At 62.9% G+C, this 55,998-nt stretch carries 52 protein-coding genes and 2 pseudogenes (1 of these 54 only partly in view); 38 read left to right on the top strand and 16 right to left on the bottom strand.

Translation table 11 applies throughout. The annotated features are described in order from the left end of the window. The 4 genes from alaS to mltG form a co-directional block, all read right to left on the bottom strand. Positions 1–2,247: the 5' portion of an alanine--tRNA ligase gene (alaS, locus tag ACQRD3_RS07525; protein WP_427780739.1), read on the bottom strand. 432 nt of this gene lie to the left of the window's left edge; the window shows 2,247 of its 2,679 coding nt (coding positions 1–2,247); the start codon lies at positions 2,245–2,247; its stop codon lies off the left edge, out of view. 294 nt (positions 2,248–2,541) lie between these two features. Next, complete coding sequence (locus tag ACQRD3_RS07520) at positions 2,542–3,657, bottom strand: acyltransferase (protein ID WP_427780737.1); 1,116 nt, start codon at positions 3,655–3,657, stop codon at positions 2,542–2,544. Beyond that, the gene (locus ACQRD3_RS07515; RefSeq protein ID WP_427780735.1) at positions 3,654–4,868 is read right to left on the bottom strand and encodes a peptidase U32 family protein; all 1,215 of its coding nucleotides are present in this window, start codon (positions 4,866–4,868) and stop codon (positions 3,654–3,656) included. The genes ACQRD3_RS07520 and ACQRD3_RS07515 overlap by 4 nt, the downstream gene beginning before the upstream one ends. Continuing rightward, positions 4,861–6,006 carry an endolytic transglycosylase MltG gene (gene mltG / locus ACQRD3_RS07510; protein WP_427780733.1) on the bottom strand — a complete coding sequence of 382 codons (1,146 nt, stop codon included), beginning with the start codon at positions 6,004–6,006 and terminating at the stop codon, positions 4,861–4,863. Before mltG ends, ACQRD3_RS07515 begins: the two co-directional genes overlap by 8 nt. Positions 6,007–6,132: 126 nt before the next feature. Here mltG and ACQRD3_RS07505 point away from each other — a divergent pair, with 126 nt between their 5' ends. Then, entirely contained in the window at positions 6,133–6,297 is a 165-nt protein-coding gene (locus ACQRD3_RS07505; protein ID WP_198933294.1) for a hypothetical protein, read from the top strand. A gap of 64 nt (positions 6,298–6,361) precedes the next feature. Here ACQRD3_RS07505 and ACQRD3_RS07500 read toward each other — a convergent pair whose 3' ends face one another. From ACQRD3_RS07500 to ACQRD3_RS07485, 4 genes are all read right to left on the bottom strand, one after another. Beyond that, complete coding sequence (locus ACQRD3_RS07500) at positions 6,362–6,907, bottom strand: DJ-1 family glyoxalase III (protein WP_080908014.1); 546 nt, start codon at positions 6,905–6,907, stop codon at positions 6,362–6,364. Positions 6,908–6,921: 14 nt separating this feature from the next. Then, positions 6,922–7,611 (bottom strand): dTMP kinase, encoded by a 690-nt coding sequence (locus ACQRD3_RS07495; RefSeq protein ID WP_080908015.1) that lies wholly within the window; start codon positions 7,609–7,611, stop codon positions 6,922–6,924. Then, on the bottom strand, positions 7,608–8,336 hold the full coding sequence (locus ACQRD3_RS07490; RefSeq protein ID WP_427780730.1) for a WecB/TagA/CpsF family glycosyltransferase: 729 nt from the start codon (positions 8,334–8,336) through the stop codon (positions 7,608–7,610). Before ACQRD3_RS07490 ends, ACQRD3_RS07495 begins: the two co-directional genes overlap by 4 nt. An 85-nt stretch (positions 8,337–8,421) precedes the next feature. Then, positions 8,422–9,111 carry an aspartate/glutamate racemase family protein gene (locus tag ACQRD3_RS07485; RefSeq protein ID WP_080908017.1) on the bottom strand — a complete coding sequence of 230 codons (690 nt, stop codon included), beginning with the start codon at positions 9,109–9,111 and terminating at the stop codon, positions 8,422–8,424. A gap of 165 nt (positions 9,112–9,276) precedes the next feature. Here ACQRD3_RS07485 and ACQRD3_RS07480 point away from each other — a divergent pair, with 165 nt between their 5' ends. From ACQRD3_RS07480 to ACQRD3_RS07460, 5 genes are all read left to right on the top strand, one after another. Further along, entirely contained in the window at positions 9,277–10,296 is a 1,020-nt protein-coding gene (locus ACQRD3_RS07480; protein ID WP_427780728.1) for an ABC transporter substrate-binding protein, read from the top strand. Between the two features lie 96 nt (positions 10,297–10,392). Beyond that, a complete protein-coding gene (locus tag ACQRD3_RS07475; RefSeq protein WP_427780726.1) occupies positions 10,393–11,337 on the top strand; it encodes an ABC transporter permease in 945 nt (314 codons plus the stop codon). After that, positions 11,330–12,124 (top strand): ABC transporter ATP-binding protein, encoded by a 795-nt coding sequence (locus ACQRD3_RS07470; protein WP_427780724.1) that lies wholly within the window; start codon positions 11,330–11,332, stop codon positions 12,122–12,124. Before ACQRD3_RS07475 ends, ACQRD3_RS07470 begins: the two co-directional genes overlap by 8 nt. Before the next feature lie 223 nt (positions 12,125–12,347). After that, the gene (locus ACQRD3_RS07465) at positions 12,348–13,718 is read left to right on the top strand and encodes a citrate/2-methylcitrate synthase (RefSeq protein ID WP_427780722.1); all 1,371 of its coding nucleotides are present in this window, start codon (positions 12,348–12,350) and stop codon (positions 13,716–13,718) included. Between the two features lie 25 nt (positions 13,719–13,743). After that, positions 13,744–14,118, top strand: a complete 375-nt coding sequence (locus ACQRD3_RS07460) for a desulfoferrodoxin family protein (protein WP_080908022.1) — start codon at positions 13,744–13,746, stop codon at positions 14,116–14,118. 46 nt (positions 14,119–14,164) lie between these two features. Here the strand turns inward: ACQRD3_RS07460 and ACQRD3_RS07455 are convergent, their stop codons facing one another. Beyond that, positions 14,165–15,298, bottom strand: a complete 1,134-nt coding sequence (locus ACQRD3_RS07455) for a tyrosine-type recombinase/integrase (protein ID WP_080908023.1) — start codon at positions 15,296–15,298, stop codon at positions 14,165–14,167. A 130-nt stretch (positions 15,299–15,428) separates the two neighbouring features. Beyond that, positions 15,429–17,027, bottom strand: coding sequence for an NAD(P)/FAD-dependent oxidoreductase (locus ACQRD3_RS07450; protein ID WP_427780719.1), 1,599 nt, complete (start codon positions 17,025–17,027; stop codon positions 15,429–15,431). Positions 17,028–17,264: 237 nt separating this feature from the next. On the opposite strand from ACQRD3_RS07450, the gene ACQRD3_RS07445 reads away from it, so the two are divergent. Further along, on the top strand, positions 17,265–18,623 hold the full coding sequence (locus tag ACQRD3_RS07445; protein ID WP_080908786.1) for a radical SAM protein: 1,359 nt from the start codon (positions 17,265–17,267) through the stop codon (positions 18,621–18,623). A 199-nt stretch (positions 18,624–18,822) separates the two neighbouring features. Further along, a complete protein-coding gene (gene gdhA / locus ACQRD3_RS07440; RefSeq protein ID WP_080908025.1) occupies positions 18,823–20,169 on the top strand; it encodes an NADP-specific glutamate dehydrogenase in 1,347 nt (448 codons plus the stop codon). Between the two features lie 313 nt (positions 20,170–20,482). Here gdhA and ACQRD3_RS07435 read toward each other — a convergent pair whose 3' ends face one another. Continuing rightward, the gene (locus ACQRD3_RS07435) at positions 20,483–21,682 is read right to left on the bottom strand and encodes an acetate kinase (RefSeq protein ID WP_080908027.1); all 1,200 of its coding nucleotides are present in this window, start codon (positions 21,680–21,682) and stop codon (positions 20,483–20,485) included. Between the two features lie 186 nt (positions 21,683–21,868). On the opposite strand from ACQRD3_RS07435, the gene ACQRD3_RS07430 reads away from it, so the two are divergent. Next, positions 21,869–23,089 (top strand): tRNA(Met) cytidine acetate ligase, encoded by a 1,221-nt coding sequence (locus ACQRD3_RS07430; protein WP_080908028.1) that lies wholly within the window; start codon positions 21,869–21,871, stop codon positions 23,087–23,089. Here ACQRD3_RS07430 and ACQRD3_RS07425 read toward each other — a convergent pair. The 5 genes from ACQRD3_RS07425 to ACQRD3_RS07405 all read right to left on the bottom strand — a co-directional run bounded on the left by ACQRD3_RS07425 (position 23,073) and on the right by ACQRD3_RS07405 (position 28,108). Next, positions 23,073–23,762 (bottom strand): VTT domain-containing protein, encoded by a 690-nt coding sequence (locus ACQRD3_RS07425; protein WP_080908029.1) that lies wholly within the window; start codon positions 23,760–23,762, stop codon positions 23,073–23,075. The genes ACQRD3_RS07430 and ACQRD3_RS07425 overlap by 17 nt on opposite strands. A 439-nt stretch (positions 23,763–24,201) precedes the next feature. Further along, entirely contained in the window at positions 24,202–26,154 is a 1,953-nt protein-coding gene (locus ACQRD3_RS07420) for a fructose-1,6-bisphosphatase (RefSeq protein WP_080908030.1), read from the bottom strand. A 94-nt stretch (positions 26,155–26,248) separates the two neighbouring features. Continuing rightward, positions 26,249–27,133, bottom strand: coding sequence for an RluA family pseudouridine synthase (locus tag ACQRD3_RS07415; protein WP_427780715.1), 885 nt, complete (start codon positions 27,131–27,133; stop codon positions 26,249–26,251). A gap of 17 nt (positions 27,134–27,150) precedes the next feature. After that, complete coding sequence (locus tag ACQRD3_RS07410) at positions 27,151–27,519, bottom strand: YkvA family protein (protein ID WP_427780713.1); 369 nt, start codon at positions 27,517–27,519, stop codon at positions 27,151–27,153. Between the two features lie 31 nt (positions 27,520–27,550). After that, complete coding sequence (locus ACQRD3_RS07405) at positions 27,551–28,108, bottom strand: aromatic acid exporter family protein (protein ID WP_080908032.1); 558 nt, start codon at positions 28,106–28,108, stop codon at positions 27,551–27,553. Positions 28,109–28,454: 346 nt separating this feature from the next. Between ACQRD3_RS07405 and glnA the strand changes: the two genes are divergently transcribed. The 29 genes and pseudogenes from glnA to ACQRD3_RS07260 all read left to right on the top strand — a co-directional run. Then, entirely contained in the window at positions 28,455–29,789 is a 1,335-nt protein-coding gene (gene glnA / locus ACQRD3_RS07400) for a type I glutamate--ammonia ligase (protein ID WP_427780750.1), read from the top strand. Between the two features lie 82 nt (positions 29,790–29,871). Beyond that, complete coding sequence (locus tag ACQRD3_RS07395) at positions 29,872–30,414, top strand: ANTAR domain-containing response regulator (protein WP_427780711.1); 543 nt, start codon at positions 29,872–29,874, stop codon at positions 30,412–30,414. Between the two features lie 140 nt (positions 30,415–30,554). Continuing rightward, positions 30,555–31,358, top strand: a complete 804-nt coding sequence (dapF, locus tag ACQRD3_RS07390; protein ID WP_080908035.1) for a diaminopimelate epimerase — start codon at positions 30,555–30,557, stop codon at positions 31,356–31,358. A gap of 13 nt (positions 31,359–31,371) precedes the next feature. Continuing rightward, positions 31,372–32,589 carry an LL-diaminopimelate aminotransferase gene (locus tag ACQRD3_RS07385; RefSeq protein ID WP_080908036.1) on the top strand — a complete coding sequence of 406 codons (1,218 nt, stop codon included), beginning with the start codon at positions 31,372–31,374 and terminating at the stop codon, positions 32,587–32,589. A 58-nt stretch (positions 32,590–32,647) separates the two neighbouring features. Continuing rightward, positions 32,648–33,421, top strand: a pseudogene (locus ACQRD3_RS07380) (glutamate synthase subunit alpha); the annotation flags it as partial. Beyond that, positions 33,413–34,320: pseudogene (locus ACQRD3_RS07375) on the top strand (glutamate synthase); the annotation flags it as partial. The pseudogenes ACQRD3_RS07380 and ACQRD3_RS07375, both read left to right, overlap by 9 nt. Before the next feature lie 61 nt (positions 34,321–34,381). Then, positions 34,382–34,513, top strand: coding sequence for a hypothetical protein (locus ACQRD3_RS07370; RefSeq protein ID WP_427780708.1), 132 nt, complete (start codon positions 34,382–34,384; stop codon positions 34,511–34,513). A gap of 59 nt (positions 34,514–34,572) precedes the next feature. Continuing rightward, positions 34,573–35,463 carry a diadenylate cyclase CdaA gene (gene cdaA, locus ACQRD3_RS07365; protein WP_080908039.1) on the top strand — a complete coding sequence of 297 codons (891 nt, stop codon included), beginning with the start codon at positions 34,573–34,575 and terminating at the stop codon, positions 35,461–35,463. Beyond that, positions 35,441–36,676 carry a CdaR family protein gene (locus ACQRD3_RS07360; protein ID WP_080908040.1) on the top strand — a complete coding sequence of 412 codons (1,236 nt, stop codon included), beginning with the start codon at positions 35,441–35,443 and terminating at the stop codon, positions 36,674–36,676. The genes cdaA and ACQRD3_RS07360 overlap by 23 nt, the downstream gene beginning before the upstream one ends. Before the next feature lie 14 nt (positions 36,677–36,690). Beyond that, complete coding sequence (locus tag ACQRD3_RS07355) at positions 36,691–37,116, top strand: SoxR reducing system RseC family protein (RefSeq protein ID WP_080908041.1); 426 nt, start codon at positions 36,691–36,693, stop codon at positions 37,114–37,116. Between the two features lie 2 nt (positions 37,117–37,118). Next, entirely contained in the window at positions 37,119–37,994 is an 876-nt protein-coding gene (locus ACQRD3_RS07350) for a DUF5685 family protein (protein ID WP_427780705.1), read from the top strand. After that, a complete protein-coding gene (locus tag ACQRD3_RS07345; RefSeq protein WP_080908043.1) occupies positions 37,991–38,584 on the top strand; it encodes a DnaJ domain-containing protein in 594 nt (197 codons plus the stop codon). The genes ACQRD3_RS07350 and ACQRD3_RS07345 overlap by 4 nt, the downstream gene beginning before the upstream one ends. A 105-nt stretch (positions 38,585–38,689) precedes the next feature. After that, positions 38,690–39,556, top strand: a complete 867-nt coding sequence (locus ACQRD3_RS07340; protein WP_427780703.1) for a YicC/YloC family endoribonuclease — start codon at positions 38,690–38,692, stop codon at positions 39,554–39,556. A gap of 21 nt (positions 39,557–39,577) precedes the next feature. After that, on the top strand, positions 39,578–39,847 hold the full coding sequence (locus ACQRD3_RS07335) for a DUF370 domain-containing protein (protein ID WP_080908044.1): 270 nt from the start codon (positions 39,578–39,580) through the stop codon (positions 39,845–39,847). After that, on the top strand, positions 39,844–40,452 hold the full coding sequence (gene gmk, locus ACQRD3_RS07330) for a guanylate kinase (protein ID WP_080908045.1): 609 nt from the start codon (positions 39,844–39,846) through the stop codon (positions 40,450–40,452). Before ACQRD3_RS07335 ends, gmk begins: the two co-directional genes overlap by 4 nt. Positions 40,453–40,457: 5 nt before the next feature. Then, entirely contained in the window at positions 40,458–40,658 is a 201-nt protein-coding gene (gene rpoZ / locus ACQRD3_RS07325; RefSeq protein WP_080908046.1) for a DNA-directed RNA polymerase subunit omega, read from the top strand. 66 nt (positions 40,659–40,724) lie between these two features. Continuing rightward, the gene (priA, locus tag ACQRD3_RS07320; protein WP_427780700.1) at positions 40,725–43,199 is read left to right on the top strand and encodes a replication restart helicase PriA; all 2,475 of its coding nucleotides are present in this window, start codon (positions 40,725–40,727) and stop codon (positions 43,197–43,199) included. 13 nt (positions 43,200–43,212) lie between these two features. Continuing rightward, positions 43,213–43,722, top strand: coding sequence for a peptide deformylase (gene def, locus ACQRD3_RS07315; protein ID WP_080908048.1), 510 nt, complete (start codon positions 43,213–43,215; stop codon positions 43,720–43,722). A gap of 5 nt (positions 43,723–43,727) precedes the next feature. Beyond that, a complete protein-coding gene (fmt, locus tag ACQRD3_RS07310) occupies positions 43,728–44,651 on the top strand; it encodes a methionyl-tRNA formyltransferase (protein WP_427780698.1) in 924 nt (307 codons plus the stop codon). Continuing rightward, entirely contained in the window at positions 44,651–45,967 is a 1,317-nt protein-coding gene (rsmB, locus tag ACQRD3_RS07305; RefSeq protein WP_427780696.1) for a 16S rRNA (cytosine(967)-C(5))-methyltransferase RsmB, read from the top strand. Before fmt ends, rsmB begins: the two co-directional genes overlap by 1 nt. Before the next feature lie 16 nt (positions 45,968–45,983). Then, positions 45,984–47,012: a 23S rRNA (adenine(2503)-C(2))-methyltransferase RlmN gene (gene rlmN / locus ACQRD3_RS07300; protein WP_427780694.1), complete on the top strand. Its 1,029-nt coding sequence runs from the start codon at positions 45,984–45,986 to the stop codon at positions 47,010–47,012. Continuing rightward, positions 47,009–47,743 carry a Stp1/IreP family PP2C-type Ser/Thr phosphatase gene (locus ACQRD3_RS07295; protein ID WP_427780692.1) on the top strand — a complete coding sequence of 245 codons (735 nt, stop codon included), beginning with the start codon at positions 47,009–47,011 and terminating at the stop codon, positions 47,741–47,743. Before rlmN ends, ACQRD3_RS07295 begins: the two co-directional genes overlap by 4 nt. A gap of 14 nt (positions 47,744–47,757) precedes the next feature. Beyond that, entirely contained in the window at positions 47,758–49,785 is a 2,028-nt protein-coding gene (gene pknB, locus ACQRD3_RS07290; RefSeq protein ID WP_080908053.1) for a Stk1 family PASTA domain-containing Ser/Thr kinase, read from the top strand. Continuing rightward, positions 49,785–50,663: a ribosome small subunit-dependent GTPase A gene (rsgA, locus tag ACQRD3_RS07285; protein ID WP_427780690.1), complete on the top strand. Its 879-nt coding sequence runs from the start codon at positions 49,785–49,787 to the stop codon at positions 50,661–50,663. Before pknB ends, rsgA begins: the two co-directional genes overlap by 1 nt. Next, entirely contained in the window at positions 50,648–51,295 is a 648-nt protein-coding gene (locus tag ACQRD3_RS07280; protein WP_080908055.1) for a thiamine diphosphokinase, read from the top strand. The genes rsgA and ACQRD3_RS07280 overlap by 16 nt, the downstream gene beginning before the upstream one ends. Before the next feature lie 86 nt (positions 51,296–51,381). Further along, positions 51,382–51,537 (top strand): hypothetical protein, encoded by a 156-nt coding sequence (locus tag ACQRD3_RS07275; protein ID WP_198933296.1) that lies wholly within the window; start codon positions 51,382–51,384, stop codon positions 51,535–51,537. A 199-nt stretch (positions 51,538–51,736) separates the two neighbouring features. Further along, positions 51,737–53,260, top strand: a complete 1,524-nt coding sequence (locus ACQRD3_RS07270) for a DUF3794 and LysM peptidoglycan-binding domain-containing protein (RefSeq protein WP_080908056.1) — start codon at positions 51,737–51,739, stop codon at positions 53,258–53,260. 13 nt (positions 53,261–53,273) lie between these two features. After that, positions 53,274–54,752, top strand: a complete 1,479-nt coding sequence (gene spoIVA, locus ACQRD3_RS07265; protein WP_427780687.1) for a stage IV sporulation protein A — start codon at positions 53,274–53,276, stop codon at positions 54,750–54,752. A gap of 128 nt (positions 54,753–54,880) precedes the next feature. Then, positions 54,881–55,998, top strand: a 1,118-nt coding sequence (locus ACQRD3_RS07260) for a sodium-dependent transporter (protein WP_427780685.1), incomplete at its 3' end; no start/stop codon positions are given.

Raw genomic sequence — 55,998 nt, 5'->3', positions numbered from 1 at the left:
GGTCTGCTGGGCCCGCTCCCGGATCTCGCCGGGCTTGGCCTTGAGAACGGCGGCGGCCTCAAAGACCATCTCCTGATTGCGGTTCATGGTCTCCAGTGTGAGCATGCCCGTGGTGGCCTCGATGCGGCGGACGCCGGAGGCCACGGAGAACTCGCTGTCGATGTGGAACACGCCTACTTTGGCGGTGTTGTCCAGATGGGTGCCGCCGCAGAACTCCACAGACCAGCCCTTGCCCATGTCCACCACCCGAACGGTGTCGCCGTATTTCTCTCCGAAGAGGGCGATGGCCCCCCGCTGCTTGGCCTCATCGATGGGCAGGACGTCGGTACGGATGTCATAGCCCTCCAAAATGGCCTCATTCACCAGGCGGCTGACCTCGGAGAGCTCTTCGGGGGTGAGGGCGGAGAAGTGGGTGAAGTCGAAGCGGAGCCGGTCGGGCTCCACCAGGGAACCGGCCTGCTGCACGTGGGCCCCCAGAACGGAGCGCAGGGCCTTGTCCAGCATGTGGGTGGCGGAGTGGGCCCGCTGGACGGCCTTGCGGCGCTTGAGCTCCACGGTGGCGGAGACGGTGTCGCCCACCTTTAGCCCGCCGAAAACAAGCTTGCCGTAGTGCATATACTTGCCGCCCTTGTTCTTCTGCACGTCGGTGACCTCAAAGCGGGCGTCCCCGCAGCAGATGACGCCGTGGTCGGCCACCTGGCCGCCCATCTCGGCGTAGAAGGGGGTCTGGTCCAGCACCAGGATGGCCTCGGTGCCGCCCCGGACCTCGTCCCGCAGTTCCTCCTCGGCCACGATGGCCAGGACCTTGGCCGGGCAGTTTTCCAGGTTGGCGGCGTCGTAGCCCACGAACTTGGTCTCGGGCATATCCTTGCCGAACTCGATGCCGGCCCAGCCCAGGTCGCCCAGAGCCTCCCGGGCGCGGCGGGCCCGCTCCTTCTGCTCCTGCATCAGCTTGCGGAAGGCGTCCTGATCCACGCGCATCCCCTGCTCCGCCACCATCTCGATGGTCAGGTCGATGGGGAAGCCGTAGGTGTCGTAGAGCTTGAAGGCGTCTGCGCCGGAAAAGACGCTCTCGCCCTTGGCCTTGTGGCCGTCCAGCATGTCCATGAAGATCTTCAGGCCGCCGTCGATGGTGCGGGCGAAGTTCTCCTCCTCTACCCGGATGACCTTGGTGATATAGTCCTGCCGCTCCCGCAGCTCGGGGTAGTGGCCCTCGTTTTCATGGATGACGGTGTCGCAGACCTCATAGAGGAAGGGTTCGTTGACCCCCAGCAGCTTGCCGTGGCGGGCAGCCCGGCGGAGGAGGCGGCGCAGGACGTAGCCCCGGCCCTCGTTGGAGGGGAGGACGCCGTCGCAGATCATGAAGGTGGCGGAGCGGATGTGGTCGGTGATGACCCGCAGGGAGACGTCCCGGGCCTTGCTCTCGCCGTAGTGGGCGCCCGTGATCTCGCTGACCCTGTGGGTGATGTTCATGACGGTGTCCACGTCGAAGAGGGAGTCCACGTCCTGACACACCACGGCCAGACGCTCCAGGCCCATGCCGGTGTCGATGTTCTTCTGCTTGAGCTCGGTGTAATGGCCCTCACCGTCGTTGTTGAACTGGGAAAAGACCACGTTCCAGACTTCCATATAGCGGTCGCAGTCGCAGCCCACGGTGCAGCCGGGCCGGCCGCAGCCGTACTTCTCGCCCCGGTCATAGTAGATCTCGGAGCAGGGGCCGCACGGGCCGGAGCCGTGCTCCCAGAAGTTGTCCTCTTTGCCGAACTTGAAAATATGGTCGGCGGGGAGGCCGATCTCCTTGGTCCAGATCTCAAAGGCCTCGTCGTCGGCGGGCGTGGTCTCGTTTCCGGCAAAGACGGAGGGATAGAGACGCTCGGGGTCCAGGCCCACCCACTCGGGGGAAGTGAGGAACTCCCAGGCCCAGTGGATGGCGTCCCGCTTGAAGTAGTCGCCGAAGGAGAAGTTGCCCAGCATCTCGAAGTAGGTGCCGTGGCGGGCGGTGTGGCCGATGTTCTCGATGTCGCCGGTGCGGATGCACTTCTGACAGGTGCACACCCGGTGGCGGGGGGGCTCCTGCTCGCCGGTGAAGAAGGGCTTCATGGGTGCCATGCCGGAGTTGATGAGCAGCAGGGACGCGTCGTTCTGGGGGATGAGAGAGAAGCTGGGCAGACGGAGATGGCCCTTGGTCTCGAAGAAGGAGAGGAACATCTCGCGCAGTTCATTGACGCCGAAGTTTTTGGGTTCCATGGGAATTACCTCCTTGATTTTGGGGTGAGCAAATGAAAAACGCTTCGCCCCTGTTGGATTTCAGGGGCGAAGCGTGTCACTCCGCGGTACCACCCTGATTTGCCCCGCAAAAGGGCATCTCATTGGCATCTTGTAACGGGGATGGACCGTCCCGGTTTTCCGGGCCGCTCGGAAGTGGCGCTGACAGATGGGCCGAGGGGCTCGCACTGTCCCCCTCTCGCTTGGGGCTTCTCCTGTCATTGGCTTCGTCTCAGCGATTTTGCGTCCATAATTTTATCACAAATTTCAGATCTGTCAAGGGTTGGGGCGCTTTTTCGGACGAAACAGGGCGAAGAGATTGGCGCTTTTGCAGGCGGCGGCGTAGCGCTGGCCGGTAAAGGCGTAGCACACCCCCGGGATGGAGGAAAGAATCACCGACACCCCAATACAGAAGAGGACCACCAGGACATAGAACAGCACCTGCTGCGGGATGGTGCCGGGGGCGGGAAGGCCGATCACCCGTCCCCAAACGCGCTCGCCCAGGCCAAGGGCCAAAGGATGGAGCAGATAGACCGGGAAGGAGACCCCGGCCAGCAGGGAAAGAAGTTTTCCTTTCTCCTCTTTTCCGCGCAGACAGGATTTTGCCAGGAGAAAGATGGCGGCGGAGAGGAGCATGGTGAAAAGAGTCAGGTAGTTGGTGAACCGGTCGGAATAAGCAGAGTGGGCATAGGTGTCCCATCGTGTGCCAAAAATGCTGAGGGCGATCATTCCCGCGGCGATCCCCGCCAGGACCCCTTTGGGCGGGATGCGCTCCCACCGTTCCAGCCAGGCCCCCAGGAGAAAGTAGCCCAGGTAGCCCCCCACGAAGTTCACATTGAGCGTCCAGTGCTCAGTAAAGGTGATCTCCCAAGCGTCCGGGACAAAGGACCGCACCGTGTAAAGCCCCAGGGTGAGCAGGATCCACAGTCCCATCATGTAGTTCCAGTGGGCCCGGGTCATTCGGGAGGTCATCTGCCGGAGCAGGGGGGAGAGCAGGTACATGGGGACCAGGGCGTAGAGGAACCAATAGGGGATGACCACCGGTGTGTTCAGAAGGCGGTGGGCGCTCTCCCGGGCGCCGGCGACATCCCCCTGAAGGACGGTGTACAGCAGCACCAGGGTGCTCCAGACAACCAGGGGGACCAACACCTTGGGCAGGCGGCGCCGAAACAGGAAGGTGAGATCGGAAGTCTTGTCCTCATCCAGAAGCAGGGCCCCCGACATCATGAAAAAGAGGGGGACCGCCGGAGTGGCGAATGCCACTCCGATATTGGAGAAATTCCAGAGCACGGTGTTGTCCAGCTCCCGTAATGCCCCCGCCACCGTGTGAAGGTAAATGACGCCCAGCATGGAGAGGACCCGGAGCACATCGTAGTCATAGCGGCGCTTCAAACTTGCCGGGCCTCCCTTCGAAGGATGGAAAGGGGAGGGACTTGACAGGGAAGGGTGAGCCGCAGCGGCATCTGAGGGATGCGGGCCTCCTCCAGCGGGGAGCCGCTCTCGTCGGCCAGGTCGTCTGCTGAAAAGGAGATCGGCCTTACACCAGGCCCCACCAGTTCCAGCGTCTCCCCCCGGCGGAATTTGTTCCGCAGGGAGAGGAGGGCCCGGCCGTCAGGGGCGCAGGAGGTGACGATGGCGCTGACCTGCCAGTCCCGGAGATAGCGGGCGTCCCCGGTGTACTGCTCGGGGTGGTTGTAATAGAAGCCCTCGGAGTAGGGGCGGTGGCTCACCTTGTCCAGCTCGGCGCGCCAGGCGGGGTCCAGCGGCTCCCCGGCCAGGGCGGCGTCCACCGCGTGGCGGTACGCTCCCGTGACCACGGCGGCGTAGTAGGCGCTTTTGGCCCGGCCCTCGATCTTCAGGCTGTCCAGTCCGGCGGCGAGGAGCTCCGGGACGTGGTCGATCATGCACATATCCTTGGAGTTGAAGAGATAGGTGCCCCGGTCGTCCTCCTCCACGGGGAAGAACTCCCCGGGGCGCTTTTCCTCCACGACAGCGTATTTGTAGCGGCAGGGCTGGGCGCAGGCCCCCCGGCCGGCGTCCCGTCCCGTCATATAGTTGGACAGGACGCACCGGCCGGAATAGCTGACGCACATGGCCCCGTGGACAAAGGCCTCCAGCTCGAGCGTGGACGGGGTTTTGGCCCGGATCTCCGCCACCTCGTCCAATGTGAGCTCCCGGGCTAAAATGACCCGGCCGGCCCCCAAATCGTGCCAGGCCCGGGCGGCCTGATAGTTGGTGACGCTGGCCTGGGTGCTGATATGGAGCTTGAGCTTGGGCGCATGGCGTTTGGCCAGGGCCAGCACGCCGATGTCCCCGATGATGACGGCGGTGACGCCGATATCCTGGAGGTATTCCAGATATTCCGGCAGTCCCTCCAGTTCCCCGCTGCGGGGCATGGTGTTGCAGGTGACGTGAACGGCCACGCCGTGGGCGCGGCAGAGCGCCACCGCCTCCCGCAGCTCCTCCCGGGAGAAGTTCCCGGCGAAGGAGCGCATCCCATACTGCTGACCGGCCAGATATACGGCGTCGGCCCCGTAGGCCACCGACATCCGCAGCCGTTCCATGTCCCCGGCGGGAGAGAGAAGTTCCAGTTTCTTATCCATTGCGGTTCCCCAATGCGGCCTTGTAGGCTTCAAATTCTGCGCTGGTGCGGAAGAAGTGGTGGAGGTGATCGTCGCCCACCACATAGTAATAGTACTTGGTACTCTCCGGTTTCAGCGCCGCGTTAAGAGAGGTCATGCCGGGGCTGGCGATGGGACCGGGGGGCAGGCCCTTGTTGCGGTAGGTGTTGTAGGGGCTGTCCACGCTCTGGTAGTCGGACTGGGTGACGGGCCGGCCGGTGACATAGGCGATGGCGGCGTCGATTTGAAGCAGGCCAACCGTCTCATAGCCGGGATTGTTCAGGCGATTGTAGACGACCGAGGCGATCCTGGCCTGATCGGTCCCGTCGGTCTCCTTTTCGATGAGGGAGGCGATCGTGACCATTTCATGGACGGAGTAGCCCATGTCGGCGGCCTTCTGGCGCAGCTCGTCGGTAAACTGCTGGTCAAAGCGCAGGATCATCTTGTTGAGGATCTGGACCACTTCGTCCTCACCGCCTCCCATGTAGAACTCATAGGTGTCGGGAAAGAGGTAACCCTCCAGCCGGTGGTAGTCGCCCAGAGGGAGGACTCCCTTGAGGAAGCTATAGTTGAAATCATAGCTGGCGGCCACGCTCTGGAGCTGATCCACCGTAGCCACGCCCTTGTCGTCCAGCAGATGGAAGATCTGATCCAGAGTGTAGCCCTCGGGGATGGTCACCGAGGCGGTCATCCGGCTGCCGGAGCGGGAACTCATGGCGTTGACCAGCGCGTTGTAGTCCATATCAGTGTTCAGCTCATAGGTGCCCGGGGTGATCTTTTCCTTTTTCTCCACGCCGGTGACCGAGCAGAAGAGCTTGAACAGGGGCTTGTAGTCAATGAGCCCGTTTTCTTTCAGCGCAGAGGCCACGTCGTTCAGGGAATCCCCGTTCTCCACGGTGATGACCGCCGTGGCAGGCTGTTTGTTCAGGGCCAGCACATCACCGGCCCACATCCAGCCCAGTCCGGCCAGCAGGGCGGAGGAGGCCACCACAAGGAGAATGTAGAGGACGGGATTCATCCGTTTCCTGCGGCGGCGGGTATGCCCGCCGGACCGGGGACGGCTCTCCCCGGACTCGAGGCGGCTGGGATGTGATCTGGGCTGCTTGGATTCCTGAGACATAAGGTCAACTCCTAACATTTGGGGTTGCCCCCGGAACCAGAATCACGGGGGACGCATAGTATGTTTCGGATGGCGGCGGAGGGGAAAACCCGCCGGCCGCCAAATAAACAACGAGGTGAAATCTTTATGTGCTGTGGTAACAACGGTTGGGGCGGCGGCAGCTGCTGCTGGATCATCCTCATCATCATTCTCCTGTGCTGCTGCTGCGGAGGCGGGAACTGGGGCGGCTGCGGCGGTGGCTGTGGCTGCGGCGGTGGATGCGGCTGCGGCGGCAACGACGGCTGCTGCTAAGACCCTACATGAAGAGGCGGGGCTCAGCCCCGCTTCTTTTTGATGAAAAACGGGACAGGCCCGCTCAGCCGTGGTAGTGGATACTGCGGCGGACCTGCTCGGCCGCGGCGGGGCCCTTCAACAGCTCCACCAGCTTCAGCCCAAAGGCGAAGGCGGAGCCTGCCGCCTCCCCGGTGATGAGGAAGCCGTCCTCCACTACGGGGGTTCCGATCCGCGCCTCGGCGGCGCCCAGCCCGGACTCCATGCCGGGGTAGCACACTGCTGCCCGGCCGTCCAGCAGGTCCATACCGCCCAAAATGGTGGGCGCGGCGCAGATGGAGGCCAAATAGATCTTTTTATCATACACCTTTTGGATCAGAGCGGTGGCAAACAGATCCATGCGGATGTTCTCCACGCCGTCCAGACCGCCCGGGAGGACCAGCATCTCCAGATCCTCCGTACGGATCTCGGACAGGGTGCGGTCAGCCTTGACGGTAATGCCGTGAGAACTGGTGACCTCGGTTCCGGCCAAACTGGTGAGAGCCACTTCAATTCCTGCCCGGCGGAGCAGGTCGGCGGGAACAATGGCCTCGGACTCTTCAAAGCCTTCCGCCAATAAAATACAAACCATGGGGGAGCCTCCTTTTAATGTGTTTGAGTCGGGAGGGAGAGCTGCTTTGTCACAATGTCCCAGATCTCCCGATGGATGTCCTGGATGCTTCGCACGGCCCCGGCGGCGTCCGCGCAGGACACCTTTTGCCAGCCGTAGTGGTCGGCGGCCCGAAGCGCGGTCCGGCGGCAGAGGGCGAGGTAGGCGTCGTCCACCTCGTGGATGTCGCCTCTGGTGTGGGTGGCAGCCTCCCGGGTGCGGAGAAGGCGGGTGGCCTGTTCCGTGGGCATGTCCAGATAGATCACCAGATCGGGCTGGGGCAGGCCCAGCTTCCGGTATTCAAAGTCGAAGAGCCAATCGAAAAAGGCAGGCTGGTCGGCAGGGGGGAGCTTGCCCCCTTGGTGGACGGCGTTGGAGGTAGTGTACCGGTCGGAGAGGATGAGGGTCCCCGACTCATAGAGAGGCTGCCAGACCTTTTTCCAGGAGGCGTACCGGTCCACGGCGTAGAAGCTGGATGCGGCGTAGGGATTTACATCGGAGGGGCGGGAGCCGAACTCCCCGTTCAGATACATCTTCAAAAGGGCGGAGGAGGGCTCTTGATACTGGGGGAACACCAGACGGTGAAAGGAGTTTCCCGCGGTCTGGAGCAGGTCGCACAGCAGCCGAAACTGGGTGGACTTGCCCGAGCCGTCGGTACCCTCAAAGACGATCAGTTTTCCTTTCATGCCCGTCCTCCTCTCAGGCGCGCCGCCAGGGCGTCCACCAGGATGAGAGGGAGCCGGGCCATCCGGCCGAAGCGGCTGGGCTCCTTGATGAGCCGGTAGAGCCACTCCATTCCGGCCTTCTGCCAGCTCTCGGGAGCCCGCTCCACCGTGCCGGCGAACACGTCCAGGCTGCCGCCCAGACCCACCGCCAGACGGGCCCCAGTGTCGGGGCCGTGCTGGACCATCCAGAGCTCCTGCTTGGGCGCGCCCAGGCAGACAAAGATCACGTCGGCTCCGGCGGCGCGGATCTCCTCCACCACCGGGGCGTCCTCCTGAAAGTAGCCGTCGTGGGTGCCGCAGATGAGCAGACCGGGGTGGGCGGCGCGGAGCTTCTCCGCCGCCAGCTCCGCCACGCCGGGCTTGGCCCCCAGCAGAAAGAGGGAGCGGCCCGTGTGGGCCATTCGGGTGAGCAGGCCCTGGGCAAAGTCGATGCCCGTGACCTTTCCCTTCAGGGGATGGCCCAAAATTTTGGCGGCGTAGACCACACCGATACCGTCGGCCAGGGCCAGATCGGCGCTGTTGAGGACGGCGCAAAACTGCTCGTCCTTCCTGGCGGCCAGAACAAATTCCGGATTGGGGGTGACCACATAGTGGAACCCCTCTTCCTCCATCAGGGCCGAACCGGCGGCCACCGCCTCATCGGGAGTCAGATCGTCGATGCCGACACCCAAAATATCTGTTTTCAAAAAAATGCCTCCTCCCAAGCGAGGGCCAGAATGATTTTCTCAGTTTACCACATCTGAAGAAAAAAGTCCATGGGAGGTGCTCATTTCAACCCAGCGCCAGTTCGGCGGCCCGGGTGGCGTGGATGAGGGTGGTGTCAAAGACGGGGAGGGGGGTGTCCGCCTGGGAGACCAGCAGGCCGATCTCGGTGCAGCCCAGAATGACGCCTCGGGCGCCCTTTTGCGCCAGGGCATTGATGACGCGGAGGAATTCCTGCCTGGAGCCCTCTTTTAAAATTCCAAGGCAGAGCTCGTCGAAGATGACCCGGTTGACCAGTTCCACGTCGGGCTCGTCTGGAATGAGAACCCGGATCCCGGCGGCGATCAGCTTTTCCGTATAAAAGTCCTGACACATGGTGTACTTGGTCCCCAGCAGCGCTACGGTGTCCACCCCGGCGGCGCGGAGGGCTTCCGCGGTGGCGTCGGCGATGTGGAGAAGGGGAACGCGGAGAGCGGCCTGGACCTGGGGGGCCACCTTGTGCATGGTGTTGGTGCAGATAAGAACGAGATCAGCCCCCGCCCCCTCCAGCCGGAGGGCGGCGTCGGTCAGCAGCCGGGCGCTCTTCTCCCAGTCCCCGCTGGACTGGCAGGCCTCGATCTCCGCAAAATCCAAGCTGTCCAGCAGCAGCCGGGCGGAATGAAGCCCGCCCAGCCGCTGCTGGACCACATGGTTGACAATTTGATAATAAGTGACTGTGCTCTCCCAACTCATCCCGCCGATCAGGCCGATGGTTTTCATAACGGTCCCTCCTGTTTTGCTCAATTTCTTTCAGTTTAATCCCAATGAATGGGACGCGTCAATGAAATCTTCGGCATTTTGTGGTTGACAAGCGGAATGGAGATGAGTATAATGTCACTATAATTTAGCACCACAAAGTGCTAAAGCGCAATGGAGGAACGAGAAATGGAAAAGAAGAAGTTTTTGGCGCTGGGCCTGTCTGCGGCTCTGGCCTTGTCCCTGACTGCATGCGGAGGCGGCAGGCCCGCCGAGTCCGCTGCACCCACTGAGTCCGCCGCCCCTGCCGAATCCGCTGCCGCCGAAGGGACTTACACGGTCGGCATTTGCCAGCTGGTGCAGCATGCCGCTCTGGACGCCGCCACCCAGGGCTTTAAGGACGCTCTGGAGAAGGCTCTGCCCGGACAGGTGAAGTTTGTCGAGGGCAACGCCTCCGGCGACAGCGCCAACTGCGGCCCTATCATTGACGGCTTTCTCTCCGAGGGTGTGGATCTGATCCTGGCCAATGCCACCGCGCCCCTCCAGGTGGCTGCCGCCGCCACCGCCGACGTGCCCATCCTGGGCACCTCCATCACCGACTATGCCACCGCCCTGGAGATCAAGGACTGGACCGGCACCGTGGGAGGCAATGTCTCGGGCACCTCTGATCTGGCTCCCCTGGATCAGCAGGCCGCCATGCTTCAGGAGCTCTTCCCGGACGCCAAGAACGTGGGTCTGCTCTACTGCTCCGCCGAGCCAAACTCCGCCTACCAGGTGGAGGTGATCACAGGCTATCTCACCGATATGGGCTACACCTGCGCCAACTACGCCTTCACCGACTCCAACGACGTGGCCTCCGTGGCACAGAGTGCCTGTGACGGCTCCGACGTCATCTACATCCCCACCGACAACACCGCCGCCTCCAACACCGAGGCCATCGCCAACGTGGTCATCCCCGCCGGGGTGCCCGTGGTGGCCGGCGAAGAGGGAATCTGCACCGGCTGCGGTGTAGCCACCCTGTCTATCAGCTACTACGATCTGGGCGCCACTACCGGAGCCATGGCCGCCAGGATCCTCACCGGGGAAGCCGACGTGTCCTCCATGCCCGTGGAATTCGCGCCCAATGTCACCAAGAAGTACAACGCCGCCAACGCGGAGGCGCTGAATATCACCATCCCCGCCGACTACGAGGCCGTCGAGGCCAAGTAAAAAGCGGTCTGAAAACGAAAAAAGGGCGGAAGGGGACTTTCCTTTTCCGCTCTTTTCGTGTGATACGAAACACCAATGATTTTTGGGGGAATGGAAATGGACTTTCTGTCCGCACTGCTGAAATCCATGCCGGGTGCCGCGGCCCAGGGCTTTATCTGGGGCCTGATGGCCATCGGCGTATACATCACTTATCGGATCCTCGACGTGGCCGACCTGACGGTGGACGGCTCCATGGCCACCGGCGGCGCCGTGTGCGTCATGCTCATCCGCGGCGGCGTGAATCCCTGGCTGGCCCTGCTGTGTGCTTTTCTGGCGGGGATGGCGGCAGGCTGCGTCACCGGTCTGTTTCATACTGCCTGCGGGATTCCCGCCATCCTGGCCGGCATCCTGACCCAGCTCGCCCTCTACTCGGTGAACCTGCGCATCCTGGGCTGGGGCACAGGGGGCGGAAAGGCCAATCAGGCGCTGAACGTGCAGAATTACGATATCCTGGTCTCCTCACGGTATGTGCGGGAGGTGGGGCTGCAAAATCCGCTGGTGCTGCTGGCGGTGTTCACCGCCGCGGGGATCGGCCTTCTCTACTGGTTCTTCGGCACGGAGCGGGGCTGCGCCCTCCGGGCCACCGGCTCCAACCCCAACATGGCCCGGGCCCAGGGCATTGACACCGACTCCTGCAAGGTGCTGGGCCTTATGCTCTCCAACGGCATCGTGGCCCTGTCCGGCGCTCTGCTGGCCCAGTATAACGGCACGGCCGACGTCAGCAGCGGACGGGGCGCCATCGTCATCGGCCTGGCCGCCGTCATCATCGGCGAGGTGGTCCTGGGCAAGGTGTTCCGCAACTTCGCCCTGAAGCTGACTGCCGTATCCGTGGGTGCCATTATCTACTACATCGTCATCCAAGTGGTGCTGCGCCTGGGCCTGAACACCGACGATCTGAAGCTCCTCACCGCCCTGGTGGTGGCCGTGTTCCTGGCGGTGCCGTACTGGAAGGGCAAATACTTCTCCAAACCCGTGCGGAAGGAGGCGGCCGATCATGCTTGAGATCAAAGATATCTGGAAAACCTTCAACGCGGGCACCACCAATGAAAAAGTGGCTCTGCAGGGGGTGAGCCTCACACTGGCCGACGGGGATTTCGTCACCGTCATCGGCGGCAACGGAGCGGGAAAGTCTACTCTGATGAACGCAGTGGCCGGAGTTTACCCTGTGGATCAGGGCACCATCACCATCGGCGGCACCGATGTGACCAGGCTGCCCGAGCACAGGCGGGCCCCCTACATCGGCCGTGTTTTTCAGGACCCTATGATGGGTACCGCCGCCTCCATGCAGATTGAGGAGAACCTGGCTCTGGCCGCCCGCCGGGGACAGAAGCGGGGGCTGGGCTGGAGCATCACCAAGGCCGAGCGGGAGAAGTATCACACCCTGCTGGGCACACTGGGGCTGGGCCTGGAGGAGCGGATGACCTCCAAGGTGGGACTGCTCTCGGGTGGGCAGCGGCAGGCGCTGACTCTGCTGATGGCCACCCTCCGGAAACCAAAGCTCCTGCTGCTGGACGAGCACACCGCCGCGCTGGACCCCAAAACGGCGGCCAAGGTGCTGGAGACCACCGAGACCATCGTCCGGCGGGACAAACTCACCACCCTCATGATCACCCACAACATGCGGGATGCCATCGCCCACGGAAACCGGCTCATTATGATGTTTGAAGGCCGCATTGCCGTCGACGTCTCCGGAGCGGAGAAGAAAAAGCTCACTGTGGAGGGCCTGCTGGAGCTGTTCAGCAAGGCCAGCGGCTCCGACGAGGCCGACGACAAGCTGCTGCTGTCGTAGGGCGAGATACAAAACCGTTGAAAATGGCGTGCTGTTCGCAAAAAGAGCGAATGGCGCGCCTTTTCTGCACAAAAGGGTGAAAATGGAAGATCTTCACGAAATCTTGACACATTTCGCCTTTCGAAACACAAGGATGACGACAAAATATTCATAAATTAGAAACATTTTTATGATATTTTAAATTTGTTTACATGAGAAGAAACATGGGAAAAGGAGGCATAAGATGGCAAGTAATCCCAATTACTGCGATTTGACCCCCGAGGTGCGGGCCATTGCCGCAGAAGCCAGACGAAACAGCCGCATCAATGCCGGCGACTATACCAAATACGATGTGAAGCGTGGGCTTCGGGATCTCAACGGCAAGGGCGTTTTGGCCGGGCTGACCGAGATCTCTGACATCCACGCCAAGGACAAGCTCCCTGACGGCACGGAGGTGCCCTGTGAGGGAAAGCTCTATTTCCGCGGGGTGGACGTGGAGGAGCTGGTGGCGGGCACCCTGCGGGAGGGCCGGTTCGGCTTTGAGGAGACCGCCTATCTGCTTCTTCTGGGACACCTGCCGGACAGTGGACAACTGGAGGAGTTCCGCCGGCTGCTGGGATATTACCGCTCTTTGCCCAACAATTTTGTGCGGGACGTGGTGCTGAAAGCGCCCAGCCACGATATTATGAATTCTCTGGCCCGCAGCGTGCTCAATCTGGCCGCCTACGACCGCCGGGCCGACGACATCAGCCTGCCCAACGTCATGCGCCAGTGCCTGCAGATGATCTCGGTCTTTCCGCTGCTGTCGGTATATGGCTATCAGGCCTACCATTATAAGGAGGGCAACAGCCTCTTCATCCACGCGCCCCGGCCGGAATTGTCCACGGCGGAGAATATTTTGCACCTACTTCGGCCAGACTCTCAGTACAGCTACTGGGAAGCCCATGTGCTGGACATCTGTCTGATCCTCCACGCTGAACACGGCGGCGGCAACAACTCCACCTTTACCACCCATGTGGTGACCTCTTCCGGGACGGACACCTATTCCTGCATGGCGGCTGCGCTGGCCTCCCTGAAGGGTCCCCGCCACGGCGGCGCCAACATCAAGGTCGTGCGGATGTTCGAGGATCTGAAGCGCCAGGTGGCGGACTGGGAGGACGAGGATGAGGTGCGAGCCTACCTCCAGGCTCTGCTGGACAAAAAGGCCTTTGACAGGTCCGGTCTCATTTACGGTATGGGACACGCCGTCTATTCCCTGTCTGATCCCCGGGCCAACGTACTGCGCTCTTTCGTGGAGAAGCTCTCCTCCGAAAAGGGGCGGGAGAAGGAGTACAAGCTCTACTCTCTGGTGGAGCGGCTGGGGCCGGAGGTCATCTCGGGGGAGCGGAAGATCTACAAAGGCGTATCCGCCAACGTGGACTTCTACTCCGGATTCGTCTATCACATGCTGGATCTTCCTTTGGAGCTGTACACCCCCATCTTTGCCATTGCCCGCATTGCCGGCTGGAGCGCCCACCGCGTCGAGGAGCTCATCAACATGAGCAAGATCATCCGCCCCGCCTATCAGTATGTGGGCAGCCATCAGGAGTATCGGCCCTTGACGGACCGGTCTTAATCTAAATCAGAAGAGAGGAATCGGTATGAAGTTCTACATTTGCGCCCACTGCGGCAATATCATCACCTATTTCCGGGACGCGGGAGTACCTGTGGTCTGCTGCGGAGAACCCATGAAGGAGCTGATCCCCGGCACCGTGGATGCCTCTTTGGAGAAGCATGTGCCCGTGGCGGAGATATCCGGCAGCCAGGTCACCGTCAAGGTGGGTGCGGTGGAGCACCCCATGATCCCCGAGCACTTTATCGAGTGGATCGTGCTGGAGACGAAGCACGGCTTCCAGAAGAAGGCGCTGAACCCCGGCGAGGCTCCCCACGCCGTTTTCACCCTGGCCCCCGGCGAGAATCCGGCGGCAGCCTATGCGTTCTGCAATCTCCACGGCCTCTGGAAGAAAGAGATCTGAATCCATGATGAAAAAGGAAGCGCCCCGCAGCGGGGCGCTTCCTTTTCTATTTGAGGGCGGCGGCAACCCGGTCCAGGGTGTCCCTGTGGAGCTGGTCGGAGAGGTGAGTGTAGATTCGACCGGTGGTGGCGGGGGTGGAGTGGCCCAGCGCCTTGCCGATGTCGAAGAGAGGCGCGCCTTGGGCGGAGGCCACGGTGGCGAAGGTGTGGCGCAGACCGTGGAGCGTGATTGGGGGCAGGCCGTTGGCGCGGATGAAGCGGGTGAAGGATACGGAGAGGACGTTGGGGGAGACTGGGACCCCGCTCTCGTCCACCAGCACCAGGCCGCTGTCCGGCCAGGCGGCCCCCAGAAACTGTTTTCGGTCCTGCTGGCGGCGGGCCTCGCGCCGGAGCAGCCCTTCGATGGCCTCCTCCATATGGAGCGTCCGGGTGGAAGAGCGGTTTTTGGTCTCCTTTTCGATGATACGGCCCCCGGCGGTGGTTCGGGCGGTACAGATGTGGAGCTTGTGGAGCTGAAAGTCCACGTTTTCCCAGCGGAGCCCACAGATTTCCTCCCGGCGGAGGCCCAGGCTTCCGGCCAGATGGATCGCCACTTCCAGATGGCTCCCCTCAGCCAACTCGTACAGGCGTTTGAGCGTGTCCGAGGTGTAATAACGGGTCTCCTTGTGCACGACCCGGGGCGGCTCCACCCGCTCCGTGGGAGAGCGGAGGATAAGATCCAGCCTCTGTGCGGCGTGGAGGGCGGCGGACAGCAGGTCGTGATGGCGGCGGACCGTGTTGGCGCTGAGCCCAGTGGTGCGGAGCAACTCGGCGTAATAGTGCTGCAGGTCCCTGGGAGACAGCTTTTGCAGCGGGATGCTCCCCAGCGCCGGGGAGATGTGATTTTGGATGATCCTCTGATAGCCGTAGGCAGTGGTCTCCGCCCGGTTTGGGATGACGATCTCGTCCATCCAGCGCCCCAGCCACTGGTCCAGCGTCAGGTCAGATGGGACCAGAAGCGTGGCCCGGGTCTTTTGGGCCAGAATGTCCTTCTGTACCTTGCGGGCCTCGGCCAGCGTGCGAAAGGTGCGGTAGCGGCGCTGGCGGTCCCCGTTCTCATCTCGTCCCAGGTCTATATAAAGATAATAGAGCTGCCGCTCATCATCGTAAGAAATGCCTCGTTCATACTGTTTTCTGCCCATGCTGACTCTTCCTTCCTCCTGATCCGACATGCTTCGACAGCAAAGCATGTAAAGAACAAGATAACACAACCGGAGAAGAAAAGACAGGAAAATCTTCTCCCGCTCCTAGGGTTTGGAGCGGGAGAAATTTTTATACGGCAAGAGCGTCTGGGGAACCGGCGGCAACCGCCTCCGCGACCCGGATGCCGTCCACGGCGGCGGAGGTGATGCCGCCGGCGTAGCCGGCGCCCTCCCCACAGGGGAAAATGCCCCGGACAGGGGACTGGAAGGTGAGATCCCGCAGGATGCGGACAGGGGAGGATGAGCGGGTCTCCACGCCGGTGAGCAGGGCGGATGGATCTGCAAAGCCACGGAGTTTCCGGTCAAAGAGGGAAAGCGCCGCCCGAAGGGTGTCTGTGACGGCGGGGGGGAGGCAGCGATCCAGACTGCCCGGGGTCACGCCGGGGCGGTAGGTGGGGGAGAGTCCGGACAGGCGGACGGAGGGCCGCCCGGAAAGGAAATCTCCCACATTCTGGGCCGGAGCCCGGTAGGTGCCGCCCCCGGCGGCGAAGGCAGCGCGCTCCCACTGCTCCTGGAAGGCCACACCGTCCAGAACGCCGGGACCGAAGTCGGCGGGGGAGACCCCCACCAGGAAGCCGCCGTTGATGTTCGCGCCGTCCCGGGCCCGCAGGCTCATGCCGTTGGTGACCACCCCGCCTGCCTCCGAGGCGGCGGCTACCACCTGCCCGCCGGGGCAGACGCAGAAGGTGAAGGCCGAGCGGCCGCCGGGCAGGTGGCAGGCCAGCTTGTAGTCGGCGGGGGGAAGCTTTTCCCAGGCGGGGCCGAACTGGGCCTCGGAGACGGCGGCCTGCCTGTGCTCGATGCGGCAGCCGATGGCGAAGGGCTTGGCCTCCATGGGGATCCCGGCGTCCCGCAGCATCCGGAAGGTGTCCCGGGCGGAGTGGCCCGGGGCCAGCACCAGCGTGTCGCAATCCAGTTCATAGCGCTCCGCACCGGCCTCCGCCCGGATGGACCGCAGCCCGCCGGGGCCTATGGTCAGACCGGTCAGCCGGTGGCCGAAGCGGATGTCGCAGCCCAGGGCCAGCAGCTCCTCCCGGATGCTTTTGACCACCTGTCGGAGGAGGTCGGTGCCCACGTGGGGCTTTTGCTGCCAGAGAATGTCCTCCGGCGCACCGTGGCGGACAAATTCCTCCAGCACGGCGGAAATTCGTGGGTCGTGTGTACCGGTGTTCAGTTTTCCGTCTGAGAAGGTTCCCGCGCCCCCCTCCCCGAACTGGACGTTGGAGCCCTCGTCCAAAGCCCCTCCGGACCAGAAACGCTCCACGTCTGCCGTCCGCTCCTCCACGGCCCGGCCCCGTTCCAGAACGGTGGATGGAATTCCGTTCCGGGCCAGCAGGAGGGCGGCAAAAAGCCCAGCCGGGCCCATGCCCACCACCACGGGCCGCAGGGGAGAGGTCCGCCCCGCTGCGGGGAATCGATAGGGCTCCGGCATCCAGAGGGTCACGTTGGGACTGTGGGCCCGCTGAACCAGACGGGCCTCGTCCTCCGCCTCCGCCACCACCGTGCAGATATAGCGGACGTCGCTTTTCTTTCTGGCGTCCACCGAGCGGCGGAGCAGCCGCACCGGCCCCAGGGCGTCGGGCGAGACACCCAGCGCCTTCGCGGCCTTCTTGCACAGATCCTCCCCGGCGCTGTCAAGCGAAAGGGAGATATTTTGGATTTTGATCAACAGGATCACCGCACTTTCAGAAACTGGAAGAAAAAGTCGGACTGGTTATTTGGTCATTGTACCACAGTTTTGCCGCTCTCACAACGTGAGGGAAAAATTTCGACAAAATTAAACTACACGTGTTGATTTTCTGCAAATATAGTATTATAATAATTGTGTGGCAAGGTTATCAACATGGGATAAAATACATAAAATTCCAAAAGAGATGTACAAGCTAAAAGAATGGAGTTGATTTTCATGGGAGCTATGGACAAGGCAAAGAGGGCTGCGATGGCGGCAGCCGTCAATACCGCTCTGAGCTATCTGTCGAAGGACCCGGAACAAAACATTCCAAAACTGATGGATTTGGTCGATCGTTTTTCCCCTGACGGGTGGTATGAAGGGCAGCGGAGCGCCATTCGAAACGCCATTCGGGAAAAAGGAAACTGGTGGCAGCTCATTGAGCGGGTCTATGAGTTGGATCCCGGAGTCCGTGACGTCTTTTTCCGCAATTTTATTGTTAACGCCAGCCTGAACGGCAGCGCCATTCAGGAAGACATTGCAAAGAGGGAGAACTGCAACGTGCCCTGGGCCGTCCTGCTGGATCCCACCTCCGCCTGCAACCTCCACTGCACCGGCTGCTGGGCCGCCGAATACGGCAACAAGCTGAACCTGACGCTGGAGGATATCGACTCCATCATCCGTCAGGGCAAGGAGCTTGGCATTTACATGTACATATACACCGGCGGCGAGCCGCTGGTGCGCAAGGCCGATCTCATGAAGCTGTGCGAAATGCACCCCGACTGCGAGTTTCTCTCCTTCACCAATGCCACCCTCATCGACGAGGATTTCTGTCGTGAGATGCTGCGGGTGAAGAATTTTATCCCCGCCATTTCCCTGGAGGGCTTTGAGGAGGCCAACGACAGCCGCCGCGGCCCCGGGGTTTATGAAAAGGTCACCCACGCCATGGCGCTTTTGAAGGAGCACAACCTCCCCTTCGGGATCTCCGCCTGCTACACCAGCGTCAACTACAACGACATCAGCAGCGAGAAGTTCTTTGACCACATGATCGACCTGGGCGCTCTCTTCGTGTGGTTCTTCCACTACATGCCCGTTGGGAACGACGCCGTCCCCGCACTGATGCCCACCCCCGAGCAGCGGGAGACAGTCTACCGCCGGATCCGCGGGTTCCGAGAGACCAAGGCCATCTTCTCCCTGGACTTCCAGAACGATGCCGAATACATCGGCGGATGCATCGCCGGAGGACGTCACTACCTGCACATCAACGCCAACGGTGACGTGGACCCCTGCGTGTTCATTCACTACTCCAACTGTAATATCCATGACTGTACCCTTATGGAAGCGCTGAAGAGCCCCCTCTTCCAGGCCTATCATGACAACCAGCCCTTCAACGACAACATGCTCCGCCCCTGCCCGATGCTGGAAAACCCGGAGCGTCTGCAGGAGCTGGTCAAGGCCACAGGCGCCCATTCCACCGATCTCCAGTCCCCTGAGTCTGCTGAGCACCTGTGCGAAAAGTGCGTGCAGTATGCCGCCAACTGGAAGCCCTCGGCTGACCGGCTGTGGGAGGAGACCCTGGAGAAAAAGCACAAGTGACCTGCACGGTCCATCACACCCCGACGGGAAACCGCCGGGGTGTTTTTTTTGAAAGTTTTGGATTTGAAAATTTCATTTTTTTATTGTGCTTTAGCGAATCGAAGTGTATAATAAATTCAATCTCAAGGGAGAGGCCGAGAGGTCAAAATTTGGCGGGCCGGAACACGGGACCCGTCCCAAGCAAAGGAGTTTGGTCCATATGGCATTGAACAGCGCGTACCTGAAAGGCGTCTATGAGGCGCTGGAAAAAAAGAGCGCCCATGAGCCGGAGTTTCTCCAGGCCGTTCTGGAGGTACTGGAGTCTCTGGAGCCGGTAGTAGCGTGCCGTCCCGAGCTGGAGCGGAGCGGGATCGTCGAGCGGCTGGTAGAGCCTGAACGTACCGTTCAGTTCCGGGTATCCTGGGTGGACGACAGCGGAAAGGTGCAGGTCAACCGGGGCTATCGGGTGGAATTCAACTCCGCCATCGGCCCCTATAAGGGCGGCCTGCGGTTCCACCCCAGCGTGAACCTGTCCATCATCAAATTCCTTGGTTTTGAGCAGACCTTCAAAAACGCCCTGACCACGCTGCCCATGGGCGGCGGCAAGGGCGGCAGCGACTTTGATCCCAAGGGAAAGTCCGACGGGGAGATCATGCGTTTCTGCCAAGCGTTCATGACCGAGCTTCAGCGCCACATCGGTCCCGACACCGACGTGCCCGCCGGCGACATCGGCGTGGGCGGCCGGGAGATCGGCTACCTGTTCGGCCAGTACAAGCGCATCCGCAACGAGTTCACCGGCGTGCTCACCGGCAAGGGCCTCACCTTTGGCGGCTCTCTGGCCCGTACCGAGGCCACCGGCTACGGCGTATGCTACTTCACCCAGGAAATGCTCAAGGGTGCAGGTCAGTCCTTCCAGGGCAAGCGGGTGGTCGTCTCCGGCTCCGGAAACGTGGCCATTTACGCCAACCAGAAGGCTGCCCAGCTAGGTGCCACTGTGGTGGCCATGAGCGATTCCAGCGGCTATATCGTGGATGAAAACGGCATCGACTACAAGGTCATGCAGGAGATCAAAGAGGTCAAGCGGGCCCGGATCAAGACTTATCTGGACTATGTGCCCACTGCGAAGTACGTGGAGGGCTGCCGCGGCATTTGGACAGTGCCCTGCGATGTGGCGCTGCCCTGCGCCACCCAGAACGAGCTGGACGAGGCTGGGGCCAAGGCTCTGGTGGCCAACGGCTGCATCGCCGTGTCCGAGGGTGCCAACATGCCCTCCACTCCCGAGGCTGTGGCGGTATTCCAGAAGGCAGGCGTGCTGTTTGCCCCTGCCAAGGCGGCCAATGCCGGCGGCGTGGCCACCTCCGGTCTGGAGATGAGCCAGAACTCCCTGCGGCTGTCCTGGACCTTTGACGAGGTGGATGAGAAGCTTCACGGAATCATGGTGAGCATCTACCAAAACGCCTCCCAGGCTGCTGAGAAATACGGCATGAAGGGCAACCTGGTGGCGGGCGCCAACATTGCCGGCTTCCTGAAAGTGGCCGACGCCATGCTGGCCCAGGGCGTGATGTAAGGGAAAGCCGGCTAGGCTGGGCCCATTGCGGATGGGGCGGCGCCCTGCGCTGGGAATCTCGCCGCAGGGGGAGGTTTTGTGCCGAGCGAGCATGAAAAAGGAAAGCGGTCCCCGGCCGGCGAAGCCGGTTGGGGACGGTCAACGCCATGCTGGCCCAGGGTGCAATGGAAACGCGCAGCACACACGTGACTGAATCAAAGAGGGCGTCATCGCTTCAAAACGATGACGCCCTCTTTGATCGGAGACTCTGCACAGAAAAAAAGGGGGGCGCGCAGCTCAGCCGCGCGCCCCCCTGATCAGCAGGATGTGAGATTTACAAGCTGCCCACGATTTCGGCGGTGTCGGTTGCGATCATCAGCTCCTCGTCGGTGGGGATGAGGAGGACCTTCACCTTGGAGTCGGACGCGGAGATGACGGCCTCCTTGCCCCGGGTGCTGTTGGCCTGAGCGTCCATTTTCACGCCCATGAACTCCAGGCCGGAGGCCACGGCCATCCGGGTGCCCATGTCGTTCTCGCCCACACCGGCGGTAAAGACGATGGCATCCACGCCGCCCATGGCGGCGGCATAGGCGCCGATGAGCTTCTTGACGTTGTACTGGAAGGACTCCAGAGCCAGCTCGGCGCGGTGGTTGCCCTCCTTGGCGGCATCCTCCAGGTCGCGGAAGTCAGAGCTGACGCCGGAGATGCCCAGCACGCCGGACTTCTTGTTGAGGATGTTCAGCATCTCCTTGATGTCCATGTCGTACTTGGTCATCAGGTATTCCAGGATCCCGGCGTCCAGATCGCCGGAGCGGGTGCCCATGGGCAGACCGGCCAGGGGAGTGAAGCCCATGGAGGTGTCCACGCTCTTGCCGCAGTCCACAGCGGAGACGGAGGAGCCGTTGCCCAGGTGGCAGGTGATGATCTTCAGCTCCTTGGCGTCCCTGCCCAGCATGGCGGCGGCCCGGGCGGAGACATAGCGGTGAGAGGTGCCGTGGAAGCCGTAGCGGCGGACCTTGTCATTCTCGTAGTACTCGTAGGGCAGCGCATAGAGATAGGCCTTTTCGGGCATGGTCTGATGGAAGGCGGTGTCGAACACGGCGACCATGGGCACGTTGCCCATGACCTTCTGGCAGGCCCGGATGCCGGTGATATTAGCGGGATTGTGGAGAGGTGCCAGGGGGATGCAGTCCTCGATGGCCTTCATCACGTCGTCGGTGATGAGCACGGACTGGGCAAAGGCCTCGCCGCCGTGGACCACCCGGTGACCCACTGCATCGATCTCCTTGACGTCTGCGATCACGCCGTGCTCGGGGGAAACCAGGGCGTCCAGCACGGACTGGATGGCCTCGGAGTGAGTGGGCATGGCAATGTTGAACTCATACTTAGCGTCCTTGGCGGGGACTTTGTGGGTCAGACGGCCATCAATACCGATTCGCTCGCACAGACCCTTGGCCAGCACGTCATGGCTGACGGAGTCCATGAGCTGATACTTCAGGGAAGAGCTGCCGGCATTGATCACAAGGATTTTCATTGGTTGGTCTCTCCTTCAAATAAAAATGTTGCGGATAGCTTGTCATTGAGCAGAAAACGTGTTAAATTTTTAACCAGATAGTGGGGAAAACCCATTAGTTTTATTGTATAACTTTTTTCGGAAAAGAACAACTCATTTTTCTTGGGAAAAGAAAACAAAAACCAGGGGAAGTTTTGGAGGAATCTTATGAAAGCCGTTGGAATTACCGCCGAATACAACCCGTTCCACCTGGGACACGCCCATCATATTGCACAGACCAGGGCACTGCTGGGAGAGGACAAACCGGTGGTGTGCGTCATGAGCGGAAGCTGGGTGCAGCGGGGAGAGTGCGCCCTGGCGGACAAGTGGACCCGGGCCGGGCTGGCGCTGGAGGGCGGGGCCGACCTGGTGCTGGAGCTTCCCCTGCCCTGGGCCATCTCCTCGGCGGAGGGCTTCGCCCGGGGAGCTGTGGCCGTGTTGGAGGCCACCGGGGTGGTGGATACCATCTCCTTCGGCAGTGAGAGCGGAGATCTGGCCTCCCTGCGGGTACTGGCGGCCGGACTGGAGAGCGAAGCATACCGAAACGCCCTTCGGGCAGAGTTAGACAAGGGAATTTCCTTTGCGGAGGCGAGGCAGCGTGCCCTGGTAAAATGCGTGGGGAAGCGGGCGGAGCTGCTGCGGGGGCCCAACGACAGCCTGGGGGTGGAATATCTCCGGGCAACAGGAGGACGACTGGGCGCACTGGCGATTGTCCGGGAAGGTGTTTCCCATGACAGCGACTCTCCTGCAGGCGGTTTCGCCTCTGCCTCTGCGCTGCGGGAGCTGGCCAAGAAGGGGAAGTGGGATGAGATGGTTCCCTGGATGCCCGCCGGCGCGCCCGAGACACTGAAGGCGGTGGGGATCGCGGATCGCAGCCGGATCCAGCGGGCGGTCCTTGCCCGGTTGCGGACCATGGGAGAGGCAGACTTTGCCGCCTTGCCCGACAGCGGCGTTAAAGAGGGGCTGCCCGCCCGCCTGGTCCGGGCGGCGGGGGAGGCGGAGAGTCTGGAGGAGTTCTACCGCCTGGCCAAGACCCGCCGCTATGTTCATGCACGGCTCCGGCGGCTGGCCATCTGGGCATTTCTGGGTCTGACGGCGGCCGACCGGCCCGCCCGCCCGGAGTACCTGCGGGTGCTGGGGACGAACGGCCGGGGGATGGCCCTCCTCCGGGAGATGAAGTCCCGCGCCGCGCTGCCCATCCTGACCAAACCCGCCCACATCAGCGAATTCCCGCCGGAGGCCCAGCGGCTTTTTGCCCTGGAGCGCCGGGGGACCGACCTCTACGGACTGTGCTTTGAAACAGTGCGGCCCGGAGGGTTGGACTACACCTCCGGGCCGGTCATTCTGGAGCAGGGGCCGCAGTCGGACGACCCTACTTCTCTTTTTTGAGCCGGTCCATGAGGGCGGCTTCGAACCGGTCCCCGTATTTGAGGGCCACGAGGAAGAGCGCCAGAGCGGCCGCCCCCAAAAGGACCATGCCCCAGACGGGAATGCTGAGGGCGGAGCCGCCCAAGGCCGAGGCCGCCAGGAGTCCCCAGGGCCGGGCCAAGGCTGCCAGCAGGAAGAACTGAGAGAAGGGGATGTCGGTCAGCCCCGCCGCGATGCACAGCAGGTCATCGGGAAAAAAGGGGAAGAGAAAGGCCAAAAAGAAAAAGGTGTTCCGCTTCCGGCGGATGACCTCCGCATATTTTTCCAGCCTGCCCCGGCTGATAAAGCGCTCGGCGAAGGGGCGGCCCAGAGCGCGGCCCAGGGCAAAGACGATGGCCGAGCCCAGCAGCACGGCCCCGGCGGTGAGAAAAAATGCCGGAAGGGTGCCGAAGAGGAGCCCGCCCACCGCCGCAATTACATTGCTGGGGATGGGAGCCAAAATGACGGAGGAGAGCTGGAGCGCGAAAAAAACCAGGTGGGAGTGAGGTGTGTAGCGCTCAATATAGCGGCGGAGCCCCTCCTGGGAGCGGGCGGCCTCAAAAAAGCCGGTGGAGCCCAGGAGCAGCGCCAGGCCGGCCAGCAGCGCCAGGGTACCCGCCAGCGTCACCGCCCAAATCATTTTTTTCTTCTGCATCGCCCCGGCCTCCTTTTCGCCTCTGAGAAAAGGATACCACGTTCGGGCGGAAGAATCCATGCAAAAGCCGAACGATTTTCTGAAAAAACGCGAAAAAACACGGCGGGACAAAATAACCCGTCGCTTAAAAAGGTACAAAAAAGCCACACCCGGCACCAAGGTGTGGTCGCTTCTTTGCCGTGGATTGTTTTCTTTTTTACCGCTCGCTGGGGATGACCGTCTTGCCGGAGAAGATCAGATCGTCTACATCACCCACGCGGTGGGTGTTCTCGTATTTCATTCTATGCACAGCCCCCTTTCCTTTTGAAGTGACTTCAGTATAGTCCCTTTTTTCAAGGAATGCAAGAGGGTTTTGGTAATGTTATATAAATGTAACGTAAACTTTTTGTGAATAACGCAAAAGAGGCGGCAAACCCGTGCGTTCGCCGCCTCTGTGTTTTTATTCGCCCTGTTCCTTGATGGTGCCGTCCCGATAGGCGGAGAGCAGATCCTGAAGACAGCGGATCTGCTCCCGGAGGCGGGCGCCGGTGTCGGTGTCGCCCACCAGGACCCGCTTTGGCATAGCCTCTACGATGCGCACCTTGGGCGCGCTGTTCCGGGGGTTGTTTTTGATAAGATTATAGGGCTTGTGCTGGGCCAGGGCCAGATGGTGGGAGTTGTAGATGAGGGTGTAGCCCCCGAATCCGGTCTGGCGCTGGTAGGCCTTGGAGATGCCGCCGTCGATGACGAAGAGCAGCCCGCCGCCCCGGATGGGGCTTTCCCCCTCCCGCTCCTTCACTGGCACATGGCCGTTGACGATGTGGGAGTGGGCCGCGCTCAGGCCGAACTCCCGGAGGATCATCTCGCAGACCTCCCGGTGATCCACCAGGGTGTAATAGGGGTTGTAGATCTCCACATGAGTCTCCGGCTCGGCGATGAAGTAACGCTCGAAGGCCGAGATCTTGCTCTTGCCGAAGAGGGGGGAGCGGGGTCCCGCCCAGAGGTACCAGAACAGGTCCACCGCGTCCCGGTGCTCCGGGGTGTCCTTCTCCCCATAGAAGGCCAGGCGCACCTTGGCGCTGAGAACGTCCAGATATTCCTTGCCTTTGACGGCCCGGCCGTCCACCGGCACTTCGTCGAAAGAGCCGTCCGGCTTCATGGGGATACAGCCGTGGTAGAGGAGATTGCCGTTGACCACCTTATACATGCTGCCCTTGCTCAGCAGGAACCGCATGTGCTTGCGCAGCAGGTTGCTGTGGCGGAAGGAGGCGGTGAGCTGATCGATGAGCTCCTGCTCCCCCGGAGTCAGGGCCAGGGGGTCGGCGGGGTCGATGGTGGGGAAGGACTGGTCCAGCATGGCGTAGCTCTTTCCGTCCACCTCTACCGTCCACTCGTCGAAGTTGATCCTGGGCAGGAGGATGCGGTCATCCATCTCGTACTCGGGGTGTCGGCGGAGGAGCTGCCCCTCCAGCTTCATCTCAATGACCGCCATGGCCTTGTGCATCTTGGACGCCAGCTCGGTGTCCACGGGATCGTAGATGTTTTCGTCCAGCACATGGGGGGCGAAGCGAGTGCAGGGGTCGGCTCCGTACACGGCGGCGGCGAACATGGACAGGGGCCGCAGATTGATGCCGTAGCCGTCCTCCAAAAGATCGAAGTTGTTGTAGCTGACCCCCCGGCGCAGGACACTGGCCACACAGACCTGGTTGCCCAAGTAGGCGCCCATCCAGGCGATGTCGTGGTTGCCCCACTGGATGTCCACGTCGTGGAACCGGCGCAGCTCATCGAGAATGCGGTCGGCGTGGGGGCCGCGGTCAAAGATGTCGCCCAGGATGTGGAGCATGTCCACGCTGCACTCCTGAATGAGGGCACAGAACTGGGTGATGAAGGCGTCCGAGGTTCCGGTGGAGACGATGGAGCGGATGATCTCCTCGTAATAGCGCTCCTTGTTCTCCTCGGTGTCGGCGTGGAGCAGCTCGTCGATGACGTAGGAAAAGTTGCCCGGAATCTTTTTGCGCACCTTGGAGCGGGTATACTTGGAGGAGACCACCTTGCACACCTGCACCAGCCGGTAGATGGCAATGCGGCACCAGTTGTCGTAGGCATCCGGGCTCATCTCGCTTCGGAACCGGGCCAGGGTGTCCGCAGGGCTGTAAATGAGCATGGCCAGCTCCTCCCGCTCCTTTTCCGACACCGAGCGGGAGAACAGATCCTCGATCTTGTCCCGCAGGATGCCGGAGGCACTGGAGAGCAGGTAGCTGAAGGCGTCGTACTCCCCGTGGAGGTCGCTGAAGAAATACTCTGTCCCCTTGGGCAGGCAGCAGATGGCATTGAGGTTGATGATCTCCGCAGAGGCGGCCAGCGCGGTGGGGTAGCTCCGGGAGAGCAGCTGTAAGTAGTGAAGATCTGTCATGGAAAGACCCTCCGTTTCCGTTCTTCGATAGGAAACATTATAGCACACAAAAAAGGAAAAGCCAGCAAAAAACAGAATGGTAAGTTTGAAAAAATCATGCGTTCTTCCAGGCCCGACCCGGGAACATCCGGCGGAACCACTCGGGAGGTGGGGAGGAAAGGGTGAGCAGCTTCCCGTTCCTGGGATCGGTGAGGGAGAGGACATAGGCGTGGAGCGCCAGACGGCCCATGGGATCGGAGGCCGCGCCGTACTTCTTGTCGCCTGCCACGGGGTGGCCCAGCTCGGAAAGGTGGGCGCGGATCTGATTCTTCCGGCCGGTTTCCAGTTCCACGTTGGCCAGAGCATACTCGTTCCGGCGGGCCAGAACGTGGTAGCGGGTGACCGCCTCTTTCCCGTCGTCTCCCCTGGCGGAGTACACCCGGTGGACCCGGTTCTCCTGGAGCTGGGTGCGGCAGACGCCGCTGTCGGGCAGACCGGCCCCCTCGGCCACCGCCCAGTAGCCCCGCTTTTTCACCAGGGCGTTCCAGCGGTCCTGAAGCTGGTGCTTGAGCTCCTCGTTCTTGGCGAAGAGGAGGACGCCCGAGGTGTCCCGGTCCAGGCGGTGGACGATGAAGATCCGGGCGCGGGGGTCCCGGGCCCGGAGATAGTCGGTGACCATGCGGTAGGCGGTGCGGTATTTTTCTGTCTCTGTGGCCACAGACAAAAGCCCTGCTGGCTTCTGTATTGCGATAAGCCCGTCGTCCTCATAGAGGACGGGGAAGGGAAGAGCTGCCCCCTTGGCTTGGGGCAGGACCGTGACGGTCTGGCCGGGGGTCAGGGCGCGGTCGAAGCGGGTCTGGGGGCGGTTGTCCACCAGCACCTGGCCACGGGAGAGCAGGTGCTTGACGCTGTTGCGGGACTGGCCGGAGACATGGGCCAGCAAAAACTCCAGCAGAGTGCCGGGAGCCTCCACAGGATAGGTGATTTCCTTTTTTGTCATGTGTTTCCTCCATGCCGTCAAAATAAGACGGCCTTTCCAATAAAAATGAGCAGTAAAAACCAGACGGCCAGGATCGGGAGGGCGAAATACCACTTTTTGGGTTTTCCGGCCGCCCACATGCCGGCGGCCCTGGCCCGGCAGTCGGCCATCACCGGCTTTGGGATCAGGGCAATGGCACCCGCCGCCAGAACGGGGAGAAGAAGCAGGTCGTCCAGATACCCCAGCACGGGGATGAAGTCCGGGATGAGGTCCACGGGAGAGAGTGCATAAGCCACGGTCAGTCCGGCCAGAAGCTTGGCACCCGGCGGCGTCTCCGGATCCTTCATGGCCAGAAAAATGGCGGGAATGTCGATTTTGAGCTGCGACGCGCGTGATTTCCAGTTCATCGACTGCCTCCTTTCGCAGGGACAGGCGCAGTCAGCCCCTTTCTGAAGGGGCGGTCTCCTGCCGCCGGTCTAGTCCCAGCCACTTCTCCAGCCGCTGCCGGGGAAGCAGCAGATTCACCAGCAGGGCGATCAGTACGCCGATCCCGGTATCCAGCATGCGGTTGAGGGCGTATTCGATGTGGTTGACAGGGGTGTTGAAGAGAATGATGCACAGCACTACCCCGCCCGGCTGCACTGCGCCGGGCCAGCGGAAGGCCACGGACAGGGACACCAGAACGATGACCCCCAGAAAGAGCAGGAGCAGACGGAAATAGTAATTCCCGTCGGAGAAGATCAGGTGCTCTGTCCAAAACAGGCCCATGCCCAGGAAGCCGCCGATGATGGTGCCGATGAGACGGTTGCCACCGTTGCGCCAGGAATCCCCCATGTCGCTGCCCAGGCCGAAAATAGCGCCGATGCAGGCAAAAGTGGGGTTGCGTCCCGGCAGGAAGGCATAAAGCAGTGCGGTGAGAGTGGCCGCAATGGCCGTCTTGAGGCTGCGAAGGCCCAGGCCGGGGATGGGGGCATGGATCGGGCTGTGCTCACTCATACGAAATCGCGCTCTCTTTCGGTACAAAATTTTACTTTTTATCATACCATGGAAATGAAAAAAAGGAAAGGTTCGGACCGGGAAAAATGCAAATCGGGTCTTTGGACGGTCATTTGCAGTTCTTTTGCTTCCGACTTGCATAAAACCGGGGCTTTTACAGGGCGTGACCCTTGATAGATGCCACAAAAATGCGTTTTTCGGAGGAAAATTCTTGACAAGGGGAAACAAAAACTTTATACTCAGCTTATCAGTTGAGAACGAAGGCGTTCCGACCCCAGCGGGCGGAGCGCCTTCTTCTTTTATTTATCCCCGGCGGCTATGATTTTAACGTGGAAAGGGGAGCCTTATTATGGCTTACACCAAGGAAGACATCATCCGGATCGTGAGAGAGCAGGAGATCGAATTTGTCCGCATGCAGTTCACCGACATCTTCGGACAGCTCAAGAACGTGTCCATCACCGCCTCCCAGATCGAGAAGGCTGTAAACAATCAGATCATGCTGGACGGCTCCTCCATCGAGGGATTCGTCCGCATCAACGAGTCCGATCAGTACCTCTATCCCGATTTGGACTCCTTCACCATCTTCCCCTGGCGGCCACAGCAGGGCAAGGTGGCCCGCCTCATCTGCGACGTGTACAATCCCGACGGCACCCCCTTTGTGGGCGACCCCCGGGGCGTTTTAAAGAAGGTTCTGGCCAAGGCCAAGAGCATGGGCTACGACACCTTCAACGTGGGCCCGGAGGCGGAATTCTTCCTTTTTCAGACCGACGAGGAGGGCAAGCCCACCACCAAGACCAATGACGAGGCCGGTTATTTTGACCTGGGTCCCCTGGACCACGGCGAGGGCACTCGGCGGGAGATCTGCCTGGCTCTGGAACAGATGGGGTTTGAAATCGAGGCCAGCCATCACGAGGTGGCCGCCGGCCAGCATGAGATCGACTTTAAGTATGCCGAGGCGCTGCGGGCGGCCGACAATATCATGACCTTCAAGCTCACCGTCAAGACCCTGGCCCAGAAGAACGGTCTCCACGCCACCTTCATGCCGAAGCCCATCTTCGGTGTCAGCGGCTCCGGCATGCACACCAACATGTCCCTCTTCAAGGACGGCAAAAACGTCTTTGCCGATCCCGACGGGGAGAAGGGGCTGTCCAAGGAGTGTTACAGCTTCATCGCCGGACTGCTCCATCACGTGAAGGGCTTTGCCGCCGTCACCAACCCCCTGGTCAACTCCTACAAGCGGCTGGTCCCCGGCTATGAGGCCCCCTGCTACCTGGCCTGGTCGGCCTCCAACCGCTCCGCCCTCATCCGGATCCCCGCCTCCCGGGGCATGGGCACCCGGGTGGAGCTGCGCTCTCCCGATCCCAGCTGCAACCCCTATCTGGAACTGGCGGTCTGTCTGGCCGCCGGACTGGACGGCATTGAAAAGGGCATGGTCCCCCCTGCCGAGATCACCGAAAATATTTTTGAAATGGACAGCGCCGCCCGGGAGGCCGCCGGGATCGACGCCCTGCCCGGCTCCCTGGAGGAGGCCATCCACGCCATGGAGGACGACCAGCTGATCCTGGATACCCTGGGCAAGCACGTGGCCGAGAACTACATCGAAGGCAAGATGAAGGAGTGGGATGAGTACCGTACCCGGGTCTCCTCCTGGGAGCGGGAGAAATACATCATCAACTATTGATGCCGTCCGATCCCCGGCGGGGGACGAGTTTTCCCCAGCGTGCCCGCGCCCTGGACTCCTTGGCGGGAAGGAGTGAGAAAAGATGGAAAAGGTGATTCTCGCCTTTGAACGCGAGAAGAGCGCCGACCGGATCCGGGAGATCCTGGAGACCGCCGGCCTGGGCGACTGTCTGATCTGCCGCTCCGCCGCGGAGGTGAAGCGGCTGGTCCACAAGCAGCGTGTGACCACGGTGGTCTGTGGCTACAAGCTCAGCGACGAGACGGCCGAGACCCTGTTCGACGATCTGCCCAGCTCTTGCTCCATGCTGGTAGTGGCGATTCAGAGCATGCTCAACCTCATGGGCAACGACGAGATCTTCCGGCTGGCCGCCCCGGTCTCACGCAGCGACCTGGTGGCCTCGGTGCGGATGCTTCTCCAGATGGGGCACCGAATGGAAAAGTATGTCCGGCCCCAGCGCTCCGCCGAGGAGCAGGCGGTCATCGAGCAGGCCAAAATGGTCCTGATGGACCGCCACGGCATGGCCGAGGAACAGGCCCACCGGTTTCTCCAGAAGAAGAGCATGGATTCCGGCGCAAAGCTGATCCAGACCGCTCAGATGATCATCGACGGGATATGGACTCTGTGATCGGACGGAAACATAATATGTAAAGACGAGGCGGTCTTTCCCATTATCGCCATACGGCGGCAGTCAGACGGCTTGACTGCCGCCGTTCATCTCCATCCACACTTTAGCAAGTGAAAGACTTTCAAGGAGGAGGGCCTTTGATGAAATTCACCAAGATGCAGGGGCTGGGCAACGACTACATCTATCTGGATGCCACCCGGGAGGTTCCCCAGCACCTCCCCGAGCTGGCCCGTCAGATCTCCGACCGGCACTTCGGCGTGGGGAGCGACGGGCTCATCTGCATCTGCGCCTCCGAGCGGGCGGACTTCCGGATGCGGATGTTCAACGCGGACGGCTCGGAGGGGGAGATGTGCGGCAACGGTATCCGCTGTGTGGGTAAGTTTGTCTACGACAAAGCCCTGACGGACAAGACCACTCTCACTGTGGAGACCCTGGCAGGTATCAAGACCCTGGAGCTCCATGTCTCGGACGGCGCGGTGGACTCTGTGACGGTGGATATGGGCAAGCCCGTGCCCCAGGAGGGGCGCACCCTCCAGATCATGGGCCGACCCTATGAGGTGAGGCCCGTATCCATGGGCAACCCCCACGCCGTTACCTTTTTGAGCGGCGTAGAGCATCTGGATCTGGCCGCCCTCGGCCCCTGCTTTGAGCGGCACCCCAGCTTCCCCGACCGGACCAACACCGAGTTTGTGGAGGTACTGGACCGGGGGCGGCTGAACATGCGGGTGTGGGAGCGGGGGAGCGGGGAGACCCTGGCCTGCGGCACCGGAGCCTGTGCCTCCGCCGTGGCCGCTGTCCTCGCAGGAAAGACCGACCGCACCGTGACCGTCCGGCTGCTGGGGGGCGAGCTCTCCATCCGTTGGGACGAGAGCGACGGACATGTGTACATGACAGGCCCCGCCGTCACTGTATTCGAGGGCGAGTGGCCGACAGACGAGAAATAAGGAGGAGCGCACCATGGCCCATATCAACGACAACTTTCTCAAGCTTCCGGGCAGCTATCTGTTCTCTGAGATCGCCCGCCGCACGGCGGCCTATACGGCTGCCCATCCGGAGGTCTCCCTCATCCGCCTGGGGATCGGAGACGTGACCCGGCCCCTGCCCGCCGCCGTCACCGCCGCCATGGCCAAGGCTGTGGTGGAGATGGGGACGGCAGAGGGCTTCCACGGCTACGGCCCAGAGCAGGGCTATGAATTCCTCCGCGCGGCCATCGCCAGGAACGACTATCAGGCCCGGGGGGTGGACGTTGCCCCGGGGGAGATCTTTGTCTCCGACGGTGCCAAGAGCGACTGCGGCAACATCGTGGACCTCTTCGCCCCCGACTGCGTGGCGGCGGTGTGCGACCCGGTGTACTCGGTCTACGTAGATTCCAACGTCATGGCGGGCCGGGCGGGGGAGTACGATCCGGCCACCGGCCGGTGGTCCCGTCTTCTCTACATGCCCTGCACCGAGGAGAACGGCTTTGCCCCGGCCCTGCCGGAGGGAGAGCCGGACCTCATCTACCTGTGCTTCCCAAGCAACCCCACCGGCACGGTCATTTCCCGGACAAAGCTCCAGGAGTGGGTGGACTACGCCAACCGCACCGGGGCGGTCATCCTCTACGACGCCGCCTATGAGGCCTTCGTCACCTCGCCGGGCGCGCCCCGGTCCATCTTTGAACTCGAGGGGGCCCGGACCTGCGCCATCGAGTTCCGCTCCTTCTCCAAGACCGCTGGCTTCACCGGCACCCGCTGCGCCTACACCGTGGTGCCCCGGGAGTTGGAGCGGGACGGGGCCCAGCTCAACCAGCTTTGGAACCGCCGCCAGTGCACAAAGTTCAACGGCGTGCCCTATGTGGTTCAGCGGGGGGCCGAGGCGGTCTACACCCCGGAAGGGCAGGCCCAGGTGGCGGAAAACCTGCGTTTTTACCAGGAGAACGCCCGGGTTATCCGCACAGGGCTGGCCGAGGCCGGACTCACCGTCTCCGGCGGGGTGGACTCGCCTTACGTCTGGGTCAAGACTCCGGCTGGGATACCCTCCTGGGACTTCTTCGACCGGCTTTTGCAGGAGGCCCATGTGGTCACTACCCCCGGCGCTGGCTTCGGCCCAAGTGGAGAGGGACACATCCGGCTGACCGCCTTTGGAGAGGCCGAGGCGACCCGGAAGGCTGTGGAGCGTATCTGCGCCGTCTTGTAAAAACCCATCGCCCCGGCGGCCAAGTCCGACGGAGTTCACCCGGAAATGGGCAATACGAATGGCAGAGACGAGAACAGAGGGATATAAGCGGCAGGGGCTGTACGACCCCGCCTTCGAGTATGACGCCTGCGGCATCGGCGCGGTGGTGGACATTCAGGGCCGTAAATCCCATCAGACGGTAGACCACGCGCTGAAGATCGTGGAGAAGCTGGAACACCGGGCCGGCAAGGACGCCGAGGGCAAGACCGGCGACGGCGTGGGCATGTTTTTCGTCCCTCGGGATACCCTCAAGCGCAGCCAGGCCAAGAAGATGTTTGAGCTCATCACGGCCAAAGAGGGGATGAAGTTCCTGGGATGGCGGAGTGTGCCCGTGCAGCCGGAGACCTTGGGGCACAAGGCGCTGGCCAAGACGCCCGGCATCGAGCAGGGCTTTGTCCGCCGTCCCGAGGAGGTGGCCGGAGGCCTGGACTTCGATCGGAAGCTCTATGTGGCCCGCCGGGCCTTTGAGCAGTCGGGCGGGGAGACCTACGTGGTCTCTCAGTCCAGCCGGACCATCGTCTACAAGGGCATGTTCCTGGTGGGACAGCTGCGGCAGTTTTACCGGGATCTCCAGAGCCCGGACTACAAAAGCGCCATTGCCCTGGTCCACTCCCGCTTTTCCACCAACACAAACCCCTCCTGGGAGCGGGCCCACCCAAACCGGATGCTCCTCCACAACGGCGAGATCAACACCATCCGGGGCAACATCGACCGGATGCTGGCCCGGGAGGGGGACAAGATCCTGCCCGTGGTGAACGCCGCCGGTTCGGACTCGGCCATGGTGGAGAACACGGCGGTGGTGGGATCCGGCCCCTCCGGCCTGGCCGCGGCCGCCCAGTTGAACAGCCGTGGCCACGCCCAGCTTATGGAGGCCGAAGGCATCCGCTTCCAGACCGGCGTGGAGGTGGGCAGGGACTTTGCCCCCGGGAGCTGCTGGAGCGGCTTGACGCCGTCGTCCTCTGCTGCGGCGCGGGTCAGCCCCGGAACCTGAAGGTGGAGAACCGGGATGTCAAGGGAGTCCGCTTTGCAATTGATTTTCTCTCCGCAACCACCAAGAGCCTGCTGGACTCCGACCTGAAGGACGGTAAATACGTCTCGGCCCGGGGGAAGGACGTGGTCATCGTCGGCGGCGGTGACACCGGAAATGACTGTGTGGGCACCAGTATCCGCTACGGCTGCAGGAGCCTGGTCCAGTTGGAGATGATGCCAAAGGCTCCTGACTGCCGGGGAGAGCGGAATCCATGGCCCGAGTGGCCCCGCGTCTGCAAGACCGACTACGGTCAGGAGGAGGCCATCGCCAAATTCGGGGCCGATCCCCGGATCTACCAAACCACGGTCACCCGGCTGATCTCAGACAAGGATCATAACCTGACAGCCATCGAGACCGTGAAGCTTGGCGATGATCTCAAGCCTGTTCCCGGCACGGAGGAGACCCGTCCCTGCCAGCTCCTGCTCATTGCCGCCGGGTTCCTGGGTCCCCGGAAAGAGGTGCCGGAGGCCTTCGGCCTAGAGCTCACCGAGCGCTCAAACGTCAAGACACCGGCGGGGAGCTATTTCGCCGGTGTGCCAAAGGTGTTTTCCGCCGGAGACATGCGCCGGGGCCAGTCTCTGGTGGTCTGGGCCATCCAGGAGGGCCGCGCCGCAGCCCGGGAGGTGGACGAGTTCCTCATGGGCTATACCGGATTGAATTGAACCAGGCAGATCGTAAAAGTGTTTTTACTTTACACATCTCTCCGGAGAGATGCCATAACCGTTGAAGAAAGCCTTCGCCGCAGCGCTGTGCTGCGGCGAAGGCTTTCTTGCGCAGGGGAAACAGGAAATCATATTCCGTCGGAAAGAAATTCAGGAAAAATTCACACCTGCCGCCCTTGCGCCAGTCCTGTAAATCAAGTATAATATCAAAGATAGCGGGGTTACTATGCACTCAGAACAGGAGGGATCAGGATGGATCAGGCCGTCATACTGGCGCAGAAACTTTTTTCCAACTTCGGTCCCATTGCCCTGACGGACATCATCGATATCAGCATCATGGCGTTCCTCATCTACAAGCTCATCAATCTGATCCGCTCTTCCAGCTCCGGAAAGGTGGCAAAGGGCATCGTTCTGCTTGTGGTCGCCCTGTGGCTGTCCAGTGTGTTCCACCTCTACACGGTGAACTTCCTGCTCAGCCGGGTGCTGGAGTTCGGCGTTCTGGCGCTGGTCATCCTGTTTCAGCCGGAGCTGCGCAAGCTGCTGGAGCAGGTGGGCAGCAGCAGTCTGGGCACCGTGTTCAACAGTCGGCAGGACGTGCCCGATGAATTGGAAAACGCCATTACCCAGACCGTGGAGGCCTACACGTCTCTCTCCAAGAGCAAGACGGGCGCGCTCATGGTCTTTGAACGCAAGAACATGCTGGATGACGCCATCCGCACGGGCACCGCGCTGGATGCCGTGGTCAACAGCGAGCTTTTGAAAAATGTATTCTGGAACAAGGCGCCCCTCCATGACGGAGCGGTCATCATCCGCCGGGGCCACATCGTGGGCGCGGGATGCATGCTGCCCATGTCTGGGAACGTAAACCTCTCCCGGGATCTGGGTATGCGGCACAGGGCCGGGATCGGCGCCAGCGAACAGACCGACGCCGTGGTGGCCATCGTCTCCGAGGAGACCGGATCCATCTCGGTGGCGGTGGGGGGAATGCTCAAGCGGCACCTGACCCCGGAGACCCTGGAGCGGCTGCTTCGAAACGAGCTGATGCCGGAGCGAAAAGAGGAGGACCTGTCCCGGTTCAAGCTCTCCGCTCTGTTCCGCGGGAAAAAGGAGGCGAAGGCGGATGGAGACAACCAAAAAGGATAAGTGGCTGTATGTGGGCCTCTCCATCCTCATTGCCGTCATCCTCTGGATGTATGTGGGCAAGGTGGTCAACCCCGAGGTGGACGGAACGATCCGCAACCTGCCGGTCACCTTCGTGGGGCGGGAGCTCCTGGAGGAGCGCGGCCTCATGCTCACGGAGGGTGCAGACCAGACCGTCACCATCAGTGTCAAGGGGAAGCGGGATGTGGTCAACCAGCTCACCGCCGAGACGGTCTCCGTCACGGTGGACGTGTCCACCATTGCCCAGGCCGGAACTTACACCCAGGCCTATCAGGTTTCCCCGAGTCTGACCGGGGCGGTGGCCTCCAGCTCCCTCATCATCACTGACCGCCACCCATTGAACGTGGAGTTCACTGTGGCCAAACTGGCGGTGCGCACAGTGCCCGTGCAGGGCAGTTTTACCGGAAGCGTGGCCGACGGCTACCAGGCCGGTGAGTTCACATTCTCGCCCGCCTCCGTGGAGATCAAGGGCGAGGAAAGCATTGTCAACCAGATCGACTATGTTCAGGTGGTTCTGGACAAGACGGATCTTTCGGAAACTTACAGCGGCGATCTGCCGTATGCCTTTATCTCTTTCGGCGGAGAGGCACTGGACGGGGCCGACCTGGAGACCTCCGTGCCTTTGATCCGCACCACGCTGCCTGTGGTACAGCTCAAGGAGGTGCCCCTCACTGTGAACATCCTGCCCGGAGGCGGCGCCACGGCCGAGGACATCACCTATACCATCTCACCAGAGACCATCATGGTCTCTGGTGCGGCCGACGATCTGGAGCCGCTGAAGGAGGTCTCCCTGGGCAACCTGGACCTGTCCAAGGTCCTGGCCAGCGACGTGCTTACCTTCCCGATCTCCCTGGCGGCGGAGCTGAACAATGTCAGCGGCGTTACGGAGGCCACGGTCAAGGTCACAGTGAACGGCCTGTCCACATCCACGCTGGAGGTGGACAATATCGAACTCATCAACATTCCCGCCGGCTGCAAGGCCCAGTCGGTGACCCAGTCCCGGCAGGTGCAGATCCGGGGTGAAAAGGCCGCGGTGGCCGCGGTGACCCAGTCCCAGCTGCGCATCGTCGCAGACCTGTCCCAGGCCGTCGCCGCCACCGGGACCCAGACCGTTCCCGTCAAGGTGTACCTGGACGGCAGAAGCGATGTGGGCGTGGTGGGGGAATACAACATCGTCGTATCGATCAGCAGATAAGGAGCTCAGACAATATGAAGCAAACAGCGAAAGTGATTCGACCGGCCCGTCCGGGATATGCCGAAGTGATGGTGCGGAGGGCCTCGGCCTGCGCCAGCGCCCACAAATGCGGCTCCTGCGACCACTGCAGTATGATGGAGAACGCTCCTGAGATCGTGGTGGTGGCGGAAAACGGGCCCGGGGCCGAGCCCGGGGACACCGTTACCGTGGAGAGCGCCACCTCCAGCATCCTGGGGGCGGCGGTCATCCTCTATATCGTTCCCTTCGTTCTCTTTTTCCTGGGTTATTTCCTGGGCGGCGTCCTGGGGTGGGCGGAGGGTTCCTCCATTGCCCTGGGCGGCGCGGGTTTTGCCCTCGGCCTTCTGTGCGCCTTGGTGCTGGACCGCTACCGCAAGCACCACAACTCCGTGGCCTTTAAAATCGTCTCCATCGAGGATTGAGGGTGTTCGGCTACGTCAGAGCCCGGCGGGACACCCTGAACGCGGCGGGGCTGGCCGACTATGAGGCGGCCTACTGCGGGCTGTGCCGCACACTGGGACGGCGGAGAGGGTCTTTCTCCCGGCTGTTTCTCAACTACGATTTCGCGTTTCTCGCTATGCTGCTGGCCCCCGGAGACGTACCCTGCACCGCCCTGTGCCGCCGGTGCATGCTCCACCCGATCAAAGGAAAACCGGCCTGCGGGGAGAGCCGCTGGCTGGACACCGCCGCGGACGAGAGCGTGGTGCTGACGTATTGGAAGCTTCGGGACACACTGGCCGACGGCGGTTTTTTCGCCCGGATGGCCGCCCGGTTTCTGGCCCTCTGCCTGGGGCCCGCCTACCGGGGCGCACGGCTGGAATGTCCGGACTTTGACCGCGCCGTATCCCTCCGCCTGACAGAGCTTCGGGCTCTGGAGGAGGAGCGATGCCCCTCCATCGACCGGACGGCGGACTGCTTTGCAAGGCTCCTGAGCGCTGCCGCTCCCCGGACGGGCTCCGCGCCCCGGGACCGGGCTGTGGGGCAGCTGCTCTACCATCTGGGGCGCTGGATCTACCTCATTGACGCAGTGGACGATCTGGCGGAGGACCGGAAGGCCGGTCGCTACAACCCGGTGGCCGCCCGGTTTCCTGACTGGACCGAGGAGGACCGGCTCTATCTGCGGGGAAGCATGGATCACTCACTGACACTGGCCGGAGCAGCCTTTCAGCTGCTGGAGGGAAACCGCTGGCAGCCGGTTATGGAAAATATTTTATACAGCGGTCTCCCCGGGGTGGAAGAACTGGTCTTTTCCGGCCGGTGGCGGGACCATCAAAAGAGACACAGGAGAAACGGCCCATGAACGATCCATACAGCGTACTCGGCGTAGACCCCGGCGCCAGCGACGAGGAAATCAAGCGCGCCTATCGGGAGCTGGCCCGGAAGTATCATCCGGATAACTACCAGAACAATCCTCTGGCCGATCTGGCCGAGGAAAAGATGAAAGAGATCAACGAGGCCTATCACACCATCACCCGCTCCCGCTCCGGCGGGGGAGGGCAGCGGCAGGCGGGCGGGTATCAGCAGCAACAGCAGCAGTATACCTATCAGCAGCAGTACACCGGCGGAGACGCCCTCTACGCCCAGGTGCGCCAGCAGATCAACATCGGGAACATCCCCCAGGCCGAGCAGCTGCTGCGCACCGCCCCCAGGCAGGACGCCGAATGGCATTTCCTGACCGGCTACATCGCCTATCAGAAAGGCTGGCTGGACGAGGCCACGCAGCATTTCCGCACCGCCTGCTCCATGGAGCCAGCCAACGCCGAGTACCGGCAGGCTCTATCCATGATGCAGCAGGGGGGGAGCGGATACCGCCCCGCCGGCTATGGCTACGCCGGGTGCGACCCATGCACCACCTGCATGTGCATCAGCTGCGCCAGCCCCTGCTGCTGAGAAAAGCCGCTTTTCAAGGCGCCGCACCTGTGGTATAATATCAGGAAAACCTTCTGCGGCTCATTTTATGATATTGGAGAGGGGACGGAATCTGTGGTCAAGAGTATGACCGGATACGGCCGGGGAGAGAGTATCTGGAACGGACATACCATCGTTGCCGAGGTCCGGTCGGTGAACAACCGCTACCTGGACTGCACGGTGAAGCTGCCCCGGATGTACGCTTTCGCGGAGGACGCCGTCAAATCCGCCGTCCAGGCCAGAGTCAGCCGGGGAAAGGTGGAGGTCTACTTCACCGTAGGGCCGTCTGAGAACGGCGGGATCTCCGTCACCCTCAACCGGGGCGTGGCCGACGGCTATTACCGGGCGCTGCGGGAGCTTTCCGACACATACAGTTTGGCCGACGATATTTCGGTCTCCCTGCTCTCCCGCTTTCCCGACGTGTTCCTGGTAGAGCGGTCGGAGGAGAACCGGGAGGAGGCGTCCGCCGGGCTTCTGGAGGCGCTGTCCAAGGCACTGGACGAGTTTGACGTCATGCGCTGCCGGGAAGGCGAGCGTCTGGCCGAGGATGTGGGGAGCCGGGCTGACACCGTCGAGGATCTCACCGCCCAGGTGGAGCTCCGCGCCCCGGGCATCGTGGCCGACTACCGCGCCCGGCTGACTGCCAAGCTCCAGGAGGTGCTGGGCAGTACCCAGATCGACGAAAGCCGTATCCTCACCGAGGCGGCCATCTATGCCGACAAGGTGGCTGTGGACGAGGAGACTGTCCGTCTGCGCAGCCACCTGTCCCAGCTTCGGACCATGCTGGCTCAGGGCGGGAATGTGGGCCGGAAGTTGGACTTCCTCATTCAGGAATTCAACCGGGAGGCCAACACCATCGGCTCCAAGTGCAACGACGTGGAGACTGCCCGCATGGTGGTGGACATCAAGGCGGAGATCGAAAAAATCCGGGAACAGGTCCAGAATCTGGAATGAGAAGGAAAAGGGGCGGCGAGAATGAAACTGATCAATGTGGGATTTGGAAATATGGTCTCGGCCGGCCATCTGATCGCCATCGTGGGACCTGACTCGGCGCCCATCAAGAGAATGGTGCAGGAGGCGAGGGACGGGGGCAACCTGATCGACGCCACCTACGGCCGCCGCACCCGCGCCGTCCTCATCATGGACAGTGACCATATCGTCCTCTCCGCTCTTCAGCCGGAGACGGTGGCGGGCCGCGCGGGCGGAAAAGAGACCGAGATCAACGAGGAGGAAGAGGCCACGTGATACGAAAGAAACAGAGGGGCCAGCTCATCGTGCTCTCCGGACCTTCCGGGGTGGGGAAGAGCACGGTGATTTCGGAGCTTCTGGGGGAGAGGCCGGACATCTATTTTTCTGTCTCCTTCACCACGCGCAAACCCAGGGTGGGCGAAGCGGACGGGATCAATTACAACTTCGTCTCTCAGGAGACGTTTGAGGCCATGATCGAACGGGGAGAATTTTTGGAGCACGCCCGGTACGTGGATCATTACTATGGGACCTCACTCAGGCTGATCGAGGAGAAGCTGGCCGCCGGGATCGACGTGCTGCTGGATATCGAGGTCCAAGGCGCGGCCAAGGTGCGTGAGAAGTGTCCCAACGCCGTTCTCATCTTCATTATTCCCCCCTCCTTTGAAGAGCTCTCCAGGCGCCTTCACGGCCGGAACACCGATGACGAGGAGGTTATCGAAGGACGGCTCAAAAAGGCTCGGGAGGAGTACAAGGAGATCCCGCATTACGATTTCCTGGTGGTCAACGACAAGGTGTCCGCCGCCGCCGCGGAGATCGCGGCCATTTTGACGGCCGAGGGATGCCGCACCAAATATCGCCTGAATTTAGTCGAAGGAGTTTGATTCTTATGATGCTCGAACCTGCCATGCACGACCTTTTAAAACAGGTCCCAAGCCGCTACATGCTGGTGAACGTGGTGGCCCACCGGGCCCGGGAGATTGCCGGCCAGGCCGAGGAGGAGGGTTACCCCCTCAACGAAAAGCCCGTCACCCTGGCGCTCATCGAAGTGGCTCACGGAGAGGTGGAGCCCTCTGAGGAAGAGACCTAACAAGAAGGCAAGCGGTGGCCCCAGGCCAGACCGCTTGCCTTTTCCAGGATAAGAGGGGAGACGCCGATGTCGGTTCAAATCGCAAAAATCGCGCTTTCGGCGGCTACCTACGCCATTGACAAGCCCTATGACTACCTGATCCCCGCCGGGCTGACCGGCGCCCTTCCCGGTGTGCGGGTGGTGGTGCCCTTCGGGGCGGGGAACCGGCGGATCGAGGGCATCGTGCTGGCGGTGGAGGAGCACGGGGAGCCGCCCGAAAAGCCGCTCAAGTCCGTGCTGGCCTGCCTGGATGAGGAGCCGGTGCTGGACGCCGAGGGACTCCAAACCGCCCTCTGGGTCCGGGAGCGGTGGTTCTGCACCGTGTACGACGCCGCGCGGGCCATGCTCCCCGCCGGACTCTATTATTCCCTTCAGGACTGCTACCGCCTGGCCGATGGCTGGGAACCGGCGGCGGCGCTGGAGGCCGCGGGGGAGGCTGAGAACGAACGGCGGGCGGTGGAGCTGATTGCCGCCCGCCGGAACGGACTGGAGGCAGGCGCTCTTCGGGCGGCCTTTGGGACGCGGGATCCGGGGCCCGCCCTGCGCGCCCTGCTGAAAAAGGGTGTCCTGGTCTTGGAGACCAGCGCCTCCCGGGGCGTGGGAGACAAAAAGGAGAGGCTGGTGTCTCTGGCGGTCCCGCCGGAGGAGGCACTGGATCAGGTGATCCCACGCCGCCGGTCGGCCCCGCTGCGCTACGCGGTGGTGGAGCTGCTGGCGGGGATCGGGGAGGCGTCGGCCAAAGAGGTGTGCTATTTCACCGGTGCGTCCGGCGCCACCCTCCGCTCTCTGGAGAAGAGCGGGCTGGTGGCCGTCCGGGAGCGGGAGGTCTTTCGACGCGTCGCCCCCAAGCCGGAAAAGCCCGCCGGGCCCATCTGCCTCAACGAGGAGCAGCAGCGGGCCTTCGAGGGCCTGGACAGCCTGGCCCGGGCCGGCAGAGCCGCCGTTGCCCTTCTCTACGGCGTGACGGGCAGCGGTAAGACCCAGGTCTACCTCCGCCTCATCCAGGAAACACTTAAGAGGGGCAAAACCGCCCTGACCCTGGTCCCCGAGATCGCGCTCACCCCGCAGCTTATGGCCATCTTCACCGCCCACTTCGGCGCGGAGGTGGCGGTGCTCCACAGCTCCCTCCGGGCAGGGGAGCGCTACGACGAGTGGAAGCGGGTCCGCGCGGGGAGGGCCCGGGTGGTGATCGGCACACGTTCGGCGGTGTTCGCCCCTTTGAAGGATCTGGGACTTATCATCCTGGACGAGGAGCAGGAGGGGAGTTACAAGTCGGAAAACGTCCCCCGCTATCACGCCCGGGACGTGGCGAAATACCGGGCGGGCCGGAGTGGGGCGCTGCTGGTACTGGGTTCGGCCACCCCCTCGGTGGAAAGCATGTACCGCGCCCGGCAGGGGGACTACCACCTGTTCACCCTGGCCCACCGCTACAATGAGCAGGCCCTGCCCCAGGTCTTTCTGGCCGATTTGAAGGAGGAGCTGCGGGATGGGAACCGCACCCCACTGAGCCTTCCACTGCGGCAGGCCCTGGAGGAAAACCTGGCCCGGGGAGAGCAGAGCATCCTGTTCCTCAACCGCCGGGGGGCCAGCCGCATGGCCACCTGCGTCAGCTGCGGCCAGGTGCCCACCTGTCCCCGGTGCTCGGCCTATCTCACCTACCACTCGGCCAACCACCGGCTCATGTGCCACTACTGCGGCCACTCCGAGCCCATGCCCGACGCCTGTCCCGGATGCGGCGGGGCGCTGGAGTTCGTGGGAGCTGGGACGCAGAAGGTGGAGGAGACCCTCCGGGAACTCTTTCCCGGGGCGGAGGTGCTGCGGATGGATGCGGACACCATCACCGCCGGGCGCTCCCACGAGGAGCTGCTCCGCCGGTTCCGGGAGGAGCGGGTGCCCATCCTGGTGGGTACCCAGATGGTGGCCAAGGGCCTGGATTTTGAGAACGTCACCCTGGTGGGGGTGATCTCCGCCGATCAGGGCCTCTACCTGGACGACTACCGGGCAGGGGAGCGCACCTTTTCCCTCCTCACTCAGGTGGTGGGCCGGGCGGGCCGGGGCAGCAAGACGGGGCGGGCCATCATCCAGACCTTCACGCCGGAAAACGATGTCATCCAGGCGGCCGCCCACCAGGACTACGACCGCTTTTACGCCCAGGAGATCGGACTGCGCCGGGTGCGGAGCTGTCCGCCCTTTGCCTCCCTCTTTGTGGTCACCGTGTCGGGAGCGGAGGAGGGACAGGCTCTCCGGGTATGCGCCTTCCTGCGGGACACCCTGCGCCGCTGGCTCACCGCGCCGCCCTACCGGGACATGGGCTGTCAGGTGCTGGGCCCCGCCCCGGCAGCCATTGCGAAAGTGAACAACCGCTATCGGTATCGTCTGACTCTGATGGCGGAGAATACCGGCCCCACGCGGGAGCTGGTCGCCCACCTGGTGCGCTGCGCTCAGGCGGACCGGAAAAATCGGGGCTTGTCCGTTACCGCGGACGTGGACCCCATGAATTGACAGGAGGAACATCATGGCCATTCGAGAGATACTCACCGACAAGGACCCCGCGCTCCACAAAAAGTGCCACCCGGTCACCCGGTTCGACGCCAAGCTGGGGCTGCTGCTGGACGACATGAAGGAGACTCTGGCCCACGCCAACGGGGCGGGCCTGGCCGCTCCCCAGATCGGCATTCTCCGCCGGGTCGTGGTAGTGGTGGATGGCAGCGACCAGATGCTGGAGCTGGTCAACCCCGAGATCCTCGCCGAGGAGGGAGAGCAGGACGGCCTGGAGGGCTGCCTCTCCGTGCCCGGCTACTACGGTTTCGTCAAACGGCCCATGAAGGTGCGGGTAAAGGCCCAGGACCGGACGGGAACGTGGTTTGAGGCCGAGGGCGAGGAGATTGTGGCCCGGTGCTTCTGCCATGAGACCGAGCATCTGGACGGTCACGTCTTTACCGAACACGCCGACAAGCTCTACACCACCGAAGAGCTGGACCAGCTCATGGAAGAAGAGGGCAAGCAGAAGAGAAAGGGCCGGTGAGGTCGATGCGGATCCTGTTCATGGGCACTCCTGACTTTGCGGTGCCCTCCCTGGAGGCCCTTCTCGGCGCGGGCCACACCGTGTGCGGGGTATTCACCCAGCCTGACAAGCCCAAAAACCGGGGAATGAAGCTCCAGCCAACGCCTGTAAAGGAATGTGCCCTGTCGCATGGAATCCCCGTGTTCCAGCCCGTGAAGCTCCGGGATGGGACGGCGCTGGAGCAGATCCGGGCGCTGGCGCCCGAGCTCATCGTGGTGGCGGCCTACGGCCGCATTCTGCCCCAGGACATTCTAGACTGCCCGCCCAAAGGCTGCATCAACGTCCACTCCTCGCTCCTGCCCCGGTATCGGGGGGCGGCCCCCATCAACTGGGCCATCCTCAACGGAGACGGGGAGACCGGCGTCACCATCATGCACATGGCCGCCGCGCTGGATGCGGGGGACATCATCGCCCAGGCCTCCGCTCCCATCGGCCCCGACGAGACCGCGCCTGAGCTCACCGCCCGTCTGGCCGAGCTGGGGGGAGCGCTCCTGGCGGAGACGGTGGCCAGGATCGAGGCCGGGACCGCGGAGCGGATCCCTCAGGAGGAAGAGCAGGCCACCCTGGCCCCCATGCTGGGCAAGGAGCTCTCGCCTCTGGACTTCTCCCGGAGTGCCCAGGCCCTCCACGATCAGGTGCGGGGCCTGATCCCCTGGCCCGCCGCCACCGCCCGGGTGGGCGGCGTCCGCTGTAAGATCTTTGCCACCGCCGCGGAGCGCGGCTCCGGCGGACCGGGGACCGTGCTGGAGGCGGGGAAAAACGGCATTTTGATTGCCTGCGGCGGCGATACCGCCCTGCGGATTTTGGAGCTCCAGCCCGACGGCGGCAAGCGGATGCGCGCGGCGGACTATCTGCGGGGCCATCCCGTGGAAGCGGGGAGCGTCCTCTGATGGCCCCGTCGGCCCGGGAGGTGGCCCTGAGCTGCCTGACGGCGGGGGAGAAGCAGGGGGCCTGGCCGGACAGCTATCTCCGCAGCGCCATCCGCCGGGCGGGGCTGGACGGCCGGGACGCGGGGCTGTGCACTTGCCTTACCTTCGGCGTGCTGCAAAATGAGCGGCTGCTGGACTGGCACCTGGCCCGGCTCTCCACCATACCCCCGGAGAAGATGGAGCCCGCCGTGCGGGGGGCGCTGCGGCTGGGGCTCTACCAGCTCCTGTTTCTGGACCGGGTCCCCGTCCATGCCGCCGTCAACGAGTCCGTGGCGCTGGCTCGGAAGCACAGCCGCAATTCCCGGGTGGCCGGGCTGGTCAACGCCGTGCTCCGCGCCGCCGCCCGTGACCTGAAGGCGGGACTGCCCCAGCCTGACGACCCGGCGGTCCGTTACAGCCACCCTGACTGGCTTGTAAAGGAATTTACCCATGCACTTGGAAGGGAAGAGACCGAGGCCCTGCTGGCTGCGGACAACGCCCAGCCCTCCACCCAGGCCCAGGTGAACACCCTGCTCACCACCACAGAGGAGCTGGCGGAAGAGCTGACCGCCGTCGGGCTCATCGTCCGGCCCCACCCCTGGCTGTCCGGCTGCCTGGAGCTGGAGGACACGGGGGATCTGGAGGCGCTGGAGGCCTTCCGGGCGGGGAAGTTCTATATCCAGGACGCCGCCGCCCGTCTGGCCGTACTGGCCGCCGCCCCCGCGCCGGGGAGCCGGGTGCTGGACGCCTGCGCCGCCCCGGGGGGCAAGACTTTCGCCGCCGCCATTGCCATGGGGGGGAAAGGGAATATCCTCGCCTGCGACATCCATCCCCGGAAGCGGGGGCTCATCGAGGCGGGGGCGGAACGGCTGCGCCTGGGATGCGTGGAGGCCGCCGTCATGGACGGCAAGCGCTTCGACCCGGCGCTGGAGGGGCGTTTCGATCTGGTCATGGCCGACGTGCCCTGCTCAGGCCTGGGCATCATCCGCAAGAAGCCGGACATCCGCTACAAGGACCCGGCCCCTCTGGCGGGGCTTCCGGCGGTCCAGGGGGAGATCCTGGCTAACGTGGCCCAGTACGTCCGGCCCGGCGGGGTGCTGCTCTACGCCACCTGCACCCTGCTCCCCCGGGAAAACGAGGACGTGGTCTCCGGCTTTTTGGACAAGGAAAAAAACTTTATACTTGAGCCCTTTGACCTGCCCGCCCCCGTGGGCCGGTCGGAGGGCATGGCGACCCTGTGGCCCCACCGCCACGGCACCGACGGATTCTTTTTTGCCCGGCTGCGGCGCAGGGCGTAGGGAGGAAGCAGCGGAATTGATCGATCTGAAATCCATGACGAGAGCCGAGATGGAAGGGCTCATGAAGGAGCTGGGGGAGCCCGCCTTCCGGGCGGGGCAGATCTTTCAGTGGCTCCACCGGGGCGCGGCCTCTTTTGAGGAGATGACCAACCTCCCAAAGGCCCTGCGGGAAAAGCTGGCCGGGGCCTGTGCGCTCACCGTTCCCACGGTGGAGCGCAAACAGATCTCCCGGCTGGACGGCACCATCAAGTATCTCTGGCGGCTGAGCGACGGGAATTGCGTGGAGACCGTTTTGATGCGCTATCACCATGGGAATACTGTGTGTATCTCCTCCCAGGTGGGGTGCCGGATGGGCTGTGTGTTCTGCGCCTCCACCATCGGGGGCAAGGTGAGGAACCTGACGCCCGCCGAAATGCTGGATCAGGTGCTCTTCACCCAGCTGGACTCCGGGGCGGAGATCTCCAACATCGTCCTCATGGGGATCGGGGAGCCGCTGGACAATCTGGAGACGGTGCTCCGATTCCTGGAGCTGGTGAACAGCCCGGAGGGGATGAATATCGGGATGCGGCACATCTCCCTGTCCACCTGCGGACTGGTGGAACAAATTGACAAACTGGCTGAATATCGGTTACAATTGACCCTGTCGGTCTCTCTCCACGCCCCCGACGACGAGACCCGCTCCCGGATCATGCCGGTGAACCGGAGCGTGGGGGTGGAGAAGTTGTTTGCCTGCTGCCGGAGGTATTTTGAGACTACCGGGCGGCGGATCTCCTACGAATACGCCATGATCGACGGGGTCAACGACGCCGACTGGCAGGCCGACCTGCTGGTCCGGCACCTGAGGGGGACGCCGGGACATGTGAACCTGATCCCCCTCAACGACGTGGCGGAGAGCCCGCTCAAGCCCAGCCGGCGGGTGCGTCAGTTCCAGGAGCGCCTGGAAAGCCAGGGAGTGACGGCCACCGTCCGGCGGAAGCTGGGCGGTGATATTGACGCGTCTTGCGGCCAGCTGCGGCGCAAGCGCATGGAGGAAGAAGCGGAATGATACGAGCTTGGGGGATCACGGACAAGGGCGCGGTACGCGCCCAGAACCAGGATTCATATTACTTAAAACCTCTGGGGGAGTCCCTGGTGGTGGCGGTGGTCTGCGACGGCATGGGGGGCGCCAAAGCGGGCAATGTGGCCAGTTCCCTGGCTGTGGAGGTGGCCTCCGACTATCTGGAGAACCTGCCGCCCGAAGAGCTGCTGCGCACCCCGGGAGAACATCTCACCCAGGCCGCGGCCCTGGCCAACGACGCGGTGTTTCATAAGGCCTCCCGGGAACCTGAGTGCCGCGGAATGGGCACCACCATGGTGGCCGCCGTGGTCGGGAGAGAGAAGGCCCAGGTGCTCAACATCGGAGACAGCCGGGCCTATCACATCGGTGAAGAGGGCATCTCCAAGGTGACGCGGGACCATTCGTTGGTGGAGGATCTGGTCCACCGGGGGGACATCACCCCCGAGCAGGCCCGCCAGCACCCCCAGAAAAATCTCATCACCCGGGCGCTGGGCTCCGAGTCCCGCTCCCGCACCGACCTCTATGAGGTGGAGCTGGACCAGGAGGAGTTTCTCCTGCTGTGTACCGATGGGCTGTCCAACACCCTGACCGATCAGGAAATGCTCTATGAAGTGCTCCACGGGGGCACACCGGAGAGCTGCTGCCAGCGGATGCTGGATGTGGCCATGTCAAGGGGGGCGCCGGACAATGTGACCGCCGTCCTCATCCAAATTGCGTAAGGGGGTAATGAACTATGGATCAGTACATAGGGAAATTACTCGACAATCGATATGAGATCCTGGAGCGCATCGGCTCCGGCGGCATGGCCGTGGTGTACAAGGCCAAGTGCCACTGGCTCAATCGCTTTGTGGCCGTAAAGATCCTAAAGGAGGATCTGGCCCAGGACGAGGAGTTCCGCCGCCGGTTCCACGAGGAGTCCCAGGCCGTCGCCATGCTCTCCCACCCCAATATCGTGGCCGTGTACGACGTCTCCCGCTCTCCGGAGCTGGATTATATTGTGATGGAGCTCATTGAGGGGATCACCCTCAAGCAGTATATGCAAAAGAGAGGGGGCAAGCTGTCCTGGAAGGAATCCCTCCATTTCATCACTCAGATCATGAAGGCGCTTTCCCACGCCCACAGCCGGGGCATCATCCACCGGGACATCAAGCCCCACAACATCATGGTACTGCGGGACGGCAGTGTGAAGGTGGCCGATTTTGGCATCGCCCGGCTGGCCTCCGCCTCCCAGAACACCATGACCCAGGAGGCCCTGGGCTCGGTTCACTATATCTCCCCTGAGCAGGCCCGGGGCAGCCGGATCGATGCCCGGAGCGACATCTACTCCGCCGGCGTGGTCCTCTACGAGATGCTCACCGGCCGCCTGCCCTACGAGGGAGACTCCCCCGTGGCGGTGGCCATCCAGCACATCAACTCCATCCCCCTCTCCCCCCGGGAGGTGGAGCCCTCCATTCCCGAGGCCATGGAGGCCATCACCATGAAGGCCATGGCCTCCGATCTGGAAAAGCGGTACGTCTCCGCCGACGCCATGCTGGCCGATCTGGAGGAGTTTCGGAAAAACCCCAACATCAGCTTCGACTACACCGCCGCAGACCTGCTGGCCGGAGACGGGGACGAGCCCACCCAGGTCATCGGGGCCAACACCCCCCAGATCGTCTCCGGCCGCCCGGTTCACGCTGAACGCTACGAGGGCGAGCGCCCTGCGCCCAGGCGGGAGCCGGAGGATCCGGACGACGACGAGGACGCGGAGGGCGGAGGCCGCCGGGCCTTTGTCATCGTGGCTGCGCTGATCCTCTGCATGGCAGGGATCGGCGCCTTCCTATGGGTCACCGTGTTCAGCGGTATGATGGGAGGCAAGACCTACGTGGTCCCACGGCTGGCCGGATACACGCTGGAGGAGGCCCAGGCTCTGCCGGAAGTCCGGGACAATGGCTTCACCGTGGTGGAGGGCAAGCGGGTGCTCAGTGACACCGTGAAGGCGGGACAGATCATCTCCCAGACCCCCGCAGCCGAGGAGGTCGTCAAGGAGGGTGGACGGGAGATCACCGTGGACATCAGCGCCGGACGGGGCGGACTCACCATGCCGGACGTCTACAATCAGGATCAGCGGGTGGCCGCCGCCAAGCTGGAGGGGATGGGTCTGGTGGTGGAGGTGAAGGAAGAGACCTCCGATGAAGTCACCAAGGGCCATGTCATCTCGCAGACCCCCGCGAAGGGAGATTCCGTGGAGAAGGGTGAGACCGTCACACTGGTGGTAAGCCTTGGCCCCGACACACAGGGAGCGACCGTCATCACCCTGACCGGTATGAGCCTGGAGGCGGCCACCAAGGCCATCGCCGACCTGGGCCTCGTGCTTGGAAAAGTGGACCCGGTGCCCAGCAACAGCTATGCCGAGGGTCTGGTCTGTTACCAGAGCACCCCCAACGGCACCTCCGTTCCCGCGGGGACCGTCATCAACCTCCAGGTGAGCACCGGCCCCGAGGCACAGGAGCCCCCGGAGGCCTCCGAGAGCGCCCCCGCCGCCGAGACCCCGTCCGCAGGGCCTTCCGTGACCCGGAAGGAAGTGGTGGTGGACCTGCCCACCGACCGTGAGACCGTCAATGTGCGGATCACCGTGGGCGGCGCGGATCAGGTCAATGACACCGTGGAGACCAAGATGCGCATCGCCCGGTACACCGTGGAGGGCAGCGGCGTCCAGGAGGTCGTCATCTATCTGGACGGCAGCCAGGCCCGCAGCTACTCCCTGGACTTTTCCGCGTGATGGAGGGAATTATTTTTAAGTCCCTGTCGGGCTTTTACTACGTGGACTGCGGCGGCGGGACGGTCACCTGCCGGGCCAGGGGAAAGTTCCGCCACGAGAAGGTGAAGCCTCTGGTGGGGGACCGGGTGGAGGTGACCGCCCGGGCGGACGGCTCGGGTACCGTGGACGTAGTGCTCCCCCGGAAAAACGAGTTCCAGCGCCCCGCGGTGGCCAACATCGACTTATTGGTGGTTGTGGCCTCCGGGGCCATCCCAATCACCGATCCCTTCCTCATCGACCGGGTGGTGGCCATGGCCGAGCGCCGGGGCTGTGAGAGCGTGATCTGCTTCAACAAGTGGGATCTGGAGCAGCCAGCCGACCTCTATGAGACCTACTGCCGGGCCGGGTTCCCCACCCTCCGGGTGAGCGCCGAAACAGGGGAGGGAATGGAAGAACTCTCCCGTCTGATTGCCGGAAAGGTCTGCGCCTTTACAGGGAACTCCGGCGTGGGGAAGTCCAGCATTCTCAACGCTCTGGAACCTACCTTTCAGCTCCAGGTGGGGGATGTGAGCGAAAAGCTGGGCCGCGGGCGGCACACCACCCGCCACGTGGAGCTCTTCCGCCTGAAAAACGGGACCGTGGTGGCCGATACGCCGGGCTTCTCTTCCTTTGAAGAGGAGGACGGGGTGGGCTGCGCCCCAGAGGAGCTCCAGTACGCCTTCCGCGAGTTCGCCCCCTACCTGGACCGGTGCCGGTTCGTGGGCTGCGCCCATGTAAAGGAAAAGGACTGTGCAGTTCTTGGGGCGCTGGCGGCAGGGGAGATTTCCCCCACCCGGCACGCCAGCTATGTGCGCCTCTACGAGCAGGCGAAGGAGGTGCCGGAATGGGGGCGGAAATGACCGCTTTGCTCTTCGGCAGCGTACCCTCCGGGCGCTGGGACTATCTCAGGACTTACTGCCCCGATCCGGGGCTGGTGATTTGCGCCGATGGCGGGGTGCACTGCGCAAGGGCCGCCGGATACGTCCCGGATCTCCTCATCGGGGACTGGGACTCCGGAGGACGGCCCGAGGCGGGCATCCCCTCGGTGACCCTGCCGCCGGAAAAGGACCTCACCGACCTCCAGGCGGCCGCCGGGCTGGCCCTGGAGCGGGGGTTTGTCCGGCTGGTGCTCTGCGGCTGCGTGGGCGGACGGCTGGATCAGACCGCCGCCAACCTGGCGCTGCTGGAGTGGGTCCACGACCGGGGCGGAGAGGGCCTGCTGCTGGACGAGGGGAACGAAGTACGGTTCTGGGATGGCGCGTCCCTGACGCTCCCTCGGGACGAGAACTACCGCTTTCTCTCCCTGATCCCCCTGGACCGGACGGTCTCCGGCCTCACCCTGCGGGGGGTGAAGTACCCTCTGGAGAGGGCCTCCCTCACCCGGGGCGACACGCTCACCGTGAGCAATGAGATCACGGCCGAGGAGGCCTGTCTCTCCGCCGAATCCGGTCGGATGCTGGTCATCCGCAGCCGGAAACGGAACACAAACTGAATCAAAGGCCGCACCAACGGCCGCCCTCCTTCGTATACTGGGTTATCCGGAATAGAAGGGGGGCGGCTTTTTTGCTGTCGGAAGAGATGAAACACAATCTGGGCCTGGCCGCGGCCTGCACCGGCGGGATCGCGGTGCTGCTTTACCCCGCCAGCCTCATCACGCTGGGACTGGGGCTTGCGCTGGGCTACAAGGGTCAGGACTACATCCGGGACCTTCTGGAGGGGGGTGAGCGGCGTTGAAGATCGTGGTGGTGAAGTCGCCCAAAGCCCTGCGGGGGATCCTAAAGAGCATTTTCGGGGTCAAGTGAGCTGTGGAGGGGAGGACAAATTGTCCTCCCCTCTTTTTTGCCCGGCTGTCAGGCATACCCCACCCGCCGGGGACATATAGATGCACAGAAGAAACGAGGCGGGATGCCTGTACAAGGAGTGGAACGCGCTTATGGAATTAGAACTGGACAGGACGCAGCTGAACGGATACGAGGCCCTGCTGGACACGACACTTTTCCAGGAGGAGACTCTGGAGATGATCGTCCCGGACGCCTGCCCCGATATCCTTCGCGTGGTGGAGACCGACGGCAAGGTCCTGCTGCGGAGCAAAGAGGCCATGGAGGGCAGAGTGGAGCTGACAGGGACGATCCGGGCCTGCGTCCTTTATCTGCCTGACGGAGAGAGCGGGATGCGGCACCTGGAGGTTTCCATCCCCTTCCGCGCCTGCGCGGAGGGAAAGGACATCGGCCCAGGCTGCTCGGTGACGGCCTGTGCCCGGCTCCGCCGGGCCGACACCCGGGCGGTCAATCCCAGAAAAGTACTGGTGCGGGCGGAGGCGGCGGTGGATGTGACCGTCTTTTCCCCCATGGCGGAAAGTATTTGCAGTCAGGTGCCGGACGCCGCGGAACGGAGCGTGGAACAGCTCACCGAGACCCAGGAGGTCTACCTCACCGCCTGTGTCCAGGAAAAGCCCTTCTCCCTCTCCGAAGAGGTAGCCCTCTCCGCCAGCAAACCCGCCGCCGCAGAGCTGCTGAAAAGCCGGATCGTCCTCTGCCGGGGGGAGTCCAAGATCATCGGAAACAAGCTTATCTTTAAGGGGAGCGCCGATGTCAGTCTGCTCTACCGCGGGGAGGACGACGGTGTGTATGCCGCGGGAGGAGAACTGCCTTTCTCCCAGATCATGGAGGTCTCCGGCGTGGGGGAGGGAGCCGACTGCGACATCCTCCTCACCCTCTCCGGCGGGGACTGTGCCCTGACCGGCGGGGAGGGGCGGACGGTGACTGCCTCCCTGGACCTGGTGGCCCAGGCGGTGATCCGGGAACCCCGGACGCTGGAGGTCCTGGCCGACGCGTACAGCACCGGCCGGCCCCTGAACGCCCGGTGGGAGACCTATCCTATGGCACGGCGGGTGGACGGCGGCATCCGCAGTCAGAACGCCCGGGAAATCTGGGAGACCGGAACGGCGGTCCGGGAGGTCACCGACTGCCGCCTGGCGGTGGGCCAGGTGGTCCGCAGCCGGGAAGGGGAGAAGCTCATCCTCACCGCCCAGGCGGAGGTGAACGTTCTCTACACCGGCGAGGACGGCGCACTCTACGCCGCCCAGCGGCAGGTCTCCGTGCCCTGTGCCCTGGAAGTGCCGGAGGAGTGCCAGTGCTTCTGCCAGTGCGAAGGGGTGGGGGAGGTCTACGCCGCCCCTTCGGCCGGAGGACTGGAGGCCCGGTTTACACTGGACTTCCGTTACCGCGCCCAGAGCCGTCAGCAGATCACCGCCCTCTCCTCCCTGGAGCCCGGAGAGCCACGGGAAAGCACAGGGGAGCAGCCTTCTTTGGTCCTGCGGATGCTGGAGCAGGGGGAGCGGCTGTGGGATGTGGCCAAAGCCTACGCCACCACCATCGCGGACATCATCAGCGCCAATGAGCTGGAGGACGAGGCCGCGGCGGCGGGCAGGCTCCTGCTGATTCCCAGGAAACGGTAAGGGGGAGAGGAATATGGAAGAAAATAAACTCTATGACGATATCGCCCAGCGCACCGGCGGCGATATCTATATCGGTGTGGTAGGCCCGGTGCGGACGGGAAAATCCACCTTCATCAAGCGCTTTATGGAGACCTTAGTGATCCCCAACATCGAAAACGTCTACCGCCGGGAGCGGGCCCGGGACGAACTGCCCCAGAGCGGCTCGGGCCGGACAGTGATGACCGCCGAGCCCAAGTTCGTCCCCGAGGAGGCGGTGCGGGTGGAGATGGCCGACGGCGCCTCCTTCGCCGTGCGGCTCATCGACTGCGTGGGCTACATGGTCCCCGGGGCCACGGGCCAGATGGAGAACGACGCGCCCCGGATGGTGACCACCCCCTGGTACGACCACGACATCCCCATGACAGAGGCCGCCGAGCTGGGGACCCGAAAGGTCATTGCGGAGCACTCCACCATCGGCATCGTGGTCACCACCGACGGGACCATCACCGACATTCCCCGGGAGGACTATCTGGAGGCTGAGGCGCGGGTCATCACCGAGCTCAAGGCCCTGGGAAAGCCGTTCCTGGTCCTGCTGAACTCCGCCTATCCCCAGTCCGACCGGGCCAAAGCCATCCAGGCCGACATCATGGACCGCTATGACGTCACCTGCATGCGCTGTAACTGCCTGGAGCTGGACGAGGACGACGTCACCTCCATCATCAAGGGAGTGCTCTACGAGTTCCCCGTCAAAGAGCTGGATCTCTTCCTGCCCCCCTGGGTGGACGCGCTGCCCTACGACCACCCCATCAAAAACGAACTCTATGCCGCCATCCGGCAGGGCGCGGCCGGGATGCGCCGCATCCGGGACGTGGAGGGAGCCATGGCCGCCATCGGCGGCTGCGAGAGCGTCAGCAGCGCCCGGGTGACCTCCATCAACCTGGGCGCGGGTCTGGCCGCCGCCGCTCTGGAGCTGCCCCGCAGTCTCTTCTACGACACCATTTCCGCCCAGTCCGGCTTCACCATCTCGGACGACGGAGACCTGATGAGCCTGCTCACCGAGCTGGCGGGGGTGAAAAAGGAGTACGACAAGGTCTCCGACGCCCTTCAGCAGGTCCGGGAGACGGGCTACGGCATCGTGGCTCCCGGAGCGGAGGAGATGAAGCTGGAGGAGCCGGAGATCGTCAAGCAGGGGGGGCGCTACGGAGTCCGGCTGAAGGCATCCGCCCCCAGCATCCATATGATCCGGGCCGACATCGAGACCGAGGTCTCGCCCATCGTGGGCAGCGAAAAGCAGTCGGAGGAGATGGTGGGCTTCCTGCTCCAAGAGTTTGAGGGGGACACCGCCAAAATCTGGGACTCCAACATCTTCGGCAAGTCCTTCCATGAGCTGGTGGGGGAGGACCTGAACGCCAAACTCAAGCGCATGCCCGACGACGCCCGGGATAAGTTCCGGGAGACTCTCCAGAGGGTCATCAACGAGGGATCGGGCGGCCTCATCTGCATCATACTGTGAGAAAAAGCGCCCCGCTGCGAACGGCGGGGCGCTTTCCAAGTTGTTTGGCCCCGGGGAGGTGAAACGGGAGGGGCAGAGATGGATACCTGTTTGGGAGAGTCATGAGCTTTTAGAAAGGGGAGTCATCCATGTCCGACGAAAGGCTGCCCGCAGGGGAGCAGCGAGAGCAATTCTCCAACCGATGGGGGTTCATTCTGGCCTGTATCGGTTCGGCGGTGGGAATGGCCAATGTGTGGGCCTTCCCCTACCGGACCGCTAAATACGGCGGAGCGGCCTTCCTCATCGCCTATTTCATCTGTGCCGGCGTACTGGGCTTTACCGGCGTAGCGGGGGAGATCGCCTTTGGCCGCTGGGGCCAGGCAGGACCTCTGGGCACCTTCCACAAGGCCCTCACCCTCCGGGAGAAAAAGGGCAAAAACATAGGAATTTTGCCGGTCATCGGCTCCATGGCGGTGGGCATCGGCTATGCCGTCATCATCGGCTGGGTCCTGCGTTACATGTGGGGAGCCATCGGTGGCGGCATGATGACCGCCCAGTCCACGGGCGAATACTTCGGACAGATCGTGGGCAGCTTCGGCAGTGTGGGGTGGCACATGCTGGGCCTTGTCATCACGCTGGTGGTCATGGTGGCCGGTGTAACGGCGGGCATTGAAAAAATCAACAAGGTTATGATGCCGCTCTTCTTCATCCTCTTCTTCCTCATGGCCATCCGGGTGGCTTTCATTCCCGGAGCCATCGAGGGCTACCGCTACCTCTTCGTTCCCCGGTGGGAATATCTTCTGAATCCACAGACCTGGATCTACGCCCTGGGGCAGTGCTTCTTCTCCCTGTCTCTGGCCGGGTCGGGCACCGTGGTCTACGGCTCCTACCTGTCCAAGGACGAGAACGTCATCAACTGCGCCAAGAACATCGCGGTGTTCGACACAACGGCGGCCATCCTGGCCTCTCTGGTGGTCATCCCGGCGGTCTTTGCCTTCGGCTTTGACCCGGCCTCCGGCCCTCCGCTTCTTTTCATCACCATGCCCGCCATCTTCCAGTCCATGCCGGGCGGACGGCTCTTCGCCATTGTATTTTTCATCGCCATCCTCTTTGCCGGCCTGACCTCCATCGTCAACCTCTTTGAAACGCCGGTGGAAGCCCTCCAGCAGCGGCTGAAGTTCTCCCGGAAAAAAGCCAGCATCACCATCGTCCTCCTGGCCGCGGTGGTGGGCGTCTTTATTGAAAACGGCGACATCGTGGGCAAGTG

It is taken from the genome of Candidatus Pseudoscillospira sp. SGI.172 (genome assembly GCF_050313575.1).
In the GTDB taxonomy this organism is placed as follows: Bacteria; Bacillota; Clostridia; order Oscillospirales; family Oscillospiraceae; genus Vermiculatibacterium.
This window is presented reverse-complemented; position numbering and strand designations above follow the sequence as displayed.

What these genes read in the sequence shown, in the direction of transcription:
- ACQRD3_RS07515 (WP_427780735.1), bottom strand. Translation starts at nt 4,868, where the DNA reads ATGGATAAGAAACTGGAACTTCTCTCTCCCGCCGGGGACATGGAACGG.
- mltG (WP_427780733.1), bottom strand. Translation starts at nt 6,006, where the DNA reads ATGTCTCAGGAATCCAAGCAGCCCAGATCACATCCCAGCCGCCTCGAG.
- ACQRD3_RS07505 (WP_198933294.1), top strand. Translation starts at nt 6,133, where the DNA reads ATGTGCTGTGGTAACAACGGTTGGGGCGGCGGCAGCTGCTGCTGGATC.
- ACQRD3_RS07500 (WP_080908014.1), bottom strand. Translation starts at nt 6,907, where the DNA reads ATGGTTTGTATTTTATTGGCGGAAGGCTTTGAAGAGTCCGAGGCCATT.
- ACQRD3_RS07495 (WP_080908015.1), bottom strand. Translation starts at nt 7,611, where the DNA reads ATGAAAGGAAAACTGATCGTCTTTGAGGGTACCGACGGCTCGGGCAAG.
- ACQRD3_RS07485 (WP_080908017.1), bottom strand. Translation starts at nt 9,111, where the DNA reads ATGAAAACCATCGGCCTGATCGGCGGGATGAGTTGGGAGAGCACAGTC.
- ACQRD3_RS07480 (WP_427780728.1), top strand. Translation starts at nt 9,277, where the DNA reads ATGGAAAAGAAGAAGTTTTTGGCGCTGGGCCTGTCTGCGGCTCTGGCC.
- ACQRD3_RS07475 (WP_427780726.1), top strand. Translation starts at nt 10,393, where the DNA reads ATGGACTTTCTGTCCGCACTGCTGAAATCCATGCCGGGTGCCGCGGCC.
- ACQRD3_RS07470 (WP_427780724.1), top strand. Translation starts at nt 11,330, where the DNA reads ATGCTTGAGATCAAAGATATCTGGAAAACCTTCAACGCGGGCACCACC.
- ACQRD3_RS07465 (WP_427780722.1), top strand. Translation starts at nt 12,348, where the DNA reads ATGGCAAGTAATCCCAATTACTGCGATTTGACCCCCGAGGTGCGGGCC.
- ACQRD3_RS07460 (WP_080908022.1), top strand. Translation starts at nt 13,744, where the DNA reads ATGAAGTTCTACATTTGCGCCCACTGCGGCAATATCATCACCTATTTC.
- ACQRD3_RS07455 (WP_080908023.1), bottom strand. Translation starts at nt 15,298, where the DNA reads ATGGGCAGAAAACAGTATGAACGAGGCATTTCTTACGATGATGAGCGG.
- ACQRD3_RS07445 (WP_080908786.1), top strand. Translation starts at nt 17,265, where the DNA reads ATGGGAGCTATGGACAAGGCAAAGAGGGCTGCGATGGCGGCAGCCGTC.
- gdhA (WP_080908025.1), top strand. Translation starts at nt 18,823, where the DNA reads ATGGCATTGAACAGCGCGTACCTGAAAGGCGTCTATGAGGCGCTGGAA.
- ACQRD3_RS07435 (WP_080908027.1), bottom strand. Translation starts at nt 21,682, where the DNA reads ATGAAAATCCTTGTGATCAATGCCGGCAGCTCTTCCCTGAAGTATCAG.
- ACQRD3_RS07430 (WP_080908028.1), top strand. Translation starts at nt 21,869, where the DNA reads ATGAAAGCCGTTGGAATTACCGCCGAATACAACCCGTTCCACCTGGGA.
- ACQRD3_RS07425 (WP_080908029.1), bottom strand. Translation starts at nt 23,762, where the DNA reads ATGCAGAAGAAAAAAATGATTTGGGCGGTGACGCTGGCGGGTACCCTG.
- ACQRD3_RS07420 (WP_080908030.1), bottom strand. Translation starts at nt 26,154, where the DNA reads ATGACAGATCTTCACTACTTACAGCTGCTCTCCCGGAGCTACCCCACC.
- ACQRD3_RS07415 (WP_427780715.1), bottom strand. Translation starts at nt 27,133, where the DNA reads ATGACAAAAAAGGAAATCACCTATCCTGTGGAGGCTCCCGGCACTCTG.
- ACQRD3_RS07410 (WP_427780713.1), bottom strand. Translation starts at nt 27,519, where the DNA reads ATGAACTGGAAATCACGCGCGTCGCAGCTCAAAATCGACATTCCCGCC.
- ACQRD3_RS07405 (WP_080908032.1), bottom strand. Translation starts at nt 28,108, where the DNA reads ATGAGTGAGCACAGCCCGATCCATGCCCCCATCCCCGGCCTGGGCCTT.
- ACQRD3_RS07395 (WP_427780711.1), top strand. Translation starts at nt 29,872, where the DNA reads ATGGAAAAGGTGATTCTCGCCTTTGAACGCGAGAAGAGCGCCGACCGG.
- dapF (WP_080908035.1), top strand. Translation starts at nt 30,555, where the DNA reads ATGAAATTCACCAAGATGCAGGGGCTGGGCAACGACTACATCTATCTG.
- ACQRD3_RS07385 (WP_080908036.1), top strand. Translation starts at nt 31,372, where the DNA reads ATGGCCCATATCAACGACAACTTTCTCAAGCTTCCGGGCAGCTATCTG.
- cdaA (WP_080908039.1), top strand. Translation starts at nt 34,573, where the DNA reads ATGGATCAGGCCGTCATACTGGCGCAGAAACTTTTTTCCAACTTCGGT.
- ACQRD3_RS07360 (WP_080908040.1), top strand. Translation starts at nt 35,441, where the DNA reads ATGGAGACAACCAAAAAGGATAAGTGGCTGTATGTGGGCCTCTCCATC.
- ACQRD3_RS07355 (WP_080908041.1), top strand. Translation starts at nt 36,691, where the DNA reads ATGAAGCAAACAGCGAAAGTGATTCGACCGGCCCGTCCGGGATATGCC.
- ACQRD3_RS07345 (WP_080908043.1), top strand. Translation starts at nt 37,991, where the DNA reads ATGAACGATCCATACAGCGTACTCGGCGTAGACCCCGGCGCCAGCGAC.
- ACQRD3_RS07340 (WP_427780703.1), top strand. Translation starts at nt 38,690, where the DNA reads ATGACCGGATACGGCCGGGGAGAGAGTATCTGGAACGGACATACCATC.
- ACQRD3_RS07335 (WP_080908044.1), top strand. Translation starts at nt 39,578, where the DNA reads ATGAAACTGATCAATGTGGGATTTGGAAATATGGTCTCGGCCGGCCAT.
- rpoZ (WP_080908046.1), top strand. Translation starts at nt 40,458, where the DNA reads ATGATGCTCGAACCTGCCATGCACGACCTTTTAAAACAGGTCCCAAGC.
- priA (WP_427780700.1), top strand. Translation starts at nt 40,725, where the DNA reads ATGTCGGTTCAAATCGCAAAAATCGCGCTTTCGGCGGCTACCTACGCC.
- def (WP_080908048.1), top strand. Translation starts at nt 43,213, where the DNA reads ATGGCCATTCGAGAGATACTCACCGACAAGGACCCCGCGCTCCACAAA.
- fmt (WP_427780698.1), top strand. Translation starts at nt 43,728, where the DNA reads ATGCGGATCCTGTTCATGGGCACTCCTGACTTTGCGGTGCCCTCCCTG.
- rsmB (WP_427780696.1), top strand. Translation starts at nt 44,651, where the DNA reads ATGGCCCCGTCGGCCCGGGAGGTGGCCCTGAGCTGCCTGACGGCGGGG.
- ACQRD3_RS07295 (WP_427780692.1), top strand. Translation starts at nt 47,009, where the DNA reads ATGATACGAGCTTGGGGGATCACGGACAAGGGCGCGGTACGCGCCCAG.
- pknB (WP_080908053.1), top strand. Translation starts at nt 47,758, where the DNA reads ATGGATCAGTACATAGGGAAATTACTCGACAATCGATATGAGATCCTG.
- rsgA (WP_427780690.1), top strand. Translation starts at nt 49,785, where the DNA reads ATGGAGGGAATTATTTTTAAGTCCCTGTCGGGCTTTTACTACGTGGAC.
- ACQRD3_RS07280 (WP_080908055.1), top strand. Translation starts at nt 50,648, where the DNA reads ATGGGGGCGGAAATGACCGCTTTGCTCTTCGGCAGCGTACCCTCCGGG.
- ACQRD3_RS07275 (WP_198933296.1), top strand. Translation starts at nt 51,382, where the DNA reads ATGAAACACAATCTGGGCCTGGCCGCGGCCTGCACCGGCGGGATCGCG.
- ACQRD3_RS07270 (WP_080908056.1), top strand. Translation starts at nt 51,737, where the DNA reads ATGGAATTAGAACTGGACAGGACGCAGCTGAACGGATACGAGGCCCTG.
- spoIVA (WP_427780687.1), top strand. Translation starts at nt 53,274, where the DNA reads ATGGAAGAAAATAAACTCTATGACGATATCGCCCAGCGCACCGGCGGC.